The organism is Tetragenococcus halophilus subsp. halophilus DSM 20339, assembly GCF_003841405.1.
GTDB classification, from domain to species: Bacteria; Bacillota; Bacilli; order Lactobacillales; family Enterococcaceae; genus Tetragenococcus; species Tetragenococcus halophilus.
This window is the reverse complement of record NZ_PXYA01000001.1, coordinates 403,701-461,371: the sequence shown is the minus strand read 5'-3', so window position 1 is coordinate 461,371 and position 57,671 is coordinate 403,701. Positions and strand designations below refer to the sequence as shown.

Annotated in this window: 53 protein-coding genes and 2 pseudogenes (2 of these 55 cut by a window edge); 6 read left to right on the top strand and 49 right to left on the bottom strand. The window is 36.1% G+C overall.

Going from position 1 to position 57,671, the window contains the following annotated elements:
• Positions 1–401, top strand: the 3' end of a protein-coding gene (locus tag C7K42_RS02185) for a cytochrome P450 (RefSeq protein ID WP_014124785.1). It extends 868 nt beyond the left edge of the window; the window shows 401 of its 1,269 coding nt (coding positions 869–1,269); its start codon lies off the left edge, out of view; it ends in the stop codon at positions 399–401.
• Between the two features lie 118 nt (positions 402–519).
• Here the strand turns inward: C7K42_RS02185 and C7K42_RS02180 are convergent, their stop codons facing one another.
• From C7K42_RS02180 to C7K42_RS02110, 15 genes and pseudogenes are all read right to left on the bottom strand, one after another.
• Positions 520–1,368 carry a DegV family protein gene (locus C7K42_RS02180; RefSeq protein ID WP_014124784.1) on the bottom strand — a complete coding sequence of 283 codons (849 nt, stop codon included), beginning with the start codon at positions 1,366–1,368 and terminating at the stop codon, positions 520–522.
• A gap of 86 nt (positions 1,369–1,454) precedes the next feature.
• Positions 1,455–2,597, bottom strand: a complete 1,143-nt coding sequence (locus C7K42_RS02175) for an LCP family protein (protein ID WP_014124783.1) — start codon at positions 2,595–2,597, stop codon at positions 1,455–1,457.
• 127 nt (positions 2,598–2,724) lie between these two features.
• The gene (pheA, locus tag C7K42_RS02170) at positions 2,725–3,558 is read right to left on the bottom strand and encodes a prephenate dehydratase (RefSeq protein WP_014124782.1); all 834 of its coding nucleotides are present in this window, start codon (positions 3,556–3,558) and stop codon (positions 2,725–2,727) included.
• Positions 3,555–4,064, bottom strand: a complete 510-nt coding sequence (locus C7K42_RS02165; protein WP_014124781.1) for a shikimate kinase — start codon at positions 4,062–4,064, stop codon at positions 3,555–3,557. Before C7K42_RS02165 ends, pheA begins: the two co-directional genes overlap by 4 nt.
• Position 4,065: 1 nt before the next feature.
• A complete protein-coding gene (aroA, locus tag C7K42_RS02160) occupies positions 4,066–5,349 on the bottom strand; it encodes a 3-phosphoshikimate 1-carboxyvinyltransferase (RefSeq protein ID WP_014124780.1) in 1,284 nt (427 codons plus the stop codon).
• 11 nt (positions 5,350–5,360) lie between these two features.
• Positions 5,361–6,454, bottom strand: a pseudogene (locus C7K42_RS02155) (prephenate dehydrogenase).
• Between the two features lie 11 nt (positions 6,455–6,465).
• The gene (aroC, locus tag C7K42_RS02150; protein WP_014124778.1) at positions 6,466–7,632 is read right to left on the bottom strand and encodes a chorismate synthase; all 1,167 of its coding nucleotides are present in this window, start codon (positions 7,630–7,632) and stop codon (positions 6,466–6,468) included.
• A 14-nt stretch (positions 7,633–7,646) separates the two neighbouring features.
• Positions 7,647–8,705, bottom strand: coding sequence for a 3-dehydroquinate synthase (gene aroB, locus C7K42_RS02145; RefSeq protein WP_014124777.1), 1,059 nt, complete (start codon positions 8,703–8,705; stop codon positions 7,647–7,649).
• A 4-nt stretch (positions 8,706–8,709) separates the two neighbouring features.
• Positions 8,710–9,750: a 3-deoxy-7-phosphoheptulonate synthase gene (gene aroF / locus C7K42_RS02140; protein WP_014124776.1), complete on the bottom strand. Its 1,041-nt coding sequence runs from the start codon at positions 9,748–9,750 to the stop codon at positions 8,710–8,712.
• Between the two features lie 17 nt (positions 9,751–9,767).
• The gene (aroE, locus tag C7K42_RS02135) at positions 9,768–10,631 is read right to left on the bottom strand and encodes a shikimate dehydrogenase (protein ID WP_014124775.1); all 864 of its coding nucleotides are present in this window, start codon (positions 10,629–10,631) and stop codon (positions 9,768–9,770) included.
• A 176-nt stretch (positions 10,632–10,807) separates the two neighbouring features.
• Positions 10,808–11,262, bottom strand: a pseudogene (gene tnpA, locus C7K42_RS02130) (IS200/IS605 family transposase).
• A gap of 481 nt (positions 11,263–11,743) precedes the next feature.
• The gene (locus tag C7K42_RS02125; protein ID WP_014124774.1) at positions 11,744–12,508 is read right to left on the bottom strand and encodes an ABC transporter ATP-binding protein; all 765 of its coding nucleotides are present in this window, start codon (positions 12,506–12,508) and stop codon (positions 11,744–11,746) included.
• Positions 12,505–13,392 (bottom strand): ABC transporter permease, encoded by an 888-nt coding sequence (locus tag C7K42_RS02120; RefSeq protein ID WP_014124773.1) that lies wholly within the window; start codon positions 13,390–13,392, stop codon positions 12,505–12,507. The genes C7K42_RS02125 and C7K42_RS02120 overlap by 4 nt, the downstream gene beginning before the upstream one ends.
• Entirely contained in the window at positions 13,389–14,408 is a 1,020-nt protein-coding gene (trpX, locus tag C7K42_RS02115) for a tryptophan ABC transporter substrate-binding protein (RefSeq protein ID WP_041591820.1), read from the bottom strand. Before trpX ends, C7K42_RS02120 begins: the two co-directional genes overlap by 4 nt.
• A gap of 350 nt (positions 14,409–14,758) precedes the next feature.
• Positions 14,759–15,331 carry a hypothetical protein gene (locus C7K42_RS02110; protein WP_061840552.1) on the bottom strand — a complete coding sequence of 191 codons (573 nt, stop codon included), beginning with the start codon at positions 15,329–15,331 and terminating at the stop codon, positions 14,759–14,761.
• Between the two features lie 174 nt (positions 15,332–15,505).
• Between C7K42_RS02110 and C7K42_RS02105 the strand changes: the two genes are divergently transcribed.
• On the top strand, positions 15,506–17,212 hold the full coding sequence (locus tag C7K42_RS02105) for an NFACT RNA binding domain-containing protein (RefSeq protein ID WP_103099627.1): 1,707 nt from the start codon (positions 15,506–15,508) through the stop codon (positions 17,210–17,212).
• A 52-nt stretch (positions 17,213–17,264) separates the two neighbouring features.
• Here C7K42_RS02105 and C7K42_RS02100 read toward each other — a convergent pair whose 3' ends face one another.
• The 14 genes from C7K42_RS02100 to C7K42_RS02035 form a co-directional block, all read right to left on the bottom strand.
• On the bottom strand, positions 17,265–17,939 hold the full coding sequence (locus C7K42_RS02100) for a carbonic anhydrase family protein (RefSeq protein ID WP_103099626.1): 675 nt from the start codon (positions 17,937–17,939) through the stop codon (positions 17,265–17,267).
• Positions 17,940–18,019: 80 nt separating this feature from the next.
• Positions 18,020–18,658, bottom strand: a complete 639-nt coding sequence (pyrE, locus tag C7K42_RS02095) for an orotate phosphoribosyltransferase (RefSeq protein WP_103099625.1) — start codon at positions 18,656–18,658, stop codon at positions 18,020–18,022.
• Entirely contained in the window at positions 18,651–19,373 is a 723-nt protein-coding gene (gene pyrF / locus C7K42_RS02090) for an orotidine-5'-phosphate decarboxylase (RefSeq protein WP_103099624.1), read from the bottom strand. The genes pyrE and pyrF overlap by 8 nt, the downstream gene beginning before the upstream one ends.
• Before the next feature lie 36 nt (positions 19,374–19,409).
• Positions 19,410–22,586, bottom strand: a complete 3,177-nt coding sequence (carB, locus tag C7K42_RS02085) for a carbamoyl-phosphate synthase large subunit (protein ID WP_103099623.1) — start codon at positions 22,584–22,586, stop codon at positions 19,410–19,412.
• Between the two features lie 2 nt (positions 22,587–22,588).
• Entirely contained in the window at positions 22,589–23,668 is a 1,080-nt protein-coding gene (locus C7K42_RS02080; protein WP_094243569.1) for a carbamoyl phosphate synthase small subunit, read from the bottom strand.
• Positions 23,643–24,950 (bottom strand): dihydroorotase, encoded by a 1,308-nt coding sequence (locus C7K42_RS02075; RefSeq protein ID WP_041591819.1) that lies wholly within the window; start codon positions 24,948–24,950, stop codon positions 23,643–23,645. Before C7K42_RS02075 ends, C7K42_RS02080 begins: the two co-directional genes overlap by 26 nt.
• Before the next feature lie 28 nt (positions 24,951–24,978).
• Positions 24,979–25,881: an aspartate carbamoyltransferase catalytic subunit gene (locus C7K42_RS02070; RefSeq protein WP_069028926.1), complete on the bottom strand. Its 903-nt coding sequence runs from the start codon at positions 25,879–25,881 to the stop codon at positions 24,979–24,981.
• Positions 25,882–25,906: 25 nt separating this feature from the next.
• A complete protein-coding gene (uraA, locus tag C7K42_RS02065) occupies positions 25,907–27,187 on the bottom strand; it encodes a uracil permease (protein ID WP_014124762.1) in 1,281 nt (426 codons plus the stop codon).
• A complete protein-coding gene (gene pyrR / locus C7K42_RS02060) occupies positions 27,187–27,729 on the bottom strand; it encodes a bifunctional pyr operon transcriptional regulator/uracil phosphoribosyltransferase PyrR (RefSeq protein WP_014124761.1) in 543 nt (180 codons plus the stop codon). The genes uraA and pyrR overlap by 1 nt, the downstream gene beginning before the upstream one ends.
• Positions 27,730–27,940: 211 nt before the next feature.
• The gene (locus tag C7K42_RS02055) at positions 27,941–28,855 is read right to left on the bottom strand and encodes an RluA family pseudouridine synthase (RefSeq protein ID WP_069028925.1); all 915 of its coding nucleotides are present in this window, start codon (positions 28,853–28,855) and stop codon (positions 27,941–27,943) included.
• Complete coding sequence (gene lspA, locus C7K42_RS02050; RefSeq protein ID WP_014124759.1) at positions 28,845–29,315, bottom strand: signal peptidase II; 471 nt, start codon at positions 29,313–29,315, stop codon at positions 28,845–28,847. Before lspA ends, C7K42_RS02055 begins: the two co-directional genes overlap by 11 nt.
• A 24-nt stretch (positions 29,316–29,339) precedes the next feature.
• Positions 29,340–30,023 carry a CBS domain-containing protein gene (locus C7K42_RS02045; RefSeq protein WP_069028924.1) on the bottom strand — a complete coding sequence of 228 codons (684 nt, stop codon included), beginning with the start codon at positions 30,021–30,023 and terminating at the stop codon, positions 29,340–29,342.
• A gap of 48 nt (positions 30,024–30,071) precedes the next feature.
• Positions 30,072–31,733 carry a formate--tetrahydrofolate ligase gene (locus C7K42_RS02040; protein WP_094243572.1) on the bottom strand — a complete coding sequence of 554 codons (1,662 nt, stop codon included), beginning with the start codon at positions 31,731–31,733 and terminating at the stop codon, positions 30,072–30,074.
• A gap of 57 nt (positions 31,734–31,790) precedes the next feature.
• On the bottom strand, positions 31,791–32,186 hold the full coding sequence (locus C7K42_RS02035; protein WP_061840564.1) for an EbsA family protein: 396 nt from the start codon (positions 32,184–32,186) through the stop codon (positions 31,791–31,793).
• An 82-nt stretch (positions 32,187–32,268) separates the two neighbouring features.
• On the opposite strand from C7K42_RS02035, the gene C7K42_RS02030 reads away from it, so the two are divergent.
• Positions 32,269–32,679, top strand: a complete 411-nt coding sequence (locus C7K42_RS02030) for a ribonuclease HI family protein (protein ID WP_014124755.1) — start codon at positions 32,269–32,271, stop codon at positions 32,677–32,679.
• Here the strand turns inward: C7K42_RS02030 and cls are convergent.
• The 4 genes from cls to C7K42_RS02010 form a co-directional block, all read right to left on the bottom strand.
• Complete coding sequence (gene cls, locus C7K42_RS02025) at positions 32,665–34,131, bottom strand: cardiolipin synthase (protein ID WP_103099622.1); 1,467 nt, start codon at positions 34,129–34,131, stop codon at positions 32,665–32,667. The genes C7K42_RS02030 and cls overlap by 15 nt on opposite strands.
• 9 nt (positions 34,132–34,140) lie before the next feature.
• Entirely contained in the window at positions 34,141–35,292 is a 1,152-nt protein-coding gene (locus C7K42_RS02020; RefSeq protein WP_094243573.1) for a cation diffusion facilitator family transporter, read from the bottom strand.
• A gap of 151 nt (positions 35,293–35,443) precedes the next feature.
• Positions 35,444–38,083, bottom strand: a complete 2,640-nt coding sequence (gene alaS / locus C7K42_RS02015) for an alanine--tRNA ligase (RefSeq protein WP_103099621.1) — start codon at positions 38,081–38,083, stop codon at positions 35,444–35,446.
• 334 nt (positions 38,084–38,417) lie between these two features.
• Complete coding sequence (locus tag C7K42_RS02010; RefSeq protein ID WP_041591817.1) at positions 38,418–39,470, bottom strand: DUF7278 family profilin-like fold-containing protein; 1,053 nt, start codon at positions 39,468–39,470, stop codon at positions 38,418–38,420.
• Positions 39,471–39,572: 102 nt separating this feature from the next.
• Between C7K42_RS02010 and C7K42_RS13345 the strand changes: the two genes are divergently transcribed.
• The gene (locus C7K42_RS13345) at positions 39,573–40,478 is read left to right on the top strand and encodes a DNA-deoxyinosine glycosylase (RefSeq protein ID WP_307718646.1); all 906 of its coding nucleotides are present in this window, start codon (positions 39,573–39,575) and stop codon (positions 40,476–40,478) included.
• Here C7K42_RS13345 and C7K42_RS02000 read toward each other — a convergent pair.
• From C7K42_RS02000 to C7K42_RS01965, 8 genes are all read right to left on the bottom strand, one after another.
• Entirely contained in the window at positions 40,467–41,813 is a 1,347-nt protein-coding gene (locus C7K42_RS02000; RefSeq protein WP_061840574.1) for a DEAD/DEAH box helicase, read from the bottom strand. The two genes, C7K42_RS13345 and C7K42_RS02000, sit on opposite strands and share 12 nt — an antisense overlap.
• Positions 41,814–41,994: 181 nt before the next feature.
• The gene (locus C7K42_RS01995; protein WP_041591816.1) at positions 41,995–42,357 is read right to left on the bottom strand and encodes a hypothetical protein; all 363 of its coding nucleotides are present in this window, start codon (positions 42,355–42,357) and stop codon (positions 41,995–41,997) included.
• A gap of 86 nt (positions 42,358–42,443) precedes the next feature.
• Positions 42,444–43,079, bottom strand: a complete 636-nt coding sequence (locus tag C7K42_RS01990; protein ID WP_014124747.1) for an HD domain-containing protein — start codon at positions 43,077–43,079, stop codon at positions 42,444–42,446.
• A 7-nt stretch (positions 43,080–43,086) separates the two neighbouring features.
• Positions 43,087–44,586 (bottom strand): carboxypeptidase M32, encoded by a 1,500-nt coding sequence (locus C7K42_RS01985; RefSeq protein WP_014124746.1) that lies wholly within the window; start codon positions 44,584–44,586, stop codon positions 43,087–43,089.
• 11 nt (positions 44,587–44,597) lie between these two features.
• Positions 44,598–45,335: a DUF3307 domain-containing protein gene (locus C7K42_RS01980; protein WP_014124745.1), complete on the bottom strand. Its 738-nt coding sequence runs from the start codon at positions 45,333–45,335 to the stop codon at positions 44,598–44,600.
• A 16-nt stretch (positions 45,336–45,351) separates the two neighbouring features.
• Positions 45,352–46,023, bottom strand: coding sequence for a SatD family protein (locus C7K42_RS01975; RefSeq protein WP_014124744.1), 672 nt, complete (start codon positions 46,021–46,023; stop codon positions 45,352–45,354).
• Between the two features lie 152 nt (positions 46,024–46,175).
• Positions 46,176–46,961 (bottom strand): SDR family oxidoreductase, encoded by a 786-nt coding sequence (locus tag C7K42_RS01970; protein ID WP_014124743.1) that lies wholly within the window; start codon positions 46,959–46,961, stop codon positions 46,176–46,178.
• A 56-nt stretch (positions 46,962–47,017) separates the two neighbouring features.
• On the bottom strand, positions 47,018–47,401 hold the full coding sequence (locus C7K42_RS01965; protein WP_014124742.1) for a DUF6841 family protein: 384 nt from the start codon (positions 47,399–47,401) through the stop codon (positions 47,018–47,020).
• Positions 47,402–47,807: 406 nt separating this feature from the next.
• On the opposite strand from C7K42_RS01965, the gene C7K42_RS01960 reads away from it, so the two are divergent.
• Entirely contained in the window at positions 47,808–49,760 is a 1,953-nt protein-coding gene (locus tag C7K42_RS01960; RefSeq protein ID WP_234976203.1) for a BCCT family transporter, read from the top strand.
• A gap of 108 nt (positions 49,761–49,868) precedes the next feature.
• On the opposite strand, the gene C7K42_RS01955 is transcribed toward C7K42_RS01960, so the two are convergent.
• Together C7K42_RS01955 and C7K42_RS01950 are read right to left on the bottom strand one after the other, a co-directional pair.
• Entirely contained in the window at positions 49,869–50,450 is a 582-nt protein-coding gene (locus C7K42_RS01955) for a hypothetical protein (RefSeq protein WP_124175384.1), read from the bottom strand.
• Between the two features lie 366 nt (positions 50,451–50,816).
• Positions 50,817–52,193, bottom strand: a complete 1,377-nt coding sequence (locus C7K42_RS01950) for a M20/M25/M40 family metallo-hydrolase (RefSeq protein WP_014124739.1) — start codon at positions 52,191–52,193, stop codon at positions 50,817–50,819.
• 256 nt (positions 52,194–52,449) lie between these two features.
• On the opposite strand from C7K42_RS01950, the gene C7K42_RS01945 reads away from it, so the two are divergent.
• Positions 52,450–53,556 (top strand): IS4-like element ISTeha5 family transposase, encoded by a 1,107-nt coding sequence (locus tag C7K42_RS01945; protein WP_014123848.1) that lies wholly within the window; start codon positions 52,450–52,452, stop codon positions 53,554–53,556.
• Between the two features lie 232 nt (positions 53,557–53,788).
• Here C7K42_RS01945 and C7K42_RS01940 read toward each other — a convergent pair whose 3' ends face one another.
• The 6 genes from C7K42_RS01940 to C7K42_RS01920 form a co-directional block, all read right to left on the bottom strand.
• Positions 53,789–54,322, bottom strand: a complete 534-nt coding sequence (locus C7K42_RS01940) for a DinB family protein (protein WP_014124737.1) — start codon at positions 54,320–54,322, stop codon at positions 53,789–53,791.
• 96 nt (positions 54,323–54,418) lie between these two features.
• Entirely contained in the window at positions 54,419–56,122 is a 1,704-nt protein-coding gene (locus C7K42_RS01935; protein WP_231834345.1) for a Na/Pi cotransporter family protein, read from the bottom strand.
• A 338-nt stretch (positions 56,123–56,460) separates the two neighbouring features.
• The gene (locus C7K42_RS01930) at positions 56,461–56,790 is read right to left on the bottom strand and encodes a hypothetical protein (protein ID WP_014124735.1); all 330 of its coding nucleotides are present in this window, start codon (positions 56,788–56,790) and stop codon (positions 56,461–56,463) included.
• 42 nt (positions 56,791–56,832) lie between these two features.
• Entirely contained in the window at positions 56,833–57,021 is a 189-nt protein-coding gene (locus tag C7K42_RS01925; RefSeq protein WP_041591815.1) for a type IV toxin-antitoxin system AbiEi family antitoxin domain-containing protein, read from the bottom strand.
• 49 nt (positions 57,022–57,070) lie between these two features.
• Complete coding sequence (locus C7K42_RS12830; protein ID WP_155224153.1) at positions 57,071–57,208, bottom strand: hypothetical protein; 138 nt, start codon at positions 57,206–57,208, stop codon at positions 57,071–57,073.
• Between the two features lie 266 nt (positions 57,209–57,474).
• Positions 57,475–57,671, bottom strand: the end of a protein-coding gene (locus C7K42_RS01920; protein WP_014124733.1) for a THUMP domain-containing class I SAM-dependent RNA methyltransferase. It continues 946 nt past the right edge of the window; the window shows 197 of its 1,143 coding nt (coding positions 947–1,143); its start codon lies off the right edge, out of view; its stop codon occupies positions 57,475–57,477.

Here is a 57,671-nt window from a genome sequence, read left to right as displayed (position 1 = left end):
ATCCATTTTTCCCAATGGTTCCTGCTATTAGTACAAGGGATGTTGATATTGACGGCTATCTGGTTCCTGAAGGCAGCTGGGTTGTTTTAGATCTTTATGGAACCAATCACGATGGACGTTCGATAGATAATCCGGATTCTTTTGTAATAGACCGTTATGTAGGACGAACAAAAGAGATCTCTTATGATGAAGAATATGAAATGATCGCTCAAGGTGGCGGCGACTTTCGAGCAATGCACCGTTGTGCTGGAGAATGGATTACGTTGCACACATTACGGGTATTTAGCGATAATTTAGTTAACCATTATGAGTTTTCGGTTCCTGAACAAGACTGGACAGTTCCAATGAATAAATTCCCTACTTTCCCAGAAGATAAAGTTTTATTGTTTAAAAATGAATAAACTACAAACAAAACGCACAGAATGCTACTTTTTAGCTCTGTGCGTTTTGTTTCATTATAATGGCATTTAGTTTACATAATTATATTATGGTTAATTTAATAAGTTCATGATGTTGCTTTTATTCAGCGCATATAGCAAAGCCTAATGCTTTTTCTCCTAAATGAGTACCGATTACTGGGCCGAAATGGCCAATCTCCACTGTAATATCAGGGTAACTTTTTTCCAGGCGTGCTTTTTCTTTTTTCGCTAATTCTAAGTGATTTCCATGAATAACATACAATTTTACTGGGTGATTGATTTCATTTTTACGTTCTCCAATCACTTCTTCACAACGACGCAGTGCTTTTTTAGTAGACCTTATCTTTTCAAATAACACGATTTTTCCGTCTTCAAACTTTAACACTGGCTTAATTTTTAATAAACCACCAATCAAAGCAGCACCGTTAGTTAAACGCCCACCACGTACTAGATGATTTAAATCATCCACAATTAAATACGCGTAGGTATTCGCACGAATGATATTTAAATGTTCTAAAATTTCATTTAAAGAATTATCAGCATCCCGCATATTCAAGGCCGCTTCCACCATATGTCCCATAGGCATGCTTGTAATTAAAGTGTCATAAGGAATAATGGTCATCCCTTCTACACTATCTTTGATACTATCAAGATTGTTAACATATCCTGAAATACCGGAAGATAAGTGTATACTGATAATCGTGTCATATCCTTTTTCTTTTAATTTCTTGTATAAATCTAATGTTTCACCAAAAGTTGGCTGTGAAGTTTTGGGAAACTCTTTACTTTCATTCATTAACTTATAGTATCCATCAGCTTGAATATCGACATCCTCATTATAAACTTTACCGTCCAAAATGACTGGAATGGGTATAACAAACAAATCTGGATGCCTCCTCACCCTTTCAGGTAGGAAAGCTGTACTATCAGTGACTATTGCTAATTTCATCCTTTATCCTCGTTTCAATTCAAGCATTTTTCATACTCCGATAATTATCATAGCATAAACAAGTACTTATTTGGAAGCATTTGTTATTATTTTGCTAGAAAGTCTTGAATGGCTTGCTGATTTTCTTGTTGATCCATGATCAAAACGCTACCGCCATCATAACTTTGACCATAACTCCAGGTATCTTCAGCAGGTATGCTTAAACGATCCACTCCAGAAGCTCCTTTAGCAATTGAAAAACTATTTTTTGCTAAAAAGCTCATCGGAACATCATTAGCAGAATAGCCCATTGCTTTTCCTGCGGCATAAGGTAGTTTTAATAACGCAATAGGATTTTTTAGTTCACTAAAAATAGCAGAAATGACTTGTTGCTGGCGCCTTACACGACCAAAATCCCCTTCTTCATCCATACGAAAACGTGCATACTGTAATAGCGTTAGACCGTCCATTTTTTGTGGACCTTTTTTAATAGGTGTTTCTAGATTTTTACTCATATCTTTTTCGGCATCAATATCTACACCACTAGAAAATAATGTATCGATAACTTTCTCAAAAGTTTCAAAATCCAATGTCATATAATATTTACAATCTATACCAAAATTTTCAGATAATGTCTGGCGTACCAAATCTGCGCCCCCGTAGGCATAGGAAGCATTAATTTTATTGTCTCCTGCACCAGGTATGTTCACATAGGTATCCCGCATAAAGGAAACTAATTTAGGTTTTTTAGCTGGACCGTCTAGTTGTAAAACCATGATCGTATCGGCCCGCGCATTTTCTTCGCCGCGGCTATCACTACCGATAAGCAAAATATTATTGCCACCATTGGCGTCTGAAAAACCATTAAAGTTTTCTGCCTGCGGGGCTTCATTATCTTCACTTTCTCCTACTTTTTCACCTATATAAAATGAAATTCCAGAATAAGCAATCAACAAAATGAGTACTGTAAGAATAAAACGTAAAAAAGGATGTTTCTTTTTGCGCTTTTTCTTAATTTTCTTTTTTGGGCGATTCCCAGGAGGTTCATCTTCTGCATGTTCTCTATCGGCTTCATAGTAATCTTCTTCAAAGGACTGCCAGTTATTTTGATAATCTTGTTCGTATTCCTCTAAACGATCGCTATCCTCATCTGATGATTGTCTACGCTGTCTTCGAGCGAAAATATTATTATGTGAATTTTGCTTGGACGTTTGCCCTTTTTCATGTCTATATCTATCCATCCGGCTCATTTACTTTCCTCCAAACCGTTGTTCAATTTATAGCATACAATACTTATGTAATAAAGCAAAATGAAAATCAAAGAATTAATCATTTTAAAGATATTTTAACAAAAAAACAACGCCATCTGCATTGTTTTTAAGTAATTTCATCAACTGGATAATTCCCTACCCATTGAACTTTAGCATGTAGTAATTCAATTTCTTTTATTGCATTTTCAATTAATACTTCATTTTCATTGAGTAGAATATCAATAATGAAAAAGTACTCACCTAAATAAGTCTTTAAGGGTCTGGATTCGATTTTGGCTAAATCAATCTTACGCCAAGCAAAAGCCGATAATACTTGGTGAAGAGCGCCGGGTAAATTGGCTGGTAAGCTAACAAATAAAGTCACTTTTTTATTTTGGTATCTAGCAAGATTTTGCTTATCTTTATCCATGCTTAATAGCCAAAAACGTGTTTTATTCATTGAGTTATCTTGGATATCTTTTGCTAAAATTTGTAAACCATATTCTTCAGCAGCTTTTTTTGAAGCAATCGCTAAAACTTTATCATGAGGATGTTCTGCCACATATTGAGCTGCGGCTGTTGTTGAGCTGACTGCTTCTAATAGTACTTCTGGAAAATGTTTTTTTAAGTATTGTTCTGTTTGTGCCAATGCTTGGGGATGCGAAAGAACTTTTTTAACTTGTTCGACAAAATGTGTACCCAACAGTTGTTGGCGTATGGGTAAGATTACTTCTTTTTTTATAGTAATAGCTGTCTGGTCAAATAAATAATCGACCGTAGCGTGTACCGATCCCTCCAAAGAATTTTCAATAGGAACAACTGCAAAATCAAGCGTCTTGTTCTCAAGTTGCTCAATTGTCAATGGAATAGAAGCAAATGGAATTAATGTATTTTCTGGGAAAATTTCATTAGCTGCTTGGAAAGTAAATGAACTCTTAGGACCTAAATAGCCAACTTTCATTGAAATACCTCTACTTTATCTAAAATTTCTTGTACGATGTCTTCCGGTTTTTTTGTTGTTGTATCGATAACTAAATTTGCACTTTTTTCATATAAGCTAATTCGTGGAAGGTAAACTTCCCGAATTTCATCTATTGATTTTGAACTTGCTAGGGGGCGCACATTACGCTTGTCTAATACTACGCGATGGACTAACTCATCTAAGTCAGCTTTTAAATAAATCACATTGGGGTGTCCTTGTAAAAAGTGTTGATTTTCTTTTTTCATTACGATACCGCCACCTGTTGAAATAATGCCATCTAAAGTCAAACTTTGTTCTAAAACCTTTGTTTCAATTTCACGGAATGACTCACTGCCATAACTGGCAAAATAATCAGCAATACTCATCCCTATTTGTTCTACTATAATTTTATCAAAATCATGTTGCTCTGTATGAAGTTTTTCTGCTAAAAGTCGTCCAATTGTTGTTTTTCCTGCTCCCATAAAGCCGATTAATATAATATTCATGTTAACACTTCCTTTTTGCTAAATACTTGATATCTTGAAAAAAATGAGGATAAGATACAGCAATAGCTTCTGGATTTTCTAGCTCTACGTCTCTCCTGCTCAAAAGTGCTGCAATTTGTAACATCATACCGATCCGATGATCATTATGACTAGAGACTTTAGCGGTATGTAAAGTTGTTTTTCCTTTAATAACCAGCCCATCATCTGTTGCAGCAATATTTGCGCCCATTTTTTTCAATTCTTGCGCTGTTGTATCAATCCGATTTGTTTCTTTCACTTTCAATTCTTGCGCGTCTTTGATCACAGTCGTTCCTTCTGCTTGAGTAGCCAATAATGCTATAATAGGTAGTTCATCAATGACGCGTGGGATCAAGGAACCCTCGATAGTCGTTGCTTTTAGTTCGGAACTTTTTACTATTAAGGTCGCAGCACCATTTTTTTGATCTGTTTGTGTAAATTGGATATCTGCCCCCATCTCTTGCATGACATCAATTATGCCAGTACGAGTAGGATTGAGACCAACATTTTTTAAAGTTATTTTACTATTTGGAACAATAGCGCCTGCGACTAAAAAGAAAGCAGCTGAAGAGATATCTCCAGGAACACGTAATTCTTGTCCTTTTAGTCTTTGAGAACCAGGAAGCATAATTGTTTTTTGTTTAACTTGAATTTTTCCACCAAATTGCGTAATCATCTCTTCTGTGTGATTGCGAGAGACTTCTTTTTCAATAATCTTTGTCACGCCCTCGGCTTGCAACGCTGCAAAAAGAATAGCAGACTTTACTTGCGCACTTGCGATTGGCATATGATACTCAATCGCTTGTAATTTAGCATTAGTTTTTACCGTAACGGGCGGAAACTCACTATGATTATTGCCAGTTACTTCTGCCCCCATTTGTTTCAAAGGATCCATCACCCGCGCCATAGGACGTTGATTTAATGAAGCATCCCCGGATAATGTTGTTTCAAAAGTTGTACCCGCTAAAATTCCCAAAAGTAAACGCATCGTTGTTCCCGAGTTTCCTACATTAATGATACTATTTGCTGGTTTTAAACCAGCAAAACCTACGCCAGTTATCCTTATATTTTTTTTATCATCATAGATAGGAACGCCTAATGCTTGAAAAGCTTGTAGTGTATTTAAGCAGTCTTCAGCTCGTAAAAAGTTATGAATGGTCGTTTGCCCTTCAGCAATTGCACCGAACATAATACTACGATGAGCAATAGATTTATCTGGGGGGATTTCAACTGTACCTTGCAAGTAATCCGCATTTATTAATTTCATACTTCTCCTCCTTAGGCGAAACGACAATCATAGTCCGTATTTTCTTCAATATGTGCCTTTGCAGCCTGTAACTCTCTCTCTGTTTTAAAAGTTAACTGTAATACGCCGCTGATTTCTTCGCGGGTTTCCAAAATTTTAATATTGGTTAAAGAAATTTGAAATTTTCCCAGCAAACCAGTAATTTCGGCAATGCTGCCTGGTTGATCCAATACATCCACAAATAAATCATAAAAAGCAGGTATAGCTCCCTTATCGTCGATCGGAAGACGATCGCGCAAGCTTTTAGCATTTGAAAAAAATTGTTGTATTTGCTTGCTGTCTCCAGCTTTTAATAAAGTAGAAATTTCAGAAACCTTTATTTGCCATTTTTCTATCAGCTCTAGCAATATCTGACGATTGCTTAACAAAATGTCTGTCCACATCTGCGGATCAGATGAAGCGATGCGCGTGATATCTCGAAAACCGCCTGCCGCTAATTGTTGTGCTCGTGGATATTTTGGGTTTAAAAAATCTGCTTGCTCAACCAGTGCCGAAGCAATAATATGAGGTAAATGACTTAACATGCCGGTAATTTCATCATGCTCTTCTGGTTTTAGTAATACATATTTTGCTCTTGTACCCAAAAACAACTTTTTTAATTGTTCGACTTGATACTTTTGTTCTTTGTATAGAGGAGTAAAAATATAATAAGCATTTTCAAAAAGAAATTCATCGCATGCTAGAATCCCTGATTTATGTGAACCTGCCATTGGATGTCCACCAATGAAATTTAAATGGTGAAAATTTGCTATTTCCACCATTTTTTGTTTTGTACTCCCAGTATCCGTAATAATTACTTCCTTTTTTAATGGAAGTTCCGCTAATTTTTTTAAATAATTTTGCGCGGTCATTATAGGAACAGCTAATAAGATAACATCACTTTTTTTGCAGCTTCAGCAAAGTCTTGCGGAATTTGGTCAACGATTTTATTTTCTTTGGCTATTTTACTTGTTTTTTCATGATCCCAGCCATACAAAAAAACATCTGGATGCTCTTTTTTTATACATACAGCCAAAGATGAACCGATTAAACCTAGCCCGATAATCATCATATTTTGTTTTGACATGGGAAATTCTCCTAATAATTTTTTAGATACTCTCGGTAATTTGTGACGGCTTCTTGTAACTCTGTAAATGAATCACTAGAAAATTTTTCTAAGATTTCTTGTGCAACAACTGTTGCCACCACATTTTCACAAACAACGCTGGCTGCTGGGACTGCTGTACTATCAGAACGCTCCACACTAGCCTTATAAGGCTCTTTTGTATCGATATCAACGCTTTTTAAAGGTTTATACAAAGTCGGAATAGGCTTCATAACACCACGAACAACAATCGGCTGCCCATTTGTCATTCCTCCTTCAAAGCCTCCTAGATTGTTTGAGCGACGAGTGTAGCCTTCATCTTTACTCCAAATAATTTCATCCATCACCTTTGAACCAGTTAGTTGTCCAGCCTCAAATCCTACGCCAAATTCTGCTCCTTTAAAAGCGTTAATACTCACTACTGCTTGGGCGATTTTAGCATCTAATTTTTTATCCCATTGTACATAACTTCCCAGACCTGCAGGAACGCCTCCTACTAAAACTTCTACCACACCTCCGATGGTATCACCGTTTTTCTTTGTTTGATCGATTAAATCACGGATAGGCTGTTCAACGCTGGGATCAATAACCCTTACATCAGAAGCTTCGGACTTTTCTTTAATTTCTCTAAGGTTAATCGCCTCAGGAATTGTAGAGGCAATGCCACCTAGCATACGAACATGTCCTGCAACTTCAATACCAAGTTCTTTCAATATTTTTTTGCTTACTGCACCAACAGCTGTGCGTAATGCAGTTTCTCTAGCCGATGACCGTTCCAACACATTACGCAAGTCTTGATGATGATATTTCATACCACCAGCTAAATCTGCGTGACCTGGACGAGGTCTAGCTACTCGTCGCATCTTTTTTTGCTTTTCTGGCACAGCTTCTATTCCCATAACTTTTTGCCAATTTTTCCAGTCCTTATTCTCAATAACTAAGGTTAACGGCGATCCTAATGTTTTTCCATGGCGCAAACCTGAAGTAATTTGCACTTGATCTGTTTCGATGATCATTCTACCGCCCCGACCATAACCAACTTGCCGACGAGCTAGTTCGTCATTGATATCTTCTGGTGATAAAGCTAAACCTGCTGGTAAACCCTCAATAATTGCGGTTAATTGTGGTCCGTGAGATTCTCCTGCTGTGATATAGCGCATAATTTAGTTCTCCTTTATAAATATTCTTTCATTTTTTCTAAATGAATAGGGACAATCTTAGCTTGACCGATTTTTTCTAGTAAAACAATGTTTAACTGATTGTCTCTTACTTTTTTATCATGAATAATCGCTTTATTGATTTGCAATGGATCCCAATCTGAAAGCTCAGTAGGTAAATGAAATTTATCTAACATTTGCTGTAATTCTTTTGTTGTGTTTTTAGCTGTTAGACCGATTTCTTCGGCATGTGCTGTAATCTTTAGCATGCCAATCGCTACACTTTCGCCATGACTGATTTTACCGTAACCAATTGTTTTTTCAATGGCATGGCCAATTGTGTGACCAAAGTTCAGTATTAAACGTTGGTTTTGATCGAATTCATCTTTTTCAACAACTTCTTGTTTTACTTTTAAAGCAGCAATGATGACTTCTTCAGCATGTTGTTTTAAATCCACTGTATCCTGCAAACGATCGAGGAATTGCCATAATTGATCGTCAGCAATCGCTGCTGCTTTGACAATTTCAGCAATTCCTTCTTCTAAATGCTTTTGGGGCAGAGTGGACAAAACATCAGGATCGATAAGAACACCTTCAGGCTGATAAAATGTGCCTACTAAATTTTTAGCTGCAGTTGTATTTACAGCAGTTTTCCCTCCAATGCTAGAATCTACTTGTGCTAGTAAAGACGTAGGCACTTGTACAAAAGCTAGTCCTCGCATATAAGTTGCAGCCACAAAACCGGCTAGATCACCGATAACACCGCCGCCTAAGGCGATGATACCATCACTTTTAGTAAAATAATTTTGTGCCAATTCTGCATAAAGCTTTTCTGCCATAGCTAAAGACTTACTGCTTTCACCACTTGCTACTTCCATAATAGTTACTGCAAATCCACTATCTGTAAGTGATCTTTCAACTTTTTGTGTGTAAAGTTGGTTTACTGTGCTATCTGTGATAATAGCGATTTTGCGCTTTGACCAAATATCTTTTAGCCACTCGCCAATGTTGGTTAAACTGCTTTTCTGAATCTTTATTTGATAGTTGTGTTCTTTTAAATTAACTGTTAGCAGCATTTTTCTACCTCCCAGCAGTAAGCATCTCTAATGAATGAATCTCATTCATAGCAGCATTTAACACTTCAATTTCTTGCATCATTTTACGGTAAGTATCTTCATTTAATGATTGTTGACCATCGGACCAAGCATTTTCTGGGGCTGGATGAATTTCAACGATCATTCCATCAGCGCCTGCTGCAACTCCGGCACGGGCCATTGGTGGCACTAAATCCCATACACCTGTCCCGTGACTTGGATCCACAATGATCGGAAAATGACTCATTTTTTTAATCAAGGGAACAGCGCTTAAATCAAAGGTATTACGCGTAGCATCTTCAAATGTACGAATCCCTCTTTCAATAAATATTACGGGACTTTTTCCAGCAACTGCCACGTATTCTGCTGCGTTAAGCCATTCATTGATCGTACCAGAAATTCCTCGTTTTAAGCCAATGGGTTTACCCGTTTTCCCTACAGCTGCTAGAAGTTTAAAGTTTTGCATATTACGTGCACCAATTTGTAAAATGTCACTGTATTGTGCAACCAAATCAATATGAGATTCATCCATGACTTCAGTGATAACTTTCATATCTAGTTCATCTGCTGCCTGTCTTAAGTACTTTAGTCCCTCTTCTTCCAAGCCTTGAAAAGCATAAGGAGAAGTCCGAGGTTTAAAAGCCCCTCCTCTTAAAATTTTTGCGCCACCAGCTTTAGCGATTTGTGCAGTTTGTCGGATTTGATCCAAGCCCTCTACTGAACAAGGACCTGCCATCGTAATAAAACTTCCGTCTCCAATTTTAACGCCATCTACATCCACGACTGTATCTTGCGGATGAAATTCACGGGAAGTTAATTTATAGGTATTGCTGATACGAATCGTCGTATCTACCCCTTCGTAACTACGAAAAGCTATATCCTGTACACTTCGCGTGTCTCCAAGCAGGCCTAAAACCACCTGTTCTTTATCTTGATTTATTTGTACATCTAAACCGATATCTTTGATTCGATCAATCACGCTAGTTACTTGTTTTTTTGTTGCGCTTGGTTTCATAATAATAATCATATTTATTCCCTACCTTTTTATATTTCTTCTAAAATCGTTTGAATCTTTTTTACTGGCATTTTTTTATGGGTCCATAATTCAAAAGAAGCAGCTCCTTGATATAACAACATTCCTAATCCATTTAAAGTCCTGGCCCCTTGTTTTTTTGCTTGTTTTAATAAATAGCTTTCTCTAGGCTGATAAATCGCATCATAAACCACTAAATCTTCTCTTATAACCGAAAAATCATTGATTGGACTTTCATTTTCTTTCATACCTATACTCGTAGCATTGACTAAAATATCTGAATTAGCCACCGCTTTTTTAAAGCGTTCATCATCATAGAAATTGTTTAGCGTGACGCTACAAGATGTTTGTCTTTGCATACCCTTGACTTTTTCTTTCATTTGTTCAAAGCGTGGGCCTGCACGACTAAATATATGAATCTTTGTCACTCCTTCTAAAGCTGCCTGGCAAACCATAGCGGTGGCAGCGCCTCCTGCTCCTAAAATAGTCATTGTTTTACCTTTATAATTGATCCCTGCACTTTGTAGGCTTTGCATAAAACCAATGCCATCAGTGTTATACCCAAATAGCTTTTTATCGCGTAAAACAATAGTATTGGCTGCACCAATCAAATGACAGCTCTTGGAGTAGTGATCTAAATACTGTAATACGGTATTTTTATGAGGCATTGATACATTAGCGCCTAACATATTAAAAGTAAATATAGATCTTAAGGCTTCTTCTATCTGACCTTCTTGTATTTCAAAAGCAAGATAAATGGCATCTGAATTTGTCAGTTGAAAAGCTAAACTTTGTATTTTAGGTGATAGACTATGTTGGGCTGGACAAGCAAAAAACCCAACTAATCTAGTTTTTCCATTAATTTGTACTTCCATTTTTTTCCTCCTTTTAAAATACCTTAAAATCATAACCACCCTTCAAAAGGGTGGTTTGCTCTGGGGCTATAAGCCCCCAATACTAGCCAGCGTCTCAAGGCGCTGGCTTTCACTTTGTTCAAGCCACACTGGTTTTGTCGCTTTTGCTACCTCTCAAGAGGTGTTTTTATCACTCTCTAACCCTTAAAAGGGTCTGCATATTCTCGAACACTTAGTTTATCTAAGGCCATATCATGTTTTTCTTGCTCTTGAATATATTTCTTGATGGTTGCCTCATTAAGACCCACTGTGCTCACATAATAACCTTCTGCCCAAAAATGACGATTCCCAAATTTGTACTTCAAATTGGCATGTTTATCAAACATCATCATGGCGCTTTTTCCTTTTAAATACCCCATAAAGCTAGAAATACTTATCTTCGGTGGTATACTTACGAGCAAGTGAACATGATCGGGCATCATATGTCCTTCTAGGATTTCTACACCTTTATAACTGCACAATCTTTTGATAATCTCTTGTAGACTTGCTCTGTATTGATTATAAACAATTTTTCTTCTATACTTGGGGGTGAATACAATATGGTATTGCATAACCATTTTGTATGGGCTAAACTATTTGCTTTGTTAGCCAACTGAATCTCTTCCTTTCATTACCATGTAGCCTGAACAACTACATTGTAACGCTAGTGAAGAGATTTTTTTAGTATAACTTTTTCCTTTCCACCCGCATAGCGGGTGGTTTTTTGTTTCGCACGCTACGCGAGCTCAACCCGGTCTAAAGACTTAATAAAAAAGGTGTCCGCTAAGTTAAAAAACTATAGCGAACACCTTTATAAGTGTCTACATCATTGAAATTTATCAGTAGGCTCGCTATAGATTTTTATCGATCTATGCGGCCTTTTGTCAACTCAAAATCCTCTAGCCATCATAGATACAAACGCTGTTGTGTTTGTATCCACGATTTTATGAATACAAACCTATCTAAAATAGCTAAAGAAATAATTATTCAGTTGTATTTGCATTAATTTTATCATAAAAAATCGCTCCAAACTGAATTGAGATTGAACTTAGTATAGAGCTAAGCTAGAAGAATGTCAACAATTTTTTTAATTTTCAATTGATTTCTTCGAAAAATTGCAACAAATCAGTCATTGTCAGCTTAGCCTTTTCTTTTTCATTTAAATCTTGAATAATTTTTCCCTTTTGCATGACAATCATACGATTACCATATTGTAATGCATCCTCCATTCGATGGGTAATCATTAAACAAGTTAACTGTTGTTCTTTGATTCGCTGAGCAGTAATATTCATCAATAATTTAGAAGTTTTAGGGTCAAGAGCTGCTGTATGTTCATCTAAAAGTAACAATTCTGGGGTTTGAATAGTTGCCATCAATAAACTCAAAGCTTGCCTTTGCCCCCCTGACAAATCACCTGTAGGCGTATTTAGATGATTTTCTAGCCCATTACCAACTTCTTTGGTTAGATCATAAAAATTATCTAGGTTTTGTTTTAATTGACGTAAGCGAAAACGCCTCTTTTTTCCACGACTTTTCGCTAATAATAAATTTTCTGCGACCGTCATTCTGGGCGCTGTTCCCATCTTAGGATCTTGAAAGACGCGGGAGATAAGTGAAGCGCGATTTTCTTCACTTTCTTGTGTAACATCTTGATCTTCAATAAGGATTTTACCGGAAGATAAGGGCATAGTACCAGAAATTGTATTAAATAAAGTACTTTTTCCGGCGCCATTACCACCTAAAACAGTGATAAATTCGTTTTCTTGAATAGAAAGATTAATATGATCCAATAAAACCTTCTTTTCCTTAGGACCATTATTAATTAATTTCGCTGCATTTTGCATTTCTAAAACACTCATTTTTCTCCCTCACTTTCAAAGCCCGTTTTTAATCGTAGTTTTTCTTTAAATTGTGGAATTAATAGACATATAGCTAAGACGATAGAAGAAAATAGTTTCAGATAAGTTGTATCAAAGCCTAGACGAATAATCAATAAGATCAATAATTGATAGATGATACTTCCGATTACAATTGCCAGTAGACGTTCAAAAAATGTTAATTCTCCGTATAAAACTTCTCCAATAATAATCGAAGATAGACCAATCACAATAACACCTATCCCTTTGTTTACATCGGCATAGCCATCATTTTGTGCGATTAAGGCACCTGATAAAGCAATTACACCATTGGAAAGTACTAAACCGGTAATTTTCATTCGATCTGTCTTAATCCCTAATGATTTAGCCATATTTTCATTATCCCCTGTAGCGATATAACTTTGGCCAAATTCTGTACTAAAGAAAAAGAACAAAATAGCAATAATGACAATAACAACCGATAAACCGAGAAATACCGTGTCAAAGTTGGGCGGCAAGTTCATATCAGTAAAGAAGTTCAAGACATTGGATTGATTCAATAAAGATAAATTAGGTGACTGCATAACAAATAACATTACCGAATTCAAAGCTGACATGACAAGAATTCCTGATAAAATAACCGGGATTTTCCCTTTGGTGTACAAAAAGCCCGTGACAAGTCCAGCACACATCCCTGCTAAAACACCTAAGAGTGTAGCAACAACGGGTGAAAAACCGTTAATGATCGCTGTAACACAGACAGCGCCACCTAGTGGAAATGAACCTTCAGTTGTCATATCCGGAAAGTTCAGAATTCGATAGGTCATAAAAATCCCCAAACCAAGTACACTCCATAATAAACCTTGTCCAATTGATGATATGATCATTCGTCTTCCCCCTCTACATAAGTCGCTTCATCTGTCACTGATTCAGGTAAGTCGATATTTAACTCTTCTGCTTGTTCTTTATTAACGATAACGTCTCCTGTATCAAAAGTATAAATAGGTGTGCTTGCAGGATTTGCATCACCATCAAGTATATCGGCTAGCATTTCACCGGATTTAACACCTAGATCATACTGATTTACGCCAATAGTAGCCAGACCGCCTTGTTCAACCATGCTATCGACCGAAGGAATAATAGGAACATCCTTTTGATTTGCCTCATTTACCACTGTAGGCATAGCATTAGCAATAGTATTATCTAAAGGAATGTAAATCATATCCACTTCATCTCCCATTGTCTGTACTGTTTGGGTGATTTCATTAGCTGAAGGCACAGGATAGTCTTCTACTTGGTAACCTGCTTTTTCCGCTTCTTTTGTCGCTTCGGCTACTTGGTATTTTGAATTGTCTTCAGTAGAGGAATATAAAATCCCCACTTTTTCCGCTTCGGGCAGTAGTTCTTGGGTTAGCTCCATTTGTTGATCCACGGGCGCTTTATCTGACACTCCAGTGAGGTTGCCGCCAGGCTCGTCCATGTCATCGACCAAGTTTGCCCCCACCGGATCAGTAACGGCACCTAAAACAGTAGGGATATCTTCTGTAGTATTGGCCAGACTTTGTGCAGCTGGAGTAGCAATCCCCACTAAAGCATCAGGCGAATCTTGTACCAATTGTTGGCTCATTGTTTCTAACTTACTTTGGTCGGCTTGACCATTTTGATATTCAATCGTTAAATTCTCACCCTCAGTGTAGCCGTTTTCTTCAAGCCCATCTACTACACCTCGTCTGATTTCATTTAAAGCAGGATGACTGACATATTGCAATATTCCTACAGTTTTATTTTCGTTGTCCGTATTTGCCTGATCTACATTGCTTGATTTACCCATCTCAAAAACGAAGGTAATAATAAGTGTTGCAAATAAGACAATAATAGTTAAAATAAGTCCTCTATTTTTCATTGGCTTTCCTCTTTCTTTAAACATTTTAACGTTAAAAAGAACACGACAAGTTTTTCATACAATAAAAAAAGACAATTGTCTTTGCGGCAACTGTCTTAACAACAAAAACCGCATAGATGAATGATCTATGCGGCGTTTTCTTATATGTAGACCGGCATAGATACAAAACTTTAGAGTGCTCTTCTAAAAAGTTGTATCTATAGGAAGAATAAAAAACCTATCAATACAACGTTTTGTACCAGCTTTGCCATGTTTGTCTTACTTGCTTAATATAAACGTTTTTCATGATGGCTTTTGCTCCCTTCCTTATTAATTGAATTAATCATAACTGATTCATTATTTTACGTCAACTATTTTTTATTTTCTTCTACTTCAATATTCCACATAGGCAGCCGATTTAACTCCGGGATGAAATTTTCTTTCGGATCTTTCACTGAGTTTAATGTAAAACGATTTTTTTCTTCACCGTTTTGGAAAAAAACAAAAGTGACTTCATCAGATGCTATATTATAAGTATTTTTAATTTCTGGTGTTTGATAAACCAGAGGATAGTAATAAAATTTTCGATTAAGCTCGTCTTCTTTTTGCTTAATGATTTGTAGCGCTTTTCTTGTTTCTGTTTGATTAGGTTTAGCAAACATCACTGAAACTGCTTTTTTTTCATTAATCATTTTATCCCCTTCTCCATAGGAAAAAGGAACAATCTTTTTTGTTGGAAGATCTTCATAAATTAGATTATCCATTTGTGCAGCACGTATTTTACTATTAACCGTTAAGGTAAGAAAAGTAAGAGCTATTACCAGCAAAAGGGCAAGAAATACACCTAAAATACTCTTTTTCTTATTCGCATTTATTGTATCTGCAAAACCATGCCATAAAGCTTGCAGGCTATTTTTTATTTTTTTTACCAACCGACTTATCATAAACCCATTTCCACCTGCTTTAACACTTGTCATTTTAATTTATACTAGCAGTAAATAAATACTGACGTCAAGCACTATCACAAAAACATTTGATTATTTTTGTGTTACATTTTGTTTTCTTTTCTATAATTCGTTATAATAGATAAAGACAAATTGAAGAAATGAGGGAATATCATGTCATTTGATGGTATATTTACCCATTTAATGGTAGAAGAGTTGGCTAACCAGTTACAAAATGGACGTGTTCATAAAATTCAGCAACCTTATGACCATGAAATTGTACTAATTGTACGCGTGCAGCGTCAAAATCATAAATTATTACTTTCCGCTAATTCTAATTATGCTCGAATTCAACTAACAAACATGCGATATGATAATCCAACAACACCTCCTAATTTTGTTATGATGTTAAGAAAATACTTAGAAGGTGCTATCTTACAGTCTATTGAACAAGTAGCTAATGATCGCGTTATACATCTTACCTTTTCCCATCGTGATGAACTGGGAGATTTGGAAAACATCGTGTTGGTAGTCGAGTTAATGGGTCGACACAGTACGATCCTATTATTAAACCAAGAAACGGGCAAAATTTTAGATGCCGTTAAACATATCGGATTATCGCAAAACACCTATCGTACCCTTTTGCCGGGTGCTACTTATATCGCGCCTCCCAAACAAGAAGTGCTCGATCCGCTTACTGCAGATGATACCCAGATCTTTGATCGAATTTCAACGCTCGAGGAAGTAACAGGAAAAGCGCTGCAAACCCAATTTCAAGGTTTAGGTCGAGATACAGCTAACGAACTAGCTTTTCGCTTAAACGAAAAACCCAATGAAAAAATCGCGGTATGGTCTGACTTTTTCACGGAATTAACGCAATATACACAACCTACTTATACAAAGACCGAAAAAAAGGAATTTTTTACCCCTATTGTTTATCATCATTTAGCACAGCAACAAATTGAACAGGATACTTATCCTAGCTTAAGTCAATTGTTAGATTCTTTTTATATAGAAAAAGCAGAAAGAGATCGGGTGAAACAGCAAGGGAACTTTTTGATTAAAAGAGTTGAAAATGAGATTAAACGCAATCAAACAAAACTTAAAAAACGTGAGAAAACATTGGCAGATTCCCAAAATGCAGAAGAATTTCGACAAAAAGGCGAACTTTTAACCACATTTATGAATCAAGTGCCTCGGGGCAAAGATCAAGTTGAACTAGCTAATTATTATAATGAAAATCAACCACTTATGATTTCTTTAGATCCTGCTCTTTCGCCTAGCCAAAATGCACAAAAATACTTTCAACGCTATCAAAAGTTACGCAATGCTGTCAAAGTTGTCGGACAACAAATCAAGGATGCCAAGGATGAATTGGCTTATTTAGAATCAGTCATGGCACAAATTGAACTAGCTTCTCCTACCGATTTAAAATTAATTAGAGAAGAATTGACTACACAAGGTTATATTAAGTCCCCTAGTAAGAAGAAGAAAAAACAAGAGAAAAAGTCTCAACCTGAACACTTTCTTGCAAGCGATGGAACGCCAATTTTGGTCGGAAAAAATAATTTACAAAACGATCGTTTGACCATGAAATCTGCCAAAAAAACCGATCATTGGTTACATGCTAAAGATATTCCAGGTTCGCATGTGATTATTCAAAGTGCTGATCCTACCGAAGAGACGATTATAGAAGCGGCTAAACTGGCAGCTTACTTTTCTAAATATCGTTTTTCTTCTTCAGTGCCAGTGGATATGGTTCAAGTAAAACACATCAGAAAACCTAACGGAGCTAAGCCCGGCTTTGTTATTTATGAAAACCAAAGTACTTATTTTGTTACTCCTAGTAAAGCGGATATCGATCAATTAAAAAAAGAATAAAATAAGAAAACCACTAAAGCCTGATCATTCACATCAAGCTTTAGTGGTTTTCTTATTTTTTATAAAAAATGGGACGTTGATTTTTATTTTGCAAAGGACGATTATTAGGTAAAAGACTGGTTTTAAAATCTTCGATCAAAGAGCGGCTCATTACGCCTATTTGATCAAAAACAAACCACTGAACGGGCCCTTCTGTGGGTGGTGTTGTAAGTGAACCTTCATAATGAAAATAAGTGATATTTTCCGGCAAAAAAATCTCAGGATTTAGTGATTGTTCTTTACCTTTATCAGCCTCTAATATCAACTTGCCGTTATTACATTTTTTGTCTTCATCTTCAACTAAATCAAAAAGTACAGCACAAACTAGGGGCTTTCCATCTTCATCTTTATGCACCAAATGAAACTCTAAAGGTGCTTGTTGTTTACTGATTACATGCTCACTAGGCATATGAAAATGAATATCTGTTAAATAGTAACGATTCTGGGCAAAATCAACAAAACTTGCTGCGTCTACGGGAACAAAATGCATCGTTTCGTTTATTTTTTGCACATAAACGTTTTGTTCAACGTAAGTAAATTTAAGTGCTTCTTCTAAAGTTTGTGTTTCTTCATAAGATAATGAAATCGGTGATTGCAAGGGAAATTGAGCTGCTGTATAAAATTCTTTACAAAGTTCAGGCCAAAACTCTGGTCCAGTATTTCCTCTATAACTCCAGATTTGTGACATAAAAGAATTCCTTTCTTTATTTTACTTTTTGTCTAATAAATAAAATTTTACCAACTTTCTTTTATAAAATAAAGAAAATTCTATTCCATTTTCGCCCAATGATCAGGGTCTTTTTTCCAAGCTTGTAATGACTGTAACTCGTTTTCTTCAATATAATTTTCAGCTAAAGCTGTATTGATTAAAGTAGAATAATTGGTCAATGTGATAAGCGGCATATTATTTTCCTTAAAGTTATCTTTTCCACTTTGCAACTCATAGGTAAAAATCGCTGCCACACCTAATACCTCAACCCCTTCATTTTTGGCTGCATGACAAGCTTCCAAAACGCTAGCACCTGTTGAAATCAAATCTTCGATGACAACAACCTTTTGCCCTTTTGCTATTTTTCCTTCAATTTGATTGGTTTTCCCGTGATCTTTTTTCTTGCTACGAATATAAATCATCGGTAAATCCAAAATATCAGCCACCCAAGCTGCATGCGGGATACCCGCTGTTGCAGTGCCCGCAATGACTTGCGTAGCAGGAAATTGTTCTTTAATTTTTTTAGCGAGTTCAGTAGCAATTAATTTTCTTACTTTAGGATAACTCATTGTGATACGATTATCACAATAAATTGGACTTTTTATACCACTAGCCCAAGTAAATGGCTGATTGGGGCTTAAAAAAACCGCCTCAATATCTAACAAATTTTGCGCAATTGTTTTTTCGCTATTATTCATCTGCTATGTCATTCCAATCTATTTTAATGTTTTGATAAGCCTTATAAGGATCATCAGCTAAGGTAATAGGTCTTCCCACTACAATCGCATTAGCGCCCATTAAGTAAGCCTTACTAGGTGAAACTACTCTTTTTTGATCATCTGCAGCTTTTCCGTATGGTCGGATTCCGGGTGTTAGGCACATGAAATTTTCAGAAGTTACATCATGAATTTTTTGTGCTTCCCAAGCTGAACAAACCACACCGTCCAAACCAGCTTGCTGTGCGCCTTTAGCATAATGGAGTACACTTTCTTCTAAACTTGCTTGTACTAATTGTTCTTTTTGCATCTGCGCTTGGCTTGTTGAAGTCAACTGAGTGACAGCAATTACTTGAGGCGGTGTTTGACCTGCAGGTGTTCCGCTATCTAGTCCTTGTCTGGCTGCTTGCATCATCTGATTCCCGCCAGCTGCCTGTACAGTTGTAATAGCTACCCCTATTTTAGCTAAACCTATCATTGACCGCTGTACTGTATTGGGTATATCATGTAATTTTAAATCTAAGAAAATATCATGTCCAGCTTTTTTGAGCCACTCAACAATAGCAGGACCTTCTTGGTAAAAAATTTCCATGCCCACTTTAACAAAAAGAGATTCATCTTGCGGGAATTTATTTAAAAAAGTCTTGATTTCAGCTTTAGAAGAAAAATCTAAAGCAATTATTGGACGTTCAATCATTTTCTCTATCCTCTCTACCCTGTTATTTTACCATTGTTAAACTTCTTTCGTTGAAAATGACCTGGATTGAATCACTTTTAAAATAGCGACTACAGTATCTAATGAAGTAAATACAGCAACACCTTGCTCTACGGCCTTGCGAAAAATTGCAAGACTATTATAAGAAACGTTTTGACGATTGGGTCTTACCGTATTGATAATCATTTGAATGTGGCCATTTTCTAAACGTTCGAATATTGTCTGTTCATTTTTAGTAGACGATTTCGCTAATTTACGTACTTTTAAACCATGGTCATCAAAGTATTCTGCAGTTTTTTGTGTTGCGGTGATATTAAAGCCTACTTCAGAAAAGCTTTGTGCTAACTGCAAAGCCATTTCCTTATCTTTATCTGCTACAGTAAATAACACGGACCCAAATTCCGGAATAGCTAAACCAGCCGCCGCAAAAGCTTTATATAGAGCTTTCTCTAAGCTTATATCTGATCCCATCACTGTGCCAGTAGATTTCATTTCCTGTTTTAAGTAACTATCAGTAGCTACTAAATTTGTTAAGGAAAAAACGGGTGCTTTCACATAAAACTCCTTGCTAGCTAAAGACATATTATACTCCATATCCTCCAGCTTATCACCTAAAATCACCCTTGTTGCAATTTGTACTAGCGGGACTTTTTTAATCTTACTCAAAAATGGAAGCGAGCGACTCGCATATGGCAACACCCTGTTCACATATACTTGGTTTTCAGAAATGACAAATTGAATGTTCATAACACCGATTAAATCAAGATGCTTTATTATCTGTTTACTATAGACTTCAACTTTTTGTAAAACTTCTTTAGAAAAAGTTTGCGCTGGATAAACTGTGATTGAATCTCCAGAATGTACATCTGATCGCTCGATATATTCGGTAATACCAGCTATAAAGATGGTGCTACCGTCATAAATAATGTCAGCCTCACATTCTCTAACAGAAGTATAGTTTTCAACCACTAGTAGTGGGCTATCCCCCTTGTGTTTCAAATAGTTTAAACCAACAGCAAGTGTTTCTTTTTCATCAACACGACGCACATTATCCTCATTGAATAAATCATAGGAACGTATAGCAATAGGAAAGCCCATCGATTCAACGCTAGCAAGTGCTTCTTTTTCTGTAGAAACGACCTGTCTTTGCCGCGGATTTATTTCTAGTGTTTTTAACATCCTATCAAATTTTAGCGGATCTTTTATCTCTTGTAATTTGTTTAAGTCCATAGCTAATAAATTGATCCCTAATTCAGCAAGTTCTTCACTTAAGCGATAAGTTGATGTACCTCCGAATTGTCCTATAACACCCACCGGTTTTTCTTGTTCGACGATATCGTATACTGCTTCAGAAGTGAGTGGTTCAAAATATAATTTATCTGCGATCATAAAATCGGTAGATAGACTGCTAGGATTATCGTTAATAACGATTGCCTCATAACCAGCTTGTTGTACAGCACTTATAGCCTGGACATTAGCATAATCAAATTCAAGACCTTGTCCAATGCCAATAGGACCGGCTCCTAAAAGTAAAATTGCAGGTTTTTGTTTACTGCTACTTTCGTTTTCTGTTTCATAGCTTCTATAAAAATAAGGTCTTTTAGCGATAAATTCACCTGCACAGCTATCCACCATTTTAAATACGGCAGAGAGACCTTGCTGCTTTCTAAAATGCAGAATTTTTTCTTTTTCAGTATGCCATAATTGTGCAATCTTTTGATCAGAAAAACCGTTTTGCTTAGCAACTTTTAACACATCAAAATCATCTTTTCTTTCGCTTAATAGACTTTCGATTTCTACAATATGAGCGATCTTGTCCAAAAATAACAAATCAATCTTTGTGATTTCTGCCAGTTCCTCAATCGTATTATAACCTCGACGTAGGCTCTCAGCTAAAGCAAATAAGCGATCTTCTTGTGCATGCACGATTTTTTGTGTTAAATCATCATCAGTGAGTTGTTTTAAAGAGACAAGCTCGATATGAGAAGTATCAGCCAATGATTGGATTGCTTTTAATAACGACTCTTCTAGATTTCGTCCTAAAGCCATTCCTTCACCTACAGACTTCATCTGCGTATTCAATTGACATTGTGCGCTTTTTCTTAAATCAAATGGCCAACGCGGAATCTTGGTCACGACATAATCCAAACTAGGTTCAAAATTAGCAGAAGTCATTTCTGTCATTGGATTTTTTATCTCAGCTAAGGACATGCCTATAGCAACTTTTGCCGCAATTCTGGCAATTGGATAAGCTGTTGCCTTACCGATGAGTACACTTGAACGAGTTAAACGTGTATTAATATCTAATACATAATAGTCAAAACTTTGAGGATCAAGCGCAAGACGCACATGACAGCTGCCATTGATTTTTAACGCATGAATAATTTGTAGTGAAACATCACGCAATAATTGGTATTCATGATCAGTTAAAGTTTGACTAGGAACAAAAGCTAGGGAATCTCCACTATGAATGCCTACCGGGTCAAAATTTTCTATATTTCCAACCGCTAAAGCATTGTCTGCAGAATCGCGTAAAACTTCAAATTCAATTTCCTTAAAGCCACTTAAACTTTGTTCAACTATACATTGTCCAGCAGGTGATAAATTAAGACCTTCTGCTATACATTGCTTAAGTCTGTGTTCGTTATAACAAATACCACTAGCTGCCCCTGCTAAGGTTAATAAAGGTCGTACAAAAACTGGATAACCTATTTCATTTGCACAAGCAAGCGCTTCTTTTTCTGTAGTAACCACTTGTAAAGATTGTACAGGTTGATTTAATGAAGTTAATAATTTTTTAAGTAGATCTGGATCTTCTGTTTGTTCAATCACTGAATTTTTTGTTCCAAGAATTTCTATATTTAACTCAGTTAAAATACCTGAAGCGACCAACTCACCTGCAAGATTTAAAGCAGTTTGCCCGCCAAAAGTCGGCAAGATGGCATCTGGTAATTCTTTTCTTAGCACGCGCGAGAGAAATTCTGTGGTTACAGGCTCAATATAAATATGATCGGCATTTTCTTTATCTGTCATAATCGTCGCAGGATCTGAATTAACCACGACCGTTTCATAACCCTCTTCTTTTAAAGCGATACAAGCTTGTGTGGCGGTATAATCAAATTCGGCAGCTTGACCAATAACAGTCGGGCCTGAACCGATGATCAATATTTTTTTAATGTCTGTTCTTTTTGGCAAAGCTAAACCGCTCCTTTTTGTGCGTCCATCATTTCGATAAATTCATCAAATACATGTAAAGTATCGTGAGGTCCTGGTGCAGCGTCTGGATTAAATTGCACGGTAAAGGCTGGATAACGACGATGTTTTAACCCCTCAATACTACCATCGTTTATGTTGTAATGAGTCACTAAAAGTCTTTTTCTATCTAAGGAATCTTTTTTAACAGCAAAGCTATGACTTTGTGAGCTCATATCAATACGCCCAGTCGCTTTTTCTTTCACTGGGTAATTTTGTCCGTGATGTCCAAAACTTATCTGATAAGTATCACAATCATTAGCTAAAGCGAATAACTGCTGCCCTAAACCCACCCCAAAAATAGGAATTTTTCCTTGAATTTGGCGGATTTTTTCTATTACATCAGGAATACTTTTAGGATCTCCTGGACCGTTCGTTAAAACAAGACCATCAGGTGCTAATTCTAAGATTTCTTCAGCTAAACTATCATGTGGCATAACGGTCAAGTTACAATTACGCTTAGCTAACTCTCGCATAATACTATGTTTTAATCCTAAATCAATAATCACTACATTGTGTCCTGTCCCTGGACTTGGGTAAGGCTTTTGTGTAGAAACTTGTTCTACTTGATTTGTGGGTAATACATTGGCTTTTAATTGATCATAAGCATGTGTAAAAGTATCTCCAGAATCTACGATACTAGCTTTCATAGTACCAGAGCGCTGGATTTTATGCATTAATGCACGTGTATCAATCCCGGCGATACCAGCAATATTTCTTCTAGCCAAAAATTCAGAAAGTGACATCTGATAACGCCAATTACTTGCCAGACGAGGATACTCTTTTACTACGATTCCTTTACAAGCCGGCGAAAGGGACTCATAGTCATCCCGATTAATCCCGACATTGCCGATTACTGGATAGGTAAAAGTAATAATTTGTCCGTTAAAATTTTGATCGGTGATCGTCTCCTGATAGCCAGTCATACTCGTACTAAAAACAATTTCGCCAAAAACGTTTAATTGGGCACCAAATCCTTTACCTTCAAAACAAGTGCCATCATCTAAAATTAGCCAACGATCCATTTTGATTCCCACCTTGCCAAACAATTTTTCCATTTACCAGTGTATAAAGGGTATCTCCAAAAAGTTCTCTGCCAATAAATGGCGTATTCTCTGCTTTTGATAAAAACTTTTTCTCATCGACGGTGTAACTATGCTCAATATCAAATATTGCTAAATCCGCGGGATCACCAACATTCAAACGATTAACCGTTAAACCAAACAACGCCGCCGGTTTAATTGCCATCCAATCGATCACTTGAGCCAGGGTAAAGATCCCTTTTTTAACAAAGGCAGTATAAATTAATTGAAAAGCATATTCTGAGCCTACAATACCAAAAGGAGAATGATTAAAATCTTGGTTTTTTTCCGCAAAACTATGAGGCGCATGATCAGTCGCGATGCAATCGATTGTACCATCTAGTAAACCTTCGATAAGTGCATTTTGATCTTCTCTAGCTCTTAATGGCGGGTTCATTTTCCAGTAGCCGTGGTTTTTAGGGATGTCTTCATCAGCAAATAATAAATGATGAGGACAAACTTCACAGCTAACCTGGATCCCTGCTTTTTTAGCTTCTCGGATCACCCGCACGCTTTCTTTTGAAGAAACATGACAAACATGATAATGGACGCCGGTTTCCTCCGCTAAAAGTAAATCACGAGCAATTTGTGAAGACTCTGCAGCGCTCATAATACCAGCTAAGCCTAATTCATCCGCCTTCTCTCCCTTATGCATAACACCATTAAAAAGTAGTGATTCGTCTTCAGTGTGGGCCACGATTGCGCGCTGATTTTTTGCTGCTTCTTTCATTGCCAAATACATGGTACCAGCCTTTTGAACGCCCACACCATCATTAGTAAAAGCAAATGCCCCAGCATTTTTTAAAGCTGCTTGATCTACTAAATCCTCACTTCGTAAGTTTTTAGTGATCGGAGCATATTGGAGCACATGATTGACTGCACTTTGAGAAATCAACTCTTGTACTTGATTATATTTCTCAATAGTATCAGGTACAGGTTCTAAATTAGGCATGGCACAAATCGTAGTAAAACCTCCACGACTAGCTGCCAAACTTCCCGTTTTGATCGTTTCTTTATAAGTAAATCCGGGCTCTCTAAGATGGACATGAACATCTACTAAACCTTGTGTCACTAGCTGGTTTTTCGCATCAATGATTTGTTCGAACGAACCTTCATCGAAATTTTTGCCAATTGCATGAATCCTTTCGTCTTTGATCCATATTGCTACTGCATTCAATTGATTATCATGGATAATCATACAAGCATTTTTGATTAATAAATCCATCATCTTGCCCTCCTTTATAATAAGCTAATTATGCTTTTCCATGTAAGATAGCTTCTAATATAGCCATTCGGACATATACGCCATTTGTCATCTGCCTAACGATCCTTGATTGTAGCCCTTCTACTAATGAATCCGCAATTTCAACATCTCGATTTACCGGAGCTGGATGCATTATAATGGCCTGCTCTTTCATTTTCTTGGCACGATCATCTGTTAAACCAAATTTCTTATGATACACTTCTTTTGAGAAACTTTCGTTGGGATCATGACGCTCATGTTGAACACGTAGCATCATCAATACATCCATTTTACCTATTAATTCATCCAAAGGTAAATAAGTACCATAAACATCAAAAGTCTCATCATACCATTGTCTAGGTCCAGAGAAATAAACATGCGCCCCTAAACGCTTGAGCATTTGCATGTTTGATTTCGCGACTCTAGAATGGGTGATATCTCCAACAATCGCTACATTCAACCCCTTAAAAGATCCAAATTCTTCATAAATTGTCATCAAGTCTAATAAGCACTGTGTAGGATGTTGACCACTGCCATCACCGCCGTTAATAACACTACATTGGATCGTAGGACTTTGAATCAAGGCATCATAGTAATTTTCATCACTGTGTCGTATAACCACACAATCAACCCCAATAGCTGACATGGTTAAAACTGTATCATAAAGTGTTTCTCCTTTTTGTACTGAACTTGTAGCAGTGGCAAAGTCTATCACATCGATCCCTAGTTTTTTTTCGGCAACTTCAAAGCTTTTATGCGTTCGCGTGCTACTCTCAAAAAAGAGATTAGCGGCGAAATATTGCTTTTTTTCTGGACGCCATACTTCCCCATTCTTAAAGGCTTGTCCCCGATGGATCAATCCCATAACTTCCTGATCAGACAATGCTTCAATCGTTAAAACTGACGCTTTCAGAGCGAGCGATCATACGCTGACCTCCTTATTCTTCACTTCTAGCTTTTACAGGTAACACCAAGTTTAAAATAATCCCAATAACAGTCGCTAAGGCCATACTAGTTAATTCGAAACTGCCTATTTTCAAGTATGCCCCGCCGATACCAATCACTAAAACTGCTGCAGTGATCATCAAATTACGTTTTTTATCAAAATCGATTTGATTGTCAATTAAGATACGTAATCCACTAGAAGCAATTACACCAAATAATAAGAAGCTGATACCGCCGATGACTGGTGTGGGAATACTATAAATTAAACTACTTATTTTTCCCACAAAGCTAAACAATACAGCTAGTAAGGCGGCTCCGCCAAGAACAAACACACTATGGACTTTAGTGATTGCTAAAACGCCGATATTTTCTCCATAACTTGTGGTTGGAGGGCCCCCAATAAAACCGGCAATAATGGTCGAAAGTCCATCAGCAAATAAAGTTTTTTTCAAGCCCGGTGATTTGAAAAAATCGCGTTTTGTCGTTTTACTTAATACCATCAAGTGTCCCATATGTTCAGTCATTGTTACAAAAGCGATCGGTGCCATACTAATTAAAGCAGCTAGAGAAAAATGAAAGTTATAATCAACAAACATGAACTGAAAGTCAGGTACTTGAAACCATGGCGCAGCTTTTACTGCTTCCAGGTCAACAATCCCTACGACTAAGGCAAACAAATAGCCGCCAATAATCCCTAATAAAATCGGAATTAGACTCAAAAATCCTTTTAAAAACATATTGAAAAAGATCGTAATAGCTAAGGTAACCAAGGCAACTAAAAAGTACTTGGCATCATAATTTCCTTCATTAAACATTGCATTTTCAGCAGCATTTTGCGCTAGCCCTAAACCGATAACCATAATCACAGGTCCTACAACGATCGGTGGTAAAACTTCATCGATCCAATCAGAACCGGCTTTTGCGATAATAAAAGCTACAATCAGATAAACGATCCCAGAATAGATAATTCCTTGCGCAACAGCTGGATAACCACTGCTTCCCATTAATGACTGAATAGCTGTAATAAAAGCAAAACTACTACCTAAATAAGCAGGTACGGTTCCTTTGGTGATTAGAATATATAAAAGTGTGCCTACGCCCGAACTAAATAAAGCGATACTTGGATCAAGGCCGACTAATATTGGAACTAATACTGTTGCACCAAACATCGTAAATAAATGTTGTAAGCTAAGACCAATCCAAGGCAAAAATTTGGGCCGATCTTTAATATCTAAAATTGCGTCTGGATTACGAAATTCATTTTTTTCTGCCATTACTGTTCTCCTTTTTTATTGATTAAAATGCGGTCTGTACCATCTGTCTCCATCATTTCAACAATAATTTCTTCTGCTGAAGAAGTAGGGATATTTTTCCCAACAAAATCAGCTCGGATCGGTAATTCTCGATGCCCCCGATCGACCAAAACGGCTAAGGCGATTTTTTGTGGACGACCAAAATCCATAATAGCATCTAGCGCAGCACGAATCGTACGCCCCGTAAATAATACATCATCGACAACAATTACTTCTTTTCCTTCCAAATCTTCTGGAATATCAGAATCGTGTAATTCTGGTTGCCCTGATTGATTTCTTTTATCGTCTCGATACAAAGTAATATCCAAAGCTCCCACAGGTACCTCAACATTTTCTAATTGTTGCAAACGTTGAGCAATACGTTGAGCAATATAAATGCCCCTTGTCTTTATACCAATAAGTACCAAGCGATCGATATCATAATTTCTTTCGATAATTTCATAAGTAATCCTAGTGAGCGCGCGTTTCATCGTCACTTCATTAATCACTTCTTTTTTTGCCATATGACACCCTCCCATTTTTTAAACATAAAAAAACTCCTACCCGTTAGAGGCAGGAGTGAGTATACACTGATGGTTAAAAAAGTATATTAAAATTCAACAATGAAAAATTTGCTCTTCTTTGTCTATTTTATCACGTCCTTTTTAGCCTCACGGGACTAACTTAAAGGATAAGTTATGAAATTTTATTGGTTCAACTATACAGTTATTTATTTCAAAAATCAATTGGTTTTTCTAAATTCGCTAAAGTTTTTTGAAAGATTTCCGGCAAAGCGGCTTCAAAAGTCATCCATTGATCAGTTACCGGATGATTAAAACCAATAACACCCGCATGCAAAAATTGTCCGTTACCCGCTAAAGTTTTTTTGGGACCATAGACTGGATCTCCTGCAATAGGATAGCCAATATATTTCATATGCACACGGATCTGATGTGTTCTTCCGGTTTCCAACTGTAACTTAATCAAAGTAAAATCTGTAAAGTGTTCTAACACCGTAAAATGAGTCACTGCAGGTTTCCCATCTTCAACCACATCTTGCATCTGGCGATTCGTTTTAGAACGACCGATAGGTGCTGTGATCGTTCCTTTCTGATGTTTAATATTACCATGTACTAATGCTGTATATTCCCGCAAAGTTGTTTTATCTTGTAGCTGTTGGGCTAATGAAGCATGACTATGATCATTTTTAGCTACCATTAAAAGTCCTGAAGTATCCTTATCAATACGGTGGACAATCCCTGGCCGTATCACACCATTAATACTTGATAAGTGATCTAAATGGAATAATAAAGCATTTACCAAGGTATGATCAGGATGTCCCTTGGAAGGATGGACTACCATACCTTGCGGCTTATTAACCACTGCCACATCCTGATCTTGATAAACAATATCAAGTGGGATATCGCTAGCTTTAATATCTAATGTTTTTTCTTCGGGAATATTTATAATAAAATGATCTTCAGCTCTTACTTTATAATTTGCTTTTACTTGTTGATTGTTTAAAAGAACCAAACCATCTTTTAACCACTGTTGGATCTGTGACCGACTATAAGAAGGTAGCTTTTCTGATAATACCTTGTCAATCCGTCCTTGCTCTTTTGTAATTGTAATTTCTAATTTATCCGACATGATTTTTTCCTTTCAAACGATCTTCAAATATTGTATAAATAAAGATACAAATAACTCCTATGACTAAAGAACAATCCGCGATATTAAAAATAGGAAATTGGATAAAATCTACTTGTATCATATCTACAACATAGCCTAAACGGATACGGTCGATAAAATTTCCCACCGCTCCTGCAAGTACCAAGGCAAGCCCTAAGTTTAAAAATTTACTGTCATTACGATAACGAATCATTAAGTAAATAACAACAGTAACGGCAACAATTGTAATGATTGTAAAAAAAGTTGTTTCTCCTTCTAAGATACTCCACGCAGCCCCAGTATTTTGAACGTAGTTTAACGAAAAGAAGTGTTCAATTACATTTTGACTTTCGCCAATACCTAGATTAGCAACCGTCCACAATTTTAGCCATTGATCAAGACTGATAACTATTATACTTAACACAAAAAAGATGGTTAGCAATCACTTTTCCTCATTTCTTAAAATTTAAAAGATATCACGGGGACGAACGATCCCTAGTAAATTACCATTAGGATTGCCATCTTTAGTAATAAAAACAGCATCTAACAATCCATTATTTCGAAATTTTTGTTCGACTTCATTGATCGTGGTGTCTTTAGCCACGAAAGCAAAATTCGTTTGTTTTCCGTCAGTAATAATCAGGTCTTTTGCCGTACGATTTTTTAAGTCAATTTTACCCTTGACTCTTTCCTTAGCAAACCAATAACCTAATGCTTTTAAGGTAATCAATCCTTGAAAATCCCCTTTTTCATACAAGGGAAATTGCGAATAACGTTTATCTGCCACAATCTTTAGTAATTCAATAATCGGTATATCTTGTTCAAAACCTGTCACGTTTTTGGCAAAACGAGGGATAACAGTTTCTGGTTGTATTAATGCCGCTTCAATTTTTTTAATACGATCTAAAATCCATTGGTTCGGCTCAGCGATCACGAAATCATCGTCGATTTGTTCATGGACGATCGCATTACGTAATTGCGAAATTTGCAGTAAATCATTTTCGTAAGTTTTTACCGGCAATTCTTCGCGGTTGCTTAGTCTACGTACCATTTGATTAAAACCCATATTTTGTGGATTATCTAACTGGTCATTTAACCATTTTTCAATCCGATTAAAGCTGCTTAAAAAAGCGTCCGCGCGCGCTCCCATTTGTGAACCCTCCTTTATATTTTGACAGTATTTATCATTTAAAGTATGTTAAAACAAACCACTAGCATTTCCCTTTTCATCAACATCCATATCTAAAGCTGCGGGTCTTTTTGGAAGACCCGGCATGGTCAACACATTTCCTGTTAATACTACCAAAAAGCCAGCGCCTATCTTAGGACTGATTTCTCGTACCGTTAAATCAAAGTCTTTAGGTACACCCAACAAGCTGGCATCGTCAGAAAGTGAATACTGGGTTTTAGCAATACAGACCGGTAATTGATCCCAACCTAATGTCTTGATATCTTCCAGTTGTTTTCTGGCATTTTTCTCGAAAAACACATTTTTTGCTCCGTAAATATTGCGCGCGATTTTTTTGATTTTATCTTCTACAGGAAGTTGATTTTGATAAAGTGGCCTATATTTTGCTTTTTTATCTGCGATCGTATCCACCACTGTACTTGCTAATTCTTTAGCACCAAGTCCACCATTAGCCCAAGTAGAACTTCGTAAGGCTTTAACTCCAACTGCTTGACACAGTGTTTGTAATAAAGAAAGTTCGCTCTCTTGATCAAAAGCAAATTCATTGATCGCTACGACTACAGGTAAGCCAAAACTTTGCATATTTTGGATATGTTTTTTCAAATTAGCGAATCCTTTTTCCAAGGCAGGCAAGTTCTCTTTATTTAACTGATCAACGGCTACTCCCCCGTGCATTTTTAAAGCGCGAACAGTAGCAACCATTACTACCACATCAGGTGATTTTTCTAAATTAGGAACTTTAATATCCAAAAATTTCTCCGCACCTAAATCAGCGCCAAATCCGGCCTCTGTTACCACATAATCACCTAAACGTAAAGCAGTTTTAGTGGCAACGACACTATTACATCCATGGGCAATATTAGCAAACGGTCCGCCATGAATAAAAGCAGGCGTTTGTTCGATGGTTTGTACTAAATTAGGCTTCATGGCCTCTTTTAATAAAAGAGCTAAAGCCCCTTCGACTTGCAAATCCTGCACCGTCACAGGTTCTTTTTGATAAGTATAGCCAATCACAATGCGAGCTAGACGAGCTTTTAAATCCGAGAGATCGCTAGCTAAACACAAAACAGCCATGATTTCACTTGCTACTGTAATGTCAAAGCCTTCTTGCCGAGGGACGCCTTGTGCTTTATTTCCTAACCCTACGAGGGTATTTCGTAAAGCCCGATCGTTTAGATCTAAAGATCTTTTCCAGATAATTTGTTGGGGGTCAATCCCTAACTCATTTCCTTGATGGATATGATTATCGATAAAAGCCGAAAGCGCGTTGTTAGCTGTAGTAATAGCATGAATATCTCCAGTAAAATGTAAATTGATATCTTCCATAGGCAAAACTTGTGAATAACCACCACCCGTAGCGCCACCTTTTAAACCCATAACAGGACCTAATGATGGCTCTCTTAAAGCTAAAACAGCATTTTTATGTAATTGGTTCAAACGATCTGCTAATCCGATAGAAACAGTCGTCTTGCCCTCGCCGGCTGGGGTCGGATTAATAGAAGTTACTAAAATAAGTTTTCCTAAAGAAGCTTTATCCTCTTCCTTTAAAGAAACTTTTGCTTTATCGTTGCCAAATAGTTCGATAGACTCCGAAGAGATTCCTAATTTTTCAGCGATTTTTGTAATTGAAGAAAGCTTACTTTGTTGTGCAATTTCAATATCTGATAACATGAATTTTACCTTCTTTCATAGCTCAATTAAAAACACTTCATGTGCGTTTGATTTTACTTATTTTGAATACACAGTTACTTCTTTTGGTAATAGTTTCCAAAATAATTTTACTTGCTTTTTACGTAAGCTTAATTCCAGTTTTTGTTTTTTTAGGTTAATGGTTACAAAATTAACAGAAATTTGGATAGATTCAATCTGATTAAACGGTAAGTAATCAGTTTTCCAAAAACGAGCATAATTTATTTGTAAGCCATTTTTATGAACGATAATCGCTCGTCGATAGCCTAAATAAAAAAGAAGTAGAAATATTACCATAAAAAGCATACTTTTCCAATGTACTTCAGCACGTTCTAAAATAAATGTCAGACTTAAAAATAAAAATATAAGGGTCACTGACCAATAAATAATAGCAAGAGAACGTTCTGGTTGCCAGCGAATTTTATAATTTTTCAAGTGGCTCTCCTTTCATCTATCATTTAAGAATTCTGTATATTATAATCAAATTACTTGAACAGTATTTGTAGGAGGTTTATAAATGATAAAATCTTATATTGACGCTTCAACCAAAGGGAATCCGGGGCCAAGCGGCGGTGGCATTGTCCTTTTAGGAGAAGATATCTACGAACAAGAATCTTTTGCTCTCACTCAGCTAAGCAATCATCAAGCGGAGTTTGCCGTGTTTAGCCACTTGCTGGATGATTTATATAAACGAGGCTTGCATACACAAACAATTCTTGTCTATACAGATAGTAAAATTTTAGCGCAAACTGTGCAGAAAGACTATACAAAAAACCGAGATTTCAAAAAATACTTGGTTGAAATTCAAGAAAAATTAACAAATTTTCCTCTACTACTTATTCAATGGATTCCCGAAAGTAAAAATAAGGGGGCTGATCATTTAGCCAGACAAGGGTTACAAAAAGCCATACAATTAGAGGATCGGTGAAAGTAAACGAGAGAAATTTTGTTTAAACTTCAGCCAATACGATTGTTGTTTGATCATTTCTTGTGTTAATAAAGTAGAATGTTTCATATCCTCTTCAAAGATTGTCGCAAGTTCTTTATTCACCTTTTCATCATAAGCAAAAGCACTCACTTCAAAGTTGAGTTCATAGCTTCTGATATCCTGATTTGTTGTACCAAAAGAAGCAATCGTATCATCAGCAAGCAAAGTTTTGGCATGAATAAAGCCGCCTTCATAAATATAAATTTTAGTACCAAGTTTTTGAAACAAATTGGCATAATATTGCGTCGCGCGATAAATAAATGGATGGTCTGGCATGCAAGGGATCATGATTCGCACATCTACGCCAGAACGAAGTGCAACCTGTAGTGCACTGGTCATTGAGTCATCCGGAATCAAATATGGCGTTTGAATCCAGACCCTTTCTTTAGCCGCTACAATCGTTTTAATAAAGCCGCCTTCAATAACTTGTTCTATTGACTCAGGGCCATCAGCCACCACATGCATAGGAACATCCACATTATCATCTTGTGTTGGAAGCACGAAATAAGATTCTTCGTATTCTAATAAATCTTTTTTATTTTTTATCGAAGCATTCCAATCGCGGATAAATATCTCTTGTAAGGAAAAAGAAGCTGTACCCACAATTCTGGCATGCGTATCGCGCCAATAGCCGAATTTTTCCGTTGTCCCCACATATTGATCTCCAACATTAAAGCCACCGGTCCAGCCGATTTCACCATCAATGACAACAATTTTGCGATGCAAGTGATAGTTTAAACGTGTTTTGCGAATCAAGTTTCTTGAAGTGATAAAGGGAATGACTTTGCCTCCAGCCTCTTGCAAAGGTTTAAAAAATCGGACGTTCGTTCGACCACCCCAAGGGTCAAATACCAAGCGAACCTCTACACCTTCTCTGGCTTTTTTTACCAACAAGTCTAAAAAAGCATTGCCGATTTCATCGTTAAAAAAAGCATAGTATTCTACATGAACATTATCTTTTGCTCTTCTTATATCTTCAAATAAATGAGAAAATTTTTGCTCACCATCAGTAAAAAATTCAACATGATTTCCCCTTGTTAAAGGAGACTCGTCCATTCCGGCAAAGTATTGTTTTAACAAATCCGCTTCATATGGATAAGTTTTAGGAGGATAGTACTGATTGTTCTTTTCAATCATTTTGTTGATCTCTCTGATTCTTTTTTGATGTTGCTCACTAAATAAGTAAACAGTTTCTCTGTCAATCCCTCTACCGCAAAAAGCGTATAAAATAAAACCCAAACCCGGAAGAAAAACCAAGGTCATCATCCACGCAAGTATACTGGTAATTGAACGCGGTCGACGAAAAACAGTAATAAAGGCGACAACTGTATTAATAAGGATTAATCCCCAAATAATTTGATATAAAATAGCCAAGTCTGTTCTTAAATCCATTATTTCCCCCTATAGTAAATAATTATGGTCTAGTCTTACATCTAAGTGATAATTTCCGATTCTTTTCATCACTAATTGACGTATGTCCTCTACTAGCTGATTCTCATTTTCAGTAATGCCTTCTGGTATAACCAAATCAAACTGTAATACATTATGGTTTTTTATGCGCAAGTCATGCATTTTTAATCCTTGATTTAAGTCAGCTAAAATATTGTTCAATTCTTGATTGATCTTTAAATATTGATCATCATGAATAGCCACTGGATCAAGGTGACAAACAAGTTCTACCTCAAGATTTTCTTTAAAGTCTTTTTCAATCATATCAATAACTTGGTGCGCATCAGTTAAATCCCAAGAAGCGTCAACTTCAATATGTACCGAAGCAAATTTGCTTTGAGGGCCATAATTGTGAACTAACAAATCATGATAACCTAAAATTGAAGGATAATTTGCAAGGCGTGCTTCCATGATCTGTATTTCATAATCCAAAGGACGACTCCCTAATAACTCATCAATAAAATCTTTAATCATTTTAATACCAGTATAAATAATATAAAGCGCTAAAACAAACCCAACAAAGCCATCAATATGCCAACCACTGATGTATTCAACTAAGGCGGATAATAATACTGTAATGGTTATAAAGACATCGTTTAAGCTATCTTTGCCTGAAGCTTGTAGTGTCTGTGAATCTATTTTTTTTGCAAGCTTTCCATACATCTTTCCTTGCCAAATTTTGATGATAATTGAGGCGAGTAAAACAATAAAGATCAAAACAGAAAATGTGATACTTTCTGGATCAAGAATTTTATTAAAAGAACTTTGTAAAAATTGCACGCCCACAAGCATGATGATAAAAGAAACAGCTAACCCACTAATATATTCGAAACGTTCATGGCCATAAGGATGTTCTTTGTCTGCTGGTTTGGCTGCGATTTTAAAACCAACCAAAGTTAAAATTGAAGAGATCATATCGGATAAGCTGTTGATTGCATCTGCCATAATTGAAACAGAGTTGGCAATAAATCCAATAGAAAATTTCCCCAAAAATAAAACAATGTTGGAAACTAATCCTATCACGCCAGCAATTTGTCCAACTTTTGTGCGCTGTTCTTCTCTATTCTTGTTTTTTATCATTTTTTCTACAAAATGCTCAAGCATTGTCACAAACTCCTTATTATAGCAAAAATCAATAAATGAAGCGGCATACGATAGAACCACATTGTATCCTGAAATACTTAAAAATAACAACTAAAAAGGAGGAAAAGGCTGGAAAAATGAAAATAAATCTTTTTTCCAACCTACTTTAAACCTAATTTTCTAACCAACGACCTGCTTCTTCTAGTGCTTGTGAAATACCGTCGGGGTTTTTTCCACCCGCCTGAGCCATGTCCGGGCGACCACCGCCGCCACCAGAAACTTTAGGTGCGATCGCTTTAATCAAATCACCTGCTTTAATTCCTTTATCGATTGTCTCTTTAGAAACAGCAGTTAAGAGATTCGCTTTTCCATTACTTTCTGTCGCCAAAACAAGTACATCAGAGATATTTTGTTGTTTCCATTGATCTGCCAATTGACGTAGTTGATTCATATCTTTTACATTTACCTGAGCGGCTATATAAGAAAGATTACCTGCGTATTTGATATCCTTAAAAACATTGACAGCTTGTTGATTGGCCATCTTGCTAGATAATTTCTCATTTTCCTTTTGCATTTGTTGAAGTTGTTCTTGCAACTGCTCTGTTTTAGCGACCACTTCGCTAATCCGTGGTAGTTTTAATATTTCAGCCGCTTTTGCTAATTCATTTTCTTGTTCTTTAAACTGCTGATAAGCTTCTTTGCTGGTTACAGCATCAATTCTTCGGGTACCAGCGCCGATACCAGATTCAGAAATAATTTTAAAAATGCCGATGTCTTCAGTGCTTTTCACATGATTTCCACCACAAAGCTCAATCGACCAGTCTGCTATATTGACAACTCGAACTTCATGACCGTATTTTTCACCAAACAGCGCCATAGCGCCCATATTTTTCGCCGTATCAATATCAGTTTCGATCGTTGTTACAGGCAAAGCTTGCCAAATTTTTTCATTGACAATCTTTTCCATTTTTTGGAGTTCTTCAGTCGTAATTTGACCAAAATGCGTAAAATCAAATCGTAAATGATCTGGAGCAACTAATGAACCTGCTTGATTCGATTGGCTACCTAAGACCTCTTTTAAAGCTTTGTGCAGTAAATGAGTAGCTGTATGGTTCTTAATAATCCTATTATGTCGGTATTTATCAACTTGCAGAGTATATTCTTGACCTTTTTGCAATTCTTTTTTTACTTCAATCTGATGTAAATATTGTCCTTTAGGTGCTTTTTGGACGTCTCTTACTGTAGCGCAAATTTCTCCAGTTTGATTAATAATAACGCCTGTATCAGCAACCTGTCCACCCATTTCAGCATAAAATGGTGTTTGAGAAAAAATTACTTCTGCCTGCCCATTATTTACCTCATCAACAAAGCTATCGTTTTGCAGCAAAAGTGCTAATGTACTTTTTGTTTCTAAAGTGGAATAGCCAACGTATTCACTGTCAACATCGATTTGTGTTAACAAACTAGATTGCAATTTCATTGATTGTTCTTTGCTCCGAGCATTACGCGCACGTTGTCTTTGTGCCTCCATTTCGCGTTCAAACCCAGTATGATCTACTCCAAAACCTGATTCTTCAGCAATTTCTTCCGTTAACTCCACCGGAAATCCATAAGTATCATATAGTTTGAAAATATCTGAACCACTGATCATTTTTGTTTGTTCATTTTTTTCTTTTGCAAGAAGCTGATCTAAGATTGCCATACCTTCATTGATTGTTTCGTAAAAGCGTTCTTCTTCACTTTTAATCACTTTTTCGACAAAGGCTTGTTGTTGCAACACTTCAGGGTAATAACTATTCATGATTTTTCCCACAGTGGCAACAAGTTGATATAGAAACGCTTGATTAATGTGTAATTTTTGACCATGCATATCAGCCCGTCGCAACAAGCGACGTAATACATAGCCTCTGCCCTCATTAGAAGGAAGAGCGCCATCCGCGATGGCAAATGCTAAAGCACGAATATGATCAGCAATGACTCTAAAAGAGACATCTGTTTCTTGTTTTTGACCATACTTCACTTGACCACTGATTTTTTCAATTTCTTCAATAATCGGCATAAATAAATCTGTTTCATAATTTGTTGGTGTATCTTGTATAACTGAAACAATTCGTTCCAATCCCATACCCGTATCAATATTTTTGCTGGGAAGCGGTTCGTAAGTATTTTCTGGCTTATGATTAAATTCGGAAAAAACTAGGTTCCAAATTTCTAAATAGCGTTCATTTTCTCCCCCAGCGTAGTTTTCAGGATCATCTTCGGCTAAATTATTAAATTTTTGTCCTCGATCATAAAAAATTTCCGTATCCGGGCCACTTGGTCCTGCACCAATATCCCAAAAGTTATCCTCAATTTCTACGATATGATCGCTAGAAAGGCCGATTTCTTCTTGCCATATCCGTTTGGCTTCTTCATCTTTAGGATAGACTGTCACATATAGACGCTTAGGATCAAAACCAATCCAATCTGACGAAGTTAAAAATTCCCAAGCAAAATGGATGGCTTCTTCTTTAAAATAATCACCTATAGAAAAGTTTCCCAACATTTCAAACATTGTTTGATGACGTGCAGTCAGTCCCACATTTTCAATATCATTGGTGCGGATTGACTTTTGCGCATTGGCGATTCGTGGGTTATCAGGAACGACTGAACCATCAAAATATTTTTTTACGGTAGCCACTCCTGAATTAATCCATAATAAGGTCGGGTCATCTATTGGTACTAAAGAAGCACTAGGTTCAATCGAATGTCCCTTTGATTTGAAAAAATCTAAAAACATTTGCCGAATTTCAGCACTTGATAAATTTTTCATAATTATTCTCCTCGTATAATAATATTATAATTTTTTGTTTTCTCTCAATAAAATTAAAAAGACACCTTTGCAAAGCAAGGACGTCTACACGCGGTACCACCTTACTTGCAATGATGTCGATCATTACCTCTTAGGCTTCGATAACGCCGAAGTTGCGTTGATATTCCTACCAAACATACTAAAAGGGAGCAGTCAAAAAGCACCTTGTTTTTCTCTCAGCACTAAAAAACTTTCTGTAGAAGGATTGTATCTTTGACCATGTCCTTTATTCCTTCCAAAGTATAGGCAAATTTTCAGAAAATGTCAATTCATTTCAACGTCTTCCTATAAAATATCAGCCATTTTGAATAACAATCGCTTTACGAAAACGAAAATCGCACGGATCCATTAACTCTTCTTTAGCTAAATTTTTACGTGAACGATAATAAGAGGCTAGCGGCAAATGGTCGAATAAGGGATGGCCTATTTTTTCACTTTTCTCCGCTTTTAAATACATAGAATCCGTTAATTCCCAATAAGAAAGATCGCTTGCGAAATATAATCCAAACATATTCGCTTGCCGTATTTTTTGACTTGTCTGTTTCCCATAATAACTATCGTCTTCTTCTAATTCGCCTCCCCAACGGAATAACTTACGTGTAGCACCAGAAATGGCATACTCCAACTGATCTTCTGTCAGTAAGTCAAACAATTGGTCATCCATTTTCTTCTGCAACTGATTTAAATGACAAGTTTCATGTCTGTAAACAGCATATTTTTCATTTTTTTCTGAAAGCAAGGCATAAAACTTATCTTTTTCAAAAATCTCTTGTGGGGGGACAAATTGTAAACTTTCCTCAAAAGTTTGCGCTTGCTTAAAATAACTGAGCAGTGATTGCTTGATGGGTAAAAAATCTTCCAAACGTCCGCTAAACTCACCTGTGATAATATCTAGGTCACCAATATAAGTGGTCCCAACAGGTTGTGCCCTTTTTTGCACAAGCATAGGTGCAACATTGCGTTTTCGCAAAGGAGACGTTGACTCATTCACAAATATTTCCCAATCTTCAGCAGTCTTTAGTCCATAATTACTTTTGATTTTACGATAGGACTCGTTCTCTTGAGCAGGCGTTTGATCCCACAAATTGCGTGCTATGCCCTGTGTACCCGACCCCCAGCCTAGTATCGCCGCTTGGTTTCCTGGGACTAAAACAAAACGTTCTCCGTCAATTGAACATTCGAAACTGCCACATTTTACACCATCTAGCTCGAATTGCTGATAAGTGACATCAGAAACTTTTTTCAAGGGGCTGACAAAATACTTCAGCACTTGATTCATCACCTGCGTTTTTAATTCAAGCGATAAGTTTTTCCACTGGGTTGATTCTAAAGCCTCAAAGATATTCACACTCACTGCTCCCCTCATTTTTTATGTTTTGTATCAGTAACTTTGGTAAAATAAAGTATAACATTTTGCTATTTAAAAATTACAGTTAGGAGTTAGATAACAATGCAGACAGGACTAGCGCCCGTTTTTAATAAAAATACCGAAATTTTGATCCTAGGTAGTGCGCCTAGTGTTCATTCTTTAGAAAAACAACAGTATTATGGTAACCAAGCAAATCGTTTTTGGCAAATTATTTTTACAGCTTTACAAATTCCTGATCCCAAAATTTATCATAAACGACTACAAGTCCTATTGGACCATCATATTGGCCTTTGGGATGTTTACCAAAGTTTTGAACGTAAAGGTAGTATGGATCATCATTTTAGCAATTATAAATTAAATGATTTTAATCAATTGCTTGAAACTGCACCTATTAAAACAGTCATTGCTAATGGTAAAACAGCTTATCAAGAAATTATAAACCAACAACTCTTTGTTGAACAAAATATCTATTACTGTCTATCAACAAGTGGTGCCAATAACAGTCGTGCTGATAACCGACAAAAAGAGTGGAAGCAAGCATTGGATAATAGCTATACAACTTTTTTTGGCAACGATCACTGGATCAAAGCAGCTGCCTTTTACCTTCGCTATCAAGTCTTTGTATTGGAACAACAAATTAAACCTTACTTAGAATTTGATGAACAAACAAATGCATTCAACAACTACTTTGTCACTTTCAAACAAAAAGAAGCTCTTGCTACTATACGTTATGAAGCTTTTGATAGTAAGACGATCTCTCCTGATCGTTTTTGTGTAGCTAAAAAAGCTAGAAAACAAGGGATTGCTAGCAAATTATTAAAAATTTTTGAGACAAAAGCTATCAGCCAAGGCTATCAATTCAGTCAGTTAACAGCAGAAAAACAAGCTGTTGCATTTTATCAAAAAAACGGCTATCGAATAATATCTCAGGAATTTCTAGAAGATGGACTTCCTTGTGTGAAAATGCAAAAGACTTTAACGATTTGAATTTTTCTTTTCTCTTTTTGCGGCTCGTTGTTGTTTTCGCCGTTCTAATTTACGCTTTTCTTGATTACTTTTATTAATTTCCTGTTTGATTTTCTTTTTATAACCTGGTTTTACTTTTTTCTTTTGCTTTTTAACATAACCAATCGTTTCAGGATCCAACTCTTCAGAAGTTTTTTCTCTTTTTTGACGTCGATTACGGTCATAAGTTGTAACAATTTCTCCCTGTTTGATTTCTTTAGGCTCAAAATCAATCCCCATTTTTTCTAGTGAATTGATGGCATACTCATCACTGGGATCATACAGCGTAATGGCCGTTCCCTTTAACTGATTGCGACCAGTTCGTCCGACCCGGTGAATAAAGAAATCTAAGTCACGAGGCAGCTCTGCGTTAATTACATGACTGATTCCCTCGATATCAATCCCACGAGCTGCTAAATCTGTAGCAACGATATATTGATAATCCAGATGGTGAATTTGTCGCATGATCCGTTTCCGCTGTCTAGCAGGAATGTCTCCATGGATTGTCGCTACTTTTAATCCTTGATTTTGCAAAAAATCGCTAATTTCATCTACATGTTCTTTAGTGTTAGCAAAGACGACAGCTAAATAAGGTTGACCGATGGTTAGTAATTGAAAAATCAACTGGTTTTTATCTCTTCCTTTTGTGGAAATCAACCAATTTTCAATAGTATCAGCAATCAAGGATTGCGGCTTTATGTCTTCAACTACCGGATGTGTTACATATTTTTTTAAAAATGGACGCAACTTTTCCGGGATAGTCGCAGAAAACACCATCATCTGTATATCTTCTGAAAATTTTGTAGCAATCTGGTCTACTTCAGGCAAGAACCCTAGATCCAGTGTCATATCAGCTTCGTCAACAACGAATGCTCGGCTTTTATAAATAAGCAGTGCATTTTCATTGACCATATCTAAAATCCGCCCAGGAGTACCAATGACTATTTGGGGTTGCTGATGCTGCAACTGTTCCAGTTGTCTTTGTTTATCGGTACCGCCCACAAACTTTGAGACGCGAATATCCTTAGGCGCAAATGCGGTAATCTGTTTAGCCGCCTGATAAATTTGTTCTGCCAATTCCCTACTTGGTGTTGTAATGACAACCTGAACTTCATCTTTATCTACTTCCACTTGATCGATCAAAGGAAGTAAAAAGGTGTGCGTCTTGCCCGTGCCTGTTTGTGATCGCCCTACAATATTACGTCTTTTTTGGATCAAAGGAATTAATTTTTCTTGAACTTCTGTGGGTGTTTCAAAGCCACTTTCATTTAATGCTTGATAAATAAATGGTTGAAATGCGAATGATTCAAAGGTCATTCATCCACCTTCTTTCTTTTTATTATATAATTATCTTTATCATGGAAATGAGCATAGAAATAGAATGTTTGTTAATGGTTTGACTATATCAGATTAATATTGATTTTTCATACCTTAAAGACAGAAATAAGATACAGGTTAAAAGATTTTTAGCGAATAAAGACCTTCTAACCTGTATCTCTTAAATAAAGTCAACAAATTCATAATATTTAACTTGTACCGGGCTATCAATAGACATCGTCGATAAAATACCTAACTCCAACTGAATAAATTTTTCCTCAACTATAGTATAACAATTTTTCTCAAAAGCTTCTTCTACATAAGGAAGTAGCTCTTCCTCGTCTCCTTGGCTTTCTTGATCGATCCCCTGAATTTGTTGAAAAATACAGCCATCATCTAAAACAAAATATTCTTGACCATACTTATAAACAGCGACATTATAGTCACGAGTGGTAAGTTTAGTATGAATAGCAAACAAGCATTCGTTGACATTGGGAACGACAAATGCCAATTCCTTCGGCTTTAACATATGTTGAAAAAACAATCTTCACGCCCCTTTCTCTTTCATTATAAAGAAAGAAATAAAAAATGAAAATAATTTACTCTGAAAAAAAGAAATAATGGACAAATTTAGCACTCTTTATAAAATTCCTCTAAAAAGTCTTCCATAAATGCTTTTCGACGGTTTCCTTCTTTTTTTCCGTAATAGGTATTCATCATTTCTGGCAGTAAAAACAGTTTTTCATACATATGATTGATCATGGTTGATGGTCGACGATAATCTTCTTTGCTATGAAAGTGTTGCACAGCTTTATTTTCATCATAGATCGCTTGACCGTGGGCACCGCTAAAATAAGCAGCTCGTAGGATTCCAACGGCCCCTAGCGCTTCCAAACGATCTGCATCCTGTACAATTTTTCCTTCTAATGAAAGTGACTTTGCTTTTGCAAACATTTCGGCGGAAAAAGATAAATTTTGAATAATTTCTAAAATCGCTTCGATTTCTGCAAAAGAACAATTTATTTCTTGCAAAAAATGAACTAAGGTTCGCTGTGCTTTTTCAGGCTCGTCTGTCACTTTGTCATCAATCATATCATGTAAATAAGCACTTGCCATAACAATAAAATTATTTACTGCTAATTGGTCTTTTTTTATGATCTTTTCTGCTAAACCGGCTGTTCTTTTTGCATGCTCAAAATCATGCCCTGTACTTTCTTGCGCTAAATTTTCTTGCGCGTATGAAATAACGTCTTTTAATTTCTCCATATTTTTCCTACTCGCTTATTTGATAGACAGCAAAATAAATTTCTTGTAAATAATCAAGTAAATACTGTGGATTCAATGCTTCACCACTAGCGTCATAAATCAATTGATTGGGTTTTTTAGAAGCCCCATATTGATGAATATTTTGACTTAGCCATTTTTGAATAGCTGAGTAATCATCCGATTTCAAAATTTGATCGACATCCAGTTCTTTTTTCATGGCATAGTAAAGTTGACAAGCATACATATAACCTAAGGCATAGGATGGAAAATAACCAAATTCAGCTGCTGACCAATGAACGTCTTGCAATATCCCTTCTAAATCATTTGCTGGACGGACGCCTAGATATTTTTCATATTTATCATTCCAAAGTTGTGGCAAATCCTCTACCTTAACCTCTTCATTAAAAATCATTTTCTCAATCTCGTAACGAATGATAATATGTAAAATATATGTAAGACTATCTGCTTCAATTCGAATCAAACTGGCTTGTGTCTGTTGGAGTGAGGCATAGAAATCTGTAAATGAAATATCAGCAAAAGTACCATCAACGCACGCTTGCAAAAAAGGATATTGTTTTTGCCAAAAAGATTTACGACTAGCAATGACAAGTTCATTAAATAATGACTGGGATTCATGGATTCCCATAGAAGCACCTTCATGTACCGGTGTATATTCAAATTTTTCAGCAATATTTTGCTCATAAACACCATGTCCGGCTTCATGAATCAAACCAAAAATTCCCATAGAAAAGTCTGTTTCATTCCAGCGGTTGGTTAAACGTACATCCTGATGATTAATCCCTGTAGCAAAAGGGTGAATTGTGTCGTCAATACGCCCACGGCTAAGATCAAAACCGAGATCTTCTACAACTTTTGTGACAAATTTTTGTTGCTGCTCTTTTGCTACTTTACGATGTAAAAAATCTGTTCTTGGTTTTATTCCGTAATTTTCAATTTTTTGATAAATCGCCATAATTCCATCACGAACTGTAGAAAATACATCATCTAAAGTTTCAGTTGTCATATTTGGTTCATAAATATTTAGTAATACATCGTAATCAGTCTGCTCATCTTTTTTCCAATAAGAAATCAATTCTTTTGTTAAACGAATATTATTTTTTAACGCATCATAAAACAAAGAGAAATCCTTTGCCTGTCTTGCTTTTTGCCAAGCATGATGGGCATTAGCCGTAGCTTTACTATATTCAACCATCAACTCATTAGGCACGGCTTGTTCTCTTTCATATTCTTCTTTTACTAATGTCAGCGCAGCTTTTCCAACTTCAGAAAGCTTTTCTGGGTGTTGCGAAAAATATGCAATCGCTTCAGACATTTTAGGACCGATTTTTTTAGAAAAATATTTTCCATATAAATAACTGGATACTTCTGCACGAGCATTGCTAGCTTCAGCTGGCATCCCAGTTTGTGCGTCCCATTCTAAGATTGCCAGTGCTTGTTGCAGCATATCCATTTCTTTTAATTCTGTTAAAAACTCTTGTTCTTTCATTTCAGTACCCCTTAAAAAATAATTGTAAAACTTGCAATCACTAACAACGAACTTAGTAAAGTGCCTAATAAATAATATTCCGCAAATTTAGGATCTTCAGCTATTTTGTTATAACGAGCAATTGATTTAGCAGTTAGTACAAAACCAATAGCTGCGTATTGATTAGCATAAAGCATAAACAAAATAAGTAGACGTTCAAAAACGCCGATAAGTGCTCCTGCGTTAGCAACCCCCTCATCTGAAGACTTGGGATCAAAGTGGTCGAGAACTTTTCTGATTGTAATACTGCTTGGTTGTAAAACCAAAAGCAACACCGTTACCCAAGATAATATCTCTTTAAAGTCAACATTCAAATACACAAATAGTTCTTTTAAGAAAAGAAGGTAATTGATATCTATTTGAGCCAATGCAATAAATGTCACTAGCAATAAAATGGTTAAAATGTGTAACAGCTGGTCCGTAAAATAAAGAAGGACATTTTGTAAATCGTTAAATGTAAAATATTTATTGAGTAAGGCTTTACAAGCATCAATGAAAAAGTGAATCATCCCAATAAAAAGTGCTCCCCAAAATAATGGCCAGTTAAACAATGGAAAAATAACTATAACCATGGTCACTAGATAAATAAAACAATGCAATAGTAAATAACGGAATGTGCTTTCTTTTTCTTTGGCTATTGTCGAAGTCTGAAAATAATAATCGGCTAAGATATGCCCAATAAAAAAATGTAAAAATAAACTATTTACCATATACTCCCATCTCCAGCTACAATTCATTAATCACGTTTTGCAGCGTGATTAATGAATTGTTAAAGGTATAAAACTCCGCGCTATTCAATGCTTTATTGACACTCGACTGTCCAATATTTAAAGCTTCAGCAGTCATATATTGGTTTTTTTCATTTGCTAAATAAGTTCGAATAATTTCTTTTTGTCTTTCCGTCCATTTCGTCTTTATAACAGACTCTAGAGAAAAAATCGTATTAATGAGCTTTTCATAATGAACAGCTTGCTCCCCAGTGGACAATAAAATATTGGAATAACATTGCTCGTATTGCTTTTCGCTTCTTTCAATCTGTTCAATCATTGCTCGAGCTCGGTGGTAAGAAGAACCATCGTTTAATAAAGAATTTTCTGTATTAAGCTCTGTTTCAATATCACCTAAACCAATACCTATACGTAATTCAATAGGCGCTAAACTCAGCTCAAGTTCAAAAAGCATTACCATTAGATGGCTGGCATCTTTCAATAAACCTTGAAAAGCATCGCCCATACTCACTGTGAACTGAGCTGCTATATCTTTCTGATACACATGATTTAATCGTGCTAAAGTTTTAGTAAATTTCTGCTGGTTTGCTTTTCGATGACCTAAATTTCTTGAATCTTTAATATCGCCAATAACCGCTATATAGGGATAATAAGTTGTAGCCGTAGACATGCTAAACACCTCCTAAACCCATTATACGATTCCTTTAGTAGCGAATCAATCAATTTAATTCACTTTAAAACGAATCATTGTTAAAGATTTATCAAAAAGGGAATTAATTGTGAAAATGTCTCTAATTAACGTCCCTTATATTGTGTTCTCACCTAAATCGACTTAACTTTTCCACCGTCAACCAGAAGATTTTGACCTGTCAGATAAGAGTTAGCCCCCGAAACTAAGAAAGTAGCTACTTTTGCAAATTCCTCTGGTTTTCCATAACGTCCCATAGGAATAGTTGAAAGATTCGCTTCTTGTACAGCTTCTTTTGTCTCTCCCTTTTTCTTCGCATTCACTTGGTCAAGTTCGTCCACTCGTTTTGTTTGAATACGTCCTGGTCCAATCGTATTTACTAATATGTCATCTTGAGCTAATTCTTGCGATAATGTTTTTGCAAGGCCCAAAATCCCTACTCTAAATACATTAGATAAAGTCAGCCCATCAATGGGTTCTTTTGTCGAAGAAGAAGTATTATTTAAAATACGACCCTTATTTTCTTTTAAATCCGGTAAAACCATACGAATAACTCGAATATAACTTAATAAAGTAAGCTCAAATGCTTTTTGCCAGTCTTCATCTCCAAAATCTTCGAAATTTCCAGCAGGAGGCCCGCCAGAGTTATTCACTAAAATTGAAATAGAACCGAATGTTTCCCTTGTCGTTTTTACTGCTGCTGCAATGCTTTCATTTTTTGTCTGATCTAACAAGCAATAAGCAACAGAACCAGTAGCTGTTTTTTCAATTTCTTCTTTAGCTAGCTTTAAATTCTCTTCTGTGCGGCTAGTCAACATAACATTAGCTCCTTCATTGGCTAATTCCTGAGCAATGGCCTTACCCAAACCATCGCTTGAAGCTAGTACTAAAGCCGTTTTCCCTTTGATTTGTAAATCCATTGATTCATTCCTCCTATCAAAACGTTATTTATTTTTTTAAATCGCTTTAAAAGCTATTAAATAATGCCATGTTCTTTTAATACTTGCGTCTCATCTCCAGTGACCCAACCAAAGATTTTAGGCTGACCTTCTCTAAATTGAATAAGATAATTCGATGTAAAAGGAATAACTATTTCTTTTTCTTCTTTAAGATAAACGGCTTTCCAATGAGTAGTAGCAACTGCATGCTGCTCGTCAAGAGGTATAGTATCAATAGACTGGCATTTCATTTCTTTTGTACCAATTAAACGGTAATATTCATACCCTTTATCCATTGCCTCTTTAAGCTGATCATTATTTTCTCCCGTTTTTACCCCAGTTGGATTAGCAGCGATAAATTCTTCCGTATAAAAATTCGCAATAGTTTCTAAATCAGCCTCTTTAGCCAAAGAACTATTCATTTGCTGCTCATAGGATTTATTTTATCTTTCATTTGGGAATGCTCCATTATTACATCCTTTCTATTGCTTATAGCTTAACAAAGCTCTGAGTTTAGTACAAAGTTTTTTCTAGTAAACGTAACAACAGTATACCATAATGCTTGAGAAAACGCTTTTTATCTTTAGAAACTAGTCAATGAAATTTAGTGAATGATCCCTTTATTTCACTCATTATAACTAAAAAAATAATTTAGATATTTGATTACAGAAATGAAAATGATATAATACTTCTGATTATATTATATTTTGGTTGTTTATGAATGAGAACATGAGAAAAGAGAGGAATTGCCTCTCTTTTTTAATGAACTCCTAAAGACAATCATCACGAGCGCTACATTAATAAAAAAAATAGAAAGGAAATCAAATATTGCCTGAAAACAAAGAGAATCATACTCAGAAGCAAGCGAGAAAAGGAAATCGTAGACGTGGAAAAGAAAATACAAGATCAAAACGTAACCCAGAACTTGAATCAGAACGCGAATTAGCTAGAAAAATGCGCAAAGAAGAAGCCCGAGCGCGTAAAGAAGCCATAGAAAATCGGCCACCATTTAGAGGTTTGCAAATAAATCCTACGACGTCTTTATTCGATGAAGAAGGAAAAGAAGAAATTGGGGAACGTAATTGGAAAGGATGGGGCGTTGATATTCACCCCCAAGTTACCATTCCTGCGACTATCATCTTGTTATTATTCATCATTTTATTATCAATATTTTCGCAAGAAGCAAATGTCGTTTTTGATTACATTTTAGACGCTGTTACAAATTACACAGGTTGGTTTATGATTTTAGCAACCGCCATATTTATTGGCGCAGGTCTCTTTTTTGCTTTCAGCCGTTATGGAAAAATCGTCATCGGCGGTAACGATGCTAAGCCAGAATTTTCCAGGTGGGGCTGGTTTGCGATGTTATTAAGTGCAGGAATGGGCATCGGACTTGTTTTCTGGAGTGTCGCAGAACCCATCTCACACTTAGGTGAACCTTCTCCCATGTTTAATGTTGATCCAAATTCTGCTGGAGCGGTTAAAACAGCATTGACCTCATCTTTCTTCCACTGGGGGATACATCCCTGGGCAATTTATGCGATCGTAGGTTTAGGGCTTGCTTTCTTTTCTTATAATAAGGGGCTTCCTTTAACAATACGCTCCCTTTTTTACCCTTTGATAGGAAATAAGATATACGGCTGGTGGGGTAACATCATTGATATATTATCTGTTTTAGCAACCATGACGGGATTGGCCACCTCTCTTGGACTTGGCGTTTCACAAGTTAATGCTGGTTTAAATTATCTTTTCGGGATATCAATAAGTCCAGGCATTCAGATTGTATTAATCATTGTAATTACCGCTTTTGCAACAACTTCAGTCGTTTTAGGGCTTGATAAGGGTGTACAAAAATTAAGCGAAATCAATATGGTCTTAGCAGCAATTTTTGCTCTTTTCATCCTCTTAGTAGGCCCTACGGTATTTATACTGAGCGGCTTTACACAAAATCTTGGGTATTATGCTGCGAACTTTATAGAAATGAGCTTTTGGACAGAAACCTTCACTAGTACAAATTGGCAAGGTAGTTGGACATTGTTTTATTGGGCTTGGTGGATTTCTTGGTCTCCATTTGTAGGAATGTTTATTGCCAGGATTTCTAAAGGTAGATCCGTTAAGGAATTTATCATCGGTGTCGTTCTTGTTCCAACGATCATCTCGGCAATATTTATGAGTATACTTGGAGGAACTGCCTTATATCAACAAATCAATGGTATAAATGATTTAGCAAGTGTCGTTAATGTGGATGAATCCTTAGCCCTGTTCTCATTATCAGATAGCTTGCCACTATCGAGTATTTTATCAGTTGTGGGAATCATATTGGTTACAGTGTTCTTTATTACTTCTTCTGATTCAGGTTCATTGGTGATTGATCACTTAACTTCAGGAGGAAAATTGGATACTCCTCTCGCACAAAGAATTTTTTGGGCTATCATAGAAGGTGCTGTAGCTGCAGTATTACTTATTGGTGGAGGTCTGACTGCCTTACAGACAGCTTCGATTATTACCGGGCTACCGTTTACCTTTGTTTTACTTGCTATGGTTTATTCCTTATACCTAGGATTAAGACAAGAGTTCTTGATCGAACGAGCGGTTAGAGAAAAACTCCGCAAAGTCAGAAATGATCATATTATCACTGAAGTTGTACAATCTAATGTTGAAGACAAGGCTTTAGTCGAAAATGTTGCTGAAAAACTTGCTGAAGAAGAAGATCCTGAAGAAGATACAAACGAAGAAACAAATGAAGATGACTACAATACAGAAAGTCAAAGCTCGCAGTAGAGTTCTTCAATTAAAAAAGAGAGGATCGTTAGGTTTACTTACTGTGAACCTAACGATCCTCTCTTTTTTGTCAATCTATTGTTAGCTCAATAAAAGCTTACTAAAATTCTACACACAGCAACTTCTACCAGAATTCATAGAATTACTTGCATAAGTAAACCCGATAGAAAAACTATCCAAAAATGGAGCCAGTTTTTTATACGTTTCTATAAGTTGTTTAGGCATTCCTGTTGGTATATCAAGCTGCTGAGAAGGTATTTTTTTCATTTTATTATATACTTTATCCGCCAAACCAAAAAGACTTATCCAAGTAAAGACTTCTTCCCAAGATTCAATCTCATTTTTCAAATCAAAATTTTGGTCAATAAGATCTTCTAGATAATGAAAGTATTCTTTTAAATGGTTATATAACTTCTCACCTTTTGTCGTACTATGCTGACTTGTTTTGAGGTTAAAATAAAGCAATCGCCGCTCTTTTTCCACTAAAAATCCATTTTCAATCAAGAAATTCTTTGAATCATTCGTCAATTTATTTTCTAAGGAAACAAAAAGTAAAGCCTCCTCTTTAACGATGTTTTTAAGTTCTTGATCGATTATTTTGTTTTTTTCATCTGCAGCTTCCAATAAAATATTCCAAAGTAAAGACTCAACTGATTCCTCTTCCATTCTATCTTCTGTTAGAAAAAACATCGTAGTAGGCGCTCTTTTGATCAATGAATCGTTCTCTAAGATAAGAATTCTCTTTTCAATAGCCCATTTCAAAAAACAAACTTGTGCGTAATTTTCAAGTTTCCCTCCACCGATTCTTTGTAGGTAAAATGCGACATCTAATACATTGTCTCTAAGCGGACTATAAGTTGTTGTCCGATTTTTTTCCACTATTACCCCTTCTTAATTTTTTAGTTTATAAAGATAAACAACTACTATTTCTTTTATTTTAACAGAAAAAGCGCTATCAAAAAATAAAAATCAAGTAAGTTGACCTATGAAACTAGAAAAAGACCAAGGAAAAAGACCTTCATTGTCTTCCTTGGTATCATTTTCTGTAATCTCTGACTATTTTTCCGAATTTTTAAAACGATCCAGTAGAACAACCATATGCTCTACCCCTTGATAGAAATCAGCCAAACGAATATTTTCATTCGGGGCGTGTGCTCCGGATTTTTCCCATTCAGTGCCACTTCCAAGAATAGGAACATTTAAATACTTGCCAAAACCGTACATAGGACCCGTTCCAGCAGAATTAGGTTCTAAAACAACTTTATCCTCCCCATAGACTTTTTTTGCAGAGTCAATAACAATTTCTACAAAAGGATCTTCTAAATTTGTTCTAAACGGCATAACTGATGTGATCAGCTCTAAGGCAACATCTTCAAAACCATTACTATCTAAGTGTTTCCTCAATAGTTCTGTTACCTTATCAGGCTCATATCCAGGAACTAAACGAACATCAATTTTTGCCATGGCTTGTCTAGGCAAGATGGTTTTAGCACCAGGGCCCGTATAACCAGATAATAAACCACTGATCGTTAACGTCGGATAAAAAACCAAAGCTTCTTCGGGTGTATACGGCAATTGATCTGTAATCAATGGGTGCTTCAAACCGTAAGTTTGCTTACTAGCTTCAGGATCAAAAGGTATACGATTAGCTACCCTTTTTTCAAGATCTGTTGGAGCTGTCATCATGTCATAAAAACCATCTACTGTAATTTCGTTGTTAACATTTCTCATACTTGCTAAAGCTTGAACTAAACGCCATGCTGAATTGTCAGCAATAGCCGCTAAAGATGAATGCATATCAATATCAGCACTCTTTACACGAGCTTCATAATAAGCAATACCTTTGACGCCTGCTGAAATCTTCAAACGTTCTTCAGAATCTTTCGAACTTGACTCCCATATACAAACATCGGCAGCAAATAAATCAGCATAGGCTTCAAGATAATCATTTACATGAGGACTCCCGATTTCTTCTTCTCCTTCGACGAAGAACTTGACATTAACAGGTAATCCCCCTTCTGTATTTTTATAGGCTTCTATCGCATTGATGCGGGCCACAAAATTAGCTTTATTATCGGATACACCGCGAGCATACAAAAGGCCATCTTTTTCAGTCGGTTCAAAAGGCACAGTGTTCCACTCATCTAATGGGTCTTCTGGTTGTACATCATAATGGTCATAAAATAATAATGTCTTCTCAGCATCACCAGATGGTCCAGCCGCAAAAAAACCATAAACAACTGGATGAGCACCTTCTAATGCTAAAACCTTTGCCTCTCCTCCAGTATTTTCAATAAATGATTGTACAGCTTCGGCTGTTTGGTTAATTTGTCTTCCTTGAGCTGACACTGATTCTAACCTTAAGTAATCATAAAAACGCGCCATATTTTTGTCTGAAATACGTTTGATTTCTTCTGTACTAATTTGACTCATATACTCACTCCTTACCTTTTACTCATTAACTAATTTTTAAATAATTAGAAAATTCAATATGTTTTAAAGATTACGCCAATTAAAGAACAGTGTCAACGCCAATAATAAAATAAAATGGAATTTACTAGCAAAATCACTAGTGGTGCATGAAACATTTTAAATTAGCTCTTTATGTTTCACACTATTTTCATTCATAAAAAAATCCTTTATACTGAGCTTGGATGACTTATCCAAGACCAATACAAAGGAACTTAATATGGATAAGTATAAAACAATTTCAGCTTTTAATAAATGGTTTTCGAACATAAATTTCAAAAAATTACCTTTTTCTATTCGTGAGAAAATTTCTCAAGCCGACAAGTATCATAAAAAATTTGCTTTTGAACACTTTTTGAAGGTGTTTCTCTATGGCATCGATCATGAGTGTGAAAGTTTACGTGAAATGGATACGGCATTTGTTTCCCCTGATCTACAACAGACCATGGCGTTAGATGCCATCAGCCATTCGCAGCTTTCCCGTGAGCTCGCCCAGATGGATGACGAAATTTTGTGGGCGATTTTCGCACAGTTACTGGAAAAAGCACGGTCAAAAACACCGGTGACTAAACGAAATGCGCTCTATCTCGTGGATTCTTCTACCTTTCCGTTAAATACCACTCGATATCCTTGGGCGGACTTTCGCTCAACCAAAGCGGGGATCAAGCTTCACTTAAAACTTTGTTTTATGGATAAAGAACACTTGTATCCGGATCAGTTTGAAGTCACGAATGCGGTTGAACATGATGACAATCACTTAGAAGTTTTTGTCAATCAACCGGAAGCGACCTATATCTTTGACCGTGGTTATATTGATTACGAGCGACTGGATGAAATGGAAGCCGATGGCTATTTTTTCGTCACAAGAGTGAAGAAAAACACCAAAATCCATGTCAGAGAAACTTATGATACTTCTCAGAGTAAAAACATTTTGCGTGACCAAATGGTGGTGTTAGGTACGCAGGTTTATTTAACCTCCCCGTTTCGCTTAGTGACGATTCAGGATGAAAAGGGAAAACAATTACGTTTTGTCACTAACCGTTTTGATGTGACCGCCCAAGAAGTGGCCGACATGTACAAAGCTCGTTGGCAAATTGAACTATTTTTTAAGCACATCAAGCAACATATGACGATAAAAAAGCTATTTTCCCACAGTGAAAAAGGGGTAAGCAATCAAATCATTCTCGCCATGATTGCCAGTCTACTGACGTATTTACTCAAAGTGGAGACAGGAAGTAAGAAATCTCCTTTTCAAATCAAGCGTCTATTGAAACACTTGCTTTTTCAACCTTTTGAAGAATTATGGGTGTTGCTCGTTCCTACGTGACGAAATAGCATTTGTCGTTGTTGCAATAGTATTCAGATAAATAATGAAAATTTTTTTCTGGAAAAGTCATCCTTTGCGCAAGCATTTGATTTTTTTGTCATTTTTTAGAAAAAAGTTAAAATCTGAATATTCTGATCATATTAATGCACCACTAGTGTAGCAAAATATAATTTAAATGTTCTGCAGCTTTAAAATATATACGTTTTGTATCCATATATTATCATCGACTTTTCTAATTTCGATATGAAGCATACTCGAACCTAACGTAACCAATTTCAGAAGCATTTTTCATCAATTCAAGATTTAACCAAGCAGCCAATTTATGAAATTCCACTGTATTGTTAAATGGGAATTCACTGTAACTTTTACTATATAGCTCTTCTTCTGTTACACTATCTAACTTTTCTTGCCATCTTTCTATTAGAGAGTTAATGCTTATCTTAACTGATTCCACATTTTCATAAACATCTATGTCTTCTTTTGTTAATGTTCCATTACCAAAAGAGTGATTAAAGACCATCTTCCACCAAAACGTTATATGCCACAACGTCCAAGCAACACTGGGTGTTCCGAGCTCATAATTTTCATGTTCAGGGAAGTTAGCATACCAGTTGCCATTTATTTTTTGAATATATAGCCCACAGTTAGGTGAACGCCATAAATATTCATCTTGGCTGAGTGAATCAAGATGATATTCAAGAAGCTTTTTAGAAATATCGAATTGAAATTTAATATTATCTATTAACGCCTGATTGCTTTCCATCATAAATATCTCCTTTTATCTATAAAAAAACTCCCTTTAAATCAACTTTCAAAAGTCTGTTTTAAAGAGAGAATATATTTAGCAATTTTTATATTCATTCTATACTTTTACAAATTCTTCCCCTTTTTTATTTATAATTCTTTTTGAAAAGGGTTGCCTTATTCCTAAACTGTGTTTAGCAATTTTAACAGAATGGTCTGATATACGTTCTAAGTTAGAAACAATATCCACAAATAAAATCCCATCGGAAGGTTTACCAATCCCTTTGTTCAAATTAGAAATATATGTGCTTCGGATACTTTCTTCCAGATTGTTCACATCTTTTTCTCTTTTGATAACTTTACCCGCAATAGAATGACTTTCTGTTTCATAAGCTTGCATCGCTTCTTGGACATTTTGTTTAACTAAGTTGAATAATTCAAGCAAATTTTCATTGTATAACATATTCTTACGATCGCTGTTTCCATTCTTTTTCTGTAACTTCTCAGCAGCATTAACTTCTTCAATATTTTTCAGAATGTTTTCAGTATGATCACCTATACGTTCTAAGTATTTCCCTATTTCACCCATTTGCGCATGTTCATTAGAATTTCTAGCGGGTAAACTTTCTCCTGAAATATACATCAGATACTCTGTTATTTGAATATCTATACGATCTACGACATCTTCTATTTTAAGTACATGATCGTAACTTTTCTTATTTTGTTTAAGGTAGTAATCAAACATTGTATCATACTCTTCTAACACGAATTGTCCCAATTGAATGATTTCATGTTTAGTTTGATCCAATGCGATAACTGGCGATCTTTGAACCAATGAGTAGTCTAAATTTGGTTCATACATTTCAATCGTATCCTCTTCACCAGGAATAATTTTACTTACGACTCTTGCCAATTGTGGTGTAAACCAAATCATTATACCTACCGATAACAAATTAAAAAGCCCATGGGCAAAAGCAATCTGTAACTCAGGGTTTAAGCGAAGTGTATTCGTCAAGGTATTTAAAACCATGGTAAAAGGGGTAAAAAGCACCATAGCAAAAATTGTTCCAAAAACGTTAAAAATAACATGAGCCAGTGCTGTCCTTTTGGCGGCAAGACTAGCCCCCACTGCAGCAAGAATGGATGTAAATGTTGTCCCTATATTGGTACCAAAAAGGATAGGTAAAGCAGCTTCTATCGTCATCGCATCTTGAGAAAACAATTGCTGCAAAATCCCTGTAGTAGCAGAAGAGCTTTGTAAAATAAGTGTCATAACTGACCCTGTTAGGATACCTAAAAATGAATTATTAGACAACCAAAGCATTAAATCACTAAATGCTTGAAGATTTTGCAATGGCTCAAGTCCACTACCCATTAAATCTAAACCATAAAACAGCGCACCAAAACCAAAAATAATTTGTCCAATACTGGTAATCAACTGGTTTTTAAAGAAAAACAGAAATAAAGCGCCTGCTCCTATGATTGGAAGCGCATAGTCACTAATATTCAAACCGATAATAAAAGCTGTAATCGTGGTACCAACATTGGCACCCATTATAACACCAATCGCTTGAGTTAAAGACATAAACCCTGCACTAACTAAACCAACAGTAAGTACCGTAGTCCCTGTACTACTTTGGATAAGGGCAGTAACAATAGCACCAGCTAAGACAGCTCTCAAAGGAGTGGAAGTAAATGTATTTAAAATACTTCTGAGGTTATCACCAGCGGCTTTTTGCAGCCCATCTCCCATATATTTCAATCCGAATAAGAAGATCCCGATTCCTCCTATGAATTGAAATATGATCTGTTGTGCGTCCAATACGTTTACCTCCATATTTTACCTATAATAAAAACATAGCTATAGAATTTTCTTTTTTATTTTAACCCACCCCCCATTTTAAAGAAACCCTTGCTGAAAAGAAAGGAAGTTTTGAGAAAAACTTATAAATGATAAACTTTTAGCATTCTAACTAAATATGATCATTAAGTTGAAAAGTTCTGATATTTTGTATCTTCCCTTGTATTTCTGATTCTTTGATTTATTTCCTTAGTAATACCGTCTAGCTATTGTGGGGCCAATCCCGTTTCTTTTGATTTTTGTCGAATGATTTTTTTCATTTTCTGTTTATTTAGCAATGGTCAAAACCTTGTTGTTAATTACTCCTCTAATATTGAATGTCTTCCGTATTCTTTTAACCGTTCAATATTTTTATCTTCTCTACTCAAGTAATTATCCACTATTTCTTCTACAACGTTTGGAGAAGTTTTTGTATATCTCAACATATCGACAACCGTTTTCTTCAAATTGGTAACCATTAGTGGATTTGAATCCAAACTTTCCACCACATCAATATATTCATCAGTCAATTCTTTTTTTGAAATATAATGAGACTTAATATTTTGTTTACTAGCATTGGTTAAATGATACCCTTTTGGAAATGATATATGGTAAACCAATGAATAATTTGTGCTTAACCAATGCAGCATAATCGCTGTTTCATGAGAAAAAACACTTTTAGAGTACTTTAATTAGAGCATATAAATATCATCAAAATAAAAATTATCTAAGAAATAAATGCCGCGACAATACTTTTGAATATCATTTCGGGCGACTGCTTTTCTAAGCGTCGAATCAGCAACACCATATTCTTTTGTCATTTGCGTTGTCAAAATCCCATGATATTCCTCGAACAGTTCGATTAATTGCGACTGAATCACGGCTATCACCTCAATATTATCATACCAAAATTCACATTCTATACAACAATCAACGTATTATTTCTTCACTCATTTCGGTTGGTTCATCACTGATATAGGATCCTGATTCCGTTTCAGGTACAACAACTGAATGCAGATTAATAATATCTTTCCAAGCCACATCTTCATTTAATAAACATTGTGTCAACGGCGCTTACATCGTCATAAAATCCACCATAAACTTTGATATCATCAATTTCGTAAATAATCGCATCACCACACTCGCCAAACCTGTACCATTATCAATTAATTCTTTAAGGATTTCAATAAACTACTTACAGAAGCTAAAAGTGTTGAAACAGCTGAGCTGATACTTGTAATGAATTTTGGAAAATTAAATAAATCGTGTAAGAGTTAAAATTCAGAAAATAAAAAAAGAGAGAAAGACTGTCATATCAATCTTTCTCGACACTATTATTTACGTTGTCCCCAGTACTGAAACAGGTCTGTTCGCAACGACCCGTTGTATAATTTTCTCTTTTTTGTCGCTTTTTGACCGTAAAAATCTTCAAAAGCTAAATCACTAGTTAAAATATACTTACTCCAACTTGTTAGCGGTTTGAATACCTCTCCCATTTCTTGATAAAGTTTACGCGCGCTGTCTTCTTCAC

Bases quoted from the DNA above. Each gene is read 5' to 3' on its own strand.
- alaS (WP_103099621.1), bottom strand. From the start codon at position 38,083: ATGAAAAATTTATCAAGTGCTGAAATTCGGCAAATGTTTTTAGATTTT.
- trpX (WP_041591820.1), bottom strand. From the start codon at position 14,408: ATGAAAAATAGAGGACTTATTTTAACTATTATTGTCTTATTTGCAACA.
- C7K42_RS02105 (WP_103099627.1), top strand. From the start codon at position 15,506: ATGTCATTTGATGGTATATTTACCCATTTAATGGTAGAAGAGTTGGCT.
- C7K42_RS02180 (WP_014124784.1), bottom strand. From the start codon at position 1,368: ATGAAATTAGCAATAGTCACTGATAGTACAGCTTTCCTACCTGAAAGG.
- C7K42_RS02175 (WP_014124783.1), bottom strand. From the start codon at position 2,597: ATGAGCCGGATGGATAGATATAGACATGAAAAAGGGCAAACGTCCAAG.
- C7K42_RS01965 (WP_014124742.1), bottom strand. From the start codon at position 47,401: ATGAATAGTTCTTTGGCTAAAGAGGCTGATTTAGAAACTATTGCGAAT.
- C7K42_RS02120 (WP_014124773.1), bottom strand. From the start codon at position 13,392: ATGATCATATCATCAATTGGACAAGGTTTATTATGGAGTGTACTTGGT.
- C7K42_RS02055 (WP_069028925.1), bottom strand. From the start codon at position 28,855: ATGTCGGATAAATTAGAAATTACAATTACAAAAGAGCAAGGACGGATT.
- aroC (WP_014124778.1), bottom strand. From the start codon at position 7,632: ATGCGCTATATCACAGCAGGAGAATCTCACGGACCACAATTAACCGCA.
- C7K42_RS01945 (WP_014123848.1), top strand. From the start codon at position 52,450: ATGGATAAGTATAAAACAATTTCAGCTTTTAATAAATGGTTTTCGAAC.
- pyrF (WP_103099624.1), bottom strand. From the start codon at position 19,373: ATGATTGAACGTCCAATAATTGCTTTAGATTTTTCTTCTAAAGCTGAA.
- C7K42_RS01930 (WP_014124735.1), bottom strand. From the start codon at position 56,790: ATGCTGCATTGGTTAAGCACAAATTATTCATTGGTTTACCATATATCA.
- C7K42_RS02000 (WP_061840574.1), bottom strand. From the start codon at position 41,813: ATGACCTTTGAATCATTCGCATTTCAACCATTTATTTATCAAGCATTA.
- C7K42_RS02165 (WP_014124781.1), bottom strand. From the start codon at position 4,064: ATGAATATTATATTAATCGGCTTTATGGGAGCAGGAAAAACAACAATT.
- pheA (WP_014124782.1), bottom strand. From the start codon at position 3,558: ATGAAAGTTGGCTATTTAGGTCCTAAGAGTTCATTTACTTTCCAAGCA.
- C7K42_RS02045 (WP_069028924.1), bottom strand. From the start codon at position 30,023: ATGGGAGCGCGCGCGGACGCTTTTTTAAGCAGCTTTAATCGGATTGAA.
- C7K42_RS01975 (WP_014124744.1), bottom strand. From the start codon at position 46,023: ATGTCTACGGCTACAACTTATTATCCCTATATAGCGGTTATTGGCGAT.
- C7K42_RS01985 (WP_014124746.1), bottom strand. From the start codon at position 44,586: ATGAAAGAACAAGAGTTTTTAACAGAATTAAAAGAAATGGATATGCTG.
- C7K42_RS01940 (WP_014124737.1), bottom strand. From the start codon at position 54,322: ATGATGGAAAGCAATCAGGCGTTAATAGATAATATTAAATTTCAATTC.
- aroE (WP_014124775.1), bottom strand. From the start codon at position 10,631: ATGGAAGTACAAATTAATGGAAAAACTAGATTAGTTGGGTTTTTTGCT.
- C7K42_RS13345 (WP_307718646.1), top strand. From the start codon at position 39,573: ATGCAGACAGGACTAGCGCCCGTTTTTAATAAAAATACCGAAATTTTG.
- aroA (WP_014124780.1), bottom strand. From the start codon at position 5,349: ATGAAATTAATAAATGCGGATTACTTGCAAGGTACAGTTGAAATCCCC.
- C7K42_RS02020 (WP_094243573.1), bottom strand. From the start codon at position 35,292: ATGCTTGAGCATTTTGTAGAAAAAATGATAAAAAACAAGAATAGAGAA.
- C7K42_RS02075 (WP_041591819.1), bottom strand. From the start codon at position 24,950: ATGGATTTATTAATCAAAAATGCTTGTATGATTATCCATGATAATCAA.
- C7K42_RS01980 (WP_014124745.1), bottom strand. From the start codon at position 45,335: ATGGTAAATAGTTTATTTTTACATTTTTTTATTGGGCATATCTTAGCC.
- aroF (WP_014124776.1), bottom strand. From the start codon at position 9,750: ATGATTATTATTATGAAACCAAGCGCAACAAAAAAACAAGTAACTAGC.
- C7K42_RS02030 (WP_014124755.1), top strand. From the start codon at position 32,269: ATGATAAAATCTTATATTGACGCTTCAACCAAAGGGAATCCGGGGCCA.
- C7K42_RS02100 (WP_103099626.1), bottom strand. From the start codon at position 17,939: ATGTCACAAATCTGGAGTTATAGAGGAAATACTGGACCAGAGTTTTGG.
- C7K42_RS01950 (WP_014124739.1), bottom strand. From the start codon at position 52,193: ATGAGTCAAATTAGTACAGAAGAAATCAAACGTATTTCAGACAAAAAT.
- cls (WP_103099622.1), bottom strand. From the start codon at position 34,131: ATGGATTTAAGAACAGACTTGGCTATTTTATATCAAATTATTTGGGGA.
- C7K42_RS01990 (WP_014124747.1), bottom strand. From the start codon at position 43,079: ATGGAGAAATTAAAAGACGTTATTTCATACGCGCAAGAAAATTTAGCG.
- C7K42_RS01970 (WP_014124743.1), bottom strand. From the start codon at position 46,961: ATGGATTTACAAATCAAAGGGAAAACGGCTTTAGTACTAGCTTCAAGC.
- uraA (WP_014124762.1), bottom strand. From the start codon at position 27,187: ATGGCAGAAAAAAATGAATTTCGTAATCCAGACGCAATTTTAGATATT.
- pyrE (WP_103099625.1), bottom strand. From the start codon at position 18,658: ATGAATAATAGCGAAAAAACAATTGCGCAAAATTTGTTAGATATTGAG.
- aroB (WP_014124777.1), bottom strand. From the start codon at position 8,705: ATGCTGCTAACAGTTAATTTAAAAGAACACAACTATCAAATAAAGATT.
- C7K42_RS01955 (WP_124175384.1), bottom strand. From the start codon at position 50,450: ATGTTTTTTCTAACAGAAGATAGAATGGAAGAGGAATCAGTTGAGTCT.
- C7K42_RS02125 (WP_014124774.1), bottom strand. From the start codon at position 12,508: ATGAGTGTTTTAGAAATGCAAAATGCAGCGAAATTAATTAATAATGGT.
- pyrR (WP_014124761.1), bottom strand. From the start codon at position 27,729: ATGGCAAAAAAAGAAGTGATTAATGAAGTGACGATGAAACGCGCGCTC.
- C7K42_RS02110 (WP_061840552.1), bottom strand. From the start codon at position 15,331: ATGATAAGTCGGTTGGTAAAAAAAATAAAAAATAGCCTGCAAGCTTTA.
- C7K42_RS02040 (WP_094243572.1), bottom strand. From the start codon at position 31,733: ATGTTATCAGATATTGAAATTGCACAACAAAGTAAGCTTTCTTCAATT.
- C7K42_RS02080 (WP_094243569.1), bottom strand. From the start codon at position 23,668: ATGGATCGTTGGCTAATTTTAGATGATGGCACTTGTTTTGAAGGTAAA.